The 56,806-nt window shown below is 70.3% G+C and carries 48 protein-coding genes and 1 pseudogene (1 of these 49 cut by a window edge); 15 read left to right on the forward strand and 34 right to left on the reverse strand.

Annotation, left to right across the window (positions count from 1 at the left end):
* Positions 1–1,761: bifunctional lysylphosphatidylglycerol synthetase/lysine--tRNA ligase LysX (gene lysX, locus ACFWP5_RS20835; RefSeq protein ID WP_384158323.1), on the reverse strand; the 1,761-nt coding region annotated here is incomplete at its 3' end.
* A gap of 90 nt (positions 1,762–1,851) precedes the next feature.
* Between lysX and ACFWP5_RS20840 the strand changes: the two genes are divergently transcribed.
* Entirely contained in the window at positions 1,852–2,313 is a 462-nt protein-coding gene (locus tag ACFWP5_RS20840) for a universal stress protein (RefSeq protein ID WP_384158326.1), read from the forward strand.
* 24 nt (positions 2,314–2,337) lie between these two features.
* Here ACFWP5_RS20840 and ACFWP5_RS20845 read toward each other — a convergent pair whose 3' ends face one another.
* The gene (locus tag ACFWP5_RS20845) at positions 2,338–3,153 is read right to left on the reverse strand and encodes an alpha/beta fold hydrolase (protein WP_384158329.1); all 816 of its coding nucleotides are present in this window, start codon (positions 3,151–3,153) and stop codon (positions 2,338–2,340) included.
* Positions 3,154–3,211: 58 nt separating this feature from the next.
* Here ACFWP5_RS20845 and ACFWP5_RS20850 point away from each other — a divergent pair, with 58 nt between their 5' ends.
* On the forward strand, positions 3,212–3,700 hold the full coding sequence (locus ACFWP5_RS20850) for a MarR family winged helix-turn-helix transcriptional regulator (RefSeq protein WP_384158332.1): 489 nt from the start codon (positions 3,212–3,214) through the stop codon (positions 3,698–3,700).
* Between the two features lie 58 nt (positions 3,701–3,758).
* Here the strand turns inward: ACFWP5_RS20850 and ACFWP5_RS20855 are convergent, their stop codons facing one another.
* Positions 3,759–4,898 carry a CapA family protein gene (locus tag ACFWP5_RS20855; RefSeq protein WP_384158335.1) on the reverse strand — a complete coding sequence of 380 codons (1,140 nt, stop codon included), beginning with the start codon at positions 4,896–4,898 and terminating at the stop codon, positions 3,759–3,761.
* Between the two features lie 222 nt (positions 4,899–5,120).
* Here ACFWP5_RS20855 and ACFWP5_RS20860 point away from each other — a divergent pair, with 222 nt between their 5' ends.
* The 3 genes from ACFWP5_RS20860 (at position 5,121) to ACFWP5_RS20870 (ending at position 7,139) form a co-directional block, all read left to right on the forward strand.
* The gene (locus ACFWP5_RS20860) at positions 5,121–5,666 is read left to right on the forward strand and encodes a sigma-70 family RNA polymerase sigma factor (RefSeq protein WP_384158338.1); all 546 of its coding nucleotides are present in this window, start codon (positions 5,121–5,123) and stop codon (positions 5,664–5,666) included.
* 155 nt (positions 5,667–5,821) lie between these two features.
* Positions 5,822–6,349: a hypothetical protein gene (locus ACFWP5_RS20865; RefSeq protein WP_384158340.1), complete on the forward strand. Its 528-nt coding sequence runs from the start codon at positions 5,822–5,824 to the stop codon at positions 6,347–6,349.
* Between the two features lie 139 nt (positions 6,350–6,488).
* Positions 6,489–7,139, forward strand: coding sequence for a zf-HC2 domain-containing protein (locus ACFWP5_RS20870; RefSeq protein WP_384158342.1), 651 nt, complete (start codon positions 6,489–6,491; stop codon positions 7,137–7,139).
* Here the strand turns inward: ACFWP5_RS20870 and ACFWP5_RS20875 are convergent.
* Positions 7,126–7,947, reverse strand: coding sequence for a helix-turn-helix transcriptional regulator (locus tag ACFWP5_RS20875; protein ID WP_384158345.1), 822 nt, complete (start codon positions 7,945–7,947; stop codon positions 7,126–7,128). The two genes, ACFWP5_RS20870 and ACFWP5_RS20875, sit on opposite strands and share 14 nt — an antisense overlap.
* Positions 7,948–8,041: 94 nt before the next feature.
* On the opposite strand from ACFWP5_RS20875, the gene ACFWP5_RS20880 reads away from it, so the two are divergent.
* Complete coding sequence (locus ACFWP5_RS20880; protein WP_384158348.1) at positions 8,042–8,758, forward strand: SDR family oxidoreductase; 717 nt, start codon at positions 8,042–8,044, stop codon at positions 8,756–8,758.
* On the opposite strand, the gene ACFWP5_RS20885 is transcribed toward ACFWP5_RS20880, so the two are convergent.
* The 3 genes from ACFWP5_RS20885 to ACFWP5_RS20895 all read right to left on the reverse strand — a co-directional run bounded on the left by ACFWP5_RS20885 (position 8,759) and on the right by ACFWP5_RS20895 (position 13,169).
* Positions 8,759–9,622, reverse strand: coding sequence for an Fpg/Nei family DNA glycosylase (locus tag ACFWP5_RS20885; RefSeq protein ID WP_384158351.1), 864 nt, complete (start codon positions 9,620–9,622; stop codon positions 8,759–8,761). It lies immediately after the preceding gene.
* Positions 9,623–9,653: 31 nt separating this feature from the next.
* Entirely contained in the window at positions 9,654–11,729 is a 2,076-nt protein-coding gene (locus ACFWP5_RS20890; protein WP_384158354.1) for a SpoIIE family protein phosphatase, read from the reverse strand.
* A 69-nt stretch (positions 11,730–11,798) separates the two neighbouring features.
* Positions 11,799–13,169, reverse strand: a complete 1,371-nt coding sequence (locus ACFWP5_RS20895; protein WP_384158357.1) for a DUF6777 domain-containing protein — start codon at positions 13,167–13,169, stop codon at positions 11,799–11,801.
* 136 nt (positions 13,170–13,305) lie between these two features.
* On the opposite strand from ACFWP5_RS20895, the gene ACFWP5_RS20900 reads away from it, so the two are divergent.
* Entirely contained in the window at positions 13,306–14,727 is a 1,422-nt protein-coding gene (locus ACFWP5_RS20900) for a lipase maturation factor family protein (RefSeq protein WP_384158360.1), read from the forward strand.
* Between the two features lie 18 nt (positions 14,728–14,745).
* Here ACFWP5_RS20900 and ACFWP5_RS20905 read toward each other — a convergent pair whose 3' ends face one another.
* The 8 genes from ACFWP5_RS20905 to ACFWP5_RS20940 are packed head-to-tail and all read right to left on the reverse strand — an operon-like array spanning position 14,746 to position 22,655.
* Positions 14,746–15,585 carry an amidohydrolase family protein gene (locus ACFWP5_RS20905; RefSeq protein WP_384158363.1) on the reverse strand — a complete coding sequence of 280 codons (840 nt, stop codon included), beginning with the start codon at positions 15,583–15,585 and terminating at the stop codon, positions 14,746–14,748.
* On the reverse strand, positions 15,582–15,896 hold the full coding sequence (locus ACFWP5_RS20910) for an L-rhamnose mutarotase (RefSeq protein WP_384158365.1): 315 nt from the start codon (positions 15,894–15,896) through the stop codon (positions 15,582–15,584). The genes ACFWP5_RS20905 and ACFWP5_RS20910 overlap by 4 nt, the downstream gene beginning before the upstream one ends.
* On the reverse strand, positions 15,893–16,900 hold the full coding sequence (locus tag ACFWP5_RS20915) for an aldo/keto reductase (RefSeq protein WP_384158368.1): 1,008 nt from the start codon (positions 16,898–16,900) through the stop codon (positions 15,893–15,895). Before ACFWP5_RS20915 ends, ACFWP5_RS20910 begins: the two co-directional genes overlap by 4 nt.
* On the reverse strand, positions 16,897–17,652 hold the full coding sequence (locus ACFWP5_RS20920) for an SDR family NAD(P)-dependent oxidoreductase (RefSeq protein WP_384158371.1): 756 nt from the start codon (positions 17,650–17,652) through the stop codon (positions 16,897–16,899). Before ACFWP5_RS20920 ends, ACFWP5_RS20915 begins: the two co-directional genes overlap by 4 nt.
* A complete protein-coding gene (locus tag ACFWP5_RS20925) occupies positions 17,649–18,989 on the reverse strand; it encodes an L-fuconate dehydratase (protein ID WP_384158373.1) in 1,341 nt (446 codons plus the stop codon). Before ACFWP5_RS20925 ends, ACFWP5_RS20920 begins: the two co-directional genes overlap by 4 nt.
* A 60-nt stretch (positions 18,990–19,049) precedes the next feature.
* A complete protein-coding gene (locus tag ACFWP5_RS20930) occupies positions 19,050–20,078 on the reverse strand; it encodes an ABC transporter permease (RefSeq protein WP_384158376.1) in 1,029 nt (342 codons plus the stop codon).
* Positions 20,071–21,576, reverse strand: coding sequence for a sugar ABC transporter ATP-binding protein (locus ACFWP5_RS20935; protein ID WP_384158379.1), 1,506 nt, complete (start codon positions 21,574–21,576; stop codon positions 20,071–20,073). The genes ACFWP5_RS20930 and ACFWP5_RS20935 overlap by 8 nt, the downstream gene beginning before the upstream one ends.
* The gene (locus ACFWP5_RS20940) at positions 21,573–22,655 is read right to left on the reverse strand and encodes a sugar ABC transporter substrate-binding protein (protein WP_384158382.1); all 1,083 of its coding nucleotides are present in this window, start codon (positions 22,653–22,655) and stop codon (positions 21,573–21,575) included. Before ACFWP5_RS20940 ends, ACFWP5_RS20935 begins: the two co-directional genes overlap by 4 nt.
* Before the next feature lie 163 nt (positions 22,656–22,818).
* Between ACFWP5_RS20940 and ACFWP5_RS20945 the strand changes: the two genes are divergently transcribed.
* Positions 22,819–23,547 carry a FadR/GntR family transcriptional regulator gene (locus tag ACFWP5_RS20945; protein ID WP_384158385.1) on the forward strand — a complete coding sequence of 243 codons (729 nt, stop codon included), beginning with the start codon at positions 22,819–22,821 and terminating at the stop codon, positions 23,545–23,547.
* Between the two features lie 256 nt (positions 23,548–23,803).
* Here ACFWP5_RS20945 and ACFWP5_RS20950 read toward each other — a convergent pair whose 3' ends face one another.
* The 7 genes and pseudogenes from ACFWP5_RS20950 to ACFWP5_RS20980 form a co-directional block, all read right to left on the reverse strand.
* Positions 23,804–24,271, reverse strand: coding sequence for a DUF4231 domain-containing protein (locus tag ACFWP5_RS20950; RefSeq protein ID WP_384158388.1), 468 nt, complete (start codon positions 24,269–24,271; stop codon positions 23,804–23,806).
* A gap of 47 nt (positions 24,272–24,318) precedes the next feature.
* Positions 24,319–27,336: an alpha-mannosidase gene (locus ACFWP5_RS20955; protein WP_384158391.1), complete on the reverse strand. Its 3,018-nt coding sequence runs from the start codon at positions 27,334–27,336 to the stop codon at positions 24,319–24,321.
* A 42-nt stretch (positions 27,337–27,378) separates the two neighbouring features.
* A pseudogene (locus ACFWP5_RS20960) lies at positions 27,379–29,438 on the reverse strand (endo-beta-N-acetylglucosaminidase).
* Positions 29,435–30,679, reverse strand: coding sequence for a glycosyl hydrolase (locus tag ACFWP5_RS20965; protein ID WP_384158469.1), 1,245 nt, complete (start codon positions 30,677–30,679; stop codon positions 29,435–29,437). The pseudogene ACFWP5_RS20960 and the gene ACFWP5_RS20965 overlap by 4 nt, the downstream one beginning before the upstream one ends.
* A gap of 64 nt (positions 30,680–30,743) precedes the next feature.
* Entirely contained in the window at positions 30,744–31,646 is a 903-nt protein-coding gene (locus ACFWP5_RS20970; protein ID WP_384158394.1) for a carbohydrate ABC transporter permease, read from the reverse strand.
* The gene (locus ACFWP5_RS20975) at positions 31,643–32,530 is read right to left on the reverse strand and encodes a carbohydrate ABC transporter permease (protein WP_384158396.1); all 888 of its coding nucleotides are present in this window, start codon (positions 32,528–32,530) and stop codon (positions 31,643–31,645) included. The genes ACFWP5_RS20970 and ACFWP5_RS20975 overlap by 4 nt, the downstream gene beginning before the upstream one ends.
* Before the next feature lie 7 nt (positions 32,531–32,537).
* On the reverse strand, positions 32,538–33,830 hold the full coding sequence (locus ACFWP5_RS20980) for an ABC transporter substrate-binding protein (RefSeq protein ID WP_384158399.1): 1,293 nt from the start codon (positions 33,828–33,830) through the stop codon (positions 32,538–32,540).
* Between the two features lie 271 nt (positions 33,831–34,101).
* Between ACFWP5_RS20980 and ACFWP5_RS20985 the strand changes: the two genes are divergently transcribed.
* On the forward strand, positions 34,102–35,109 hold the full coding sequence (locus ACFWP5_RS20985; protein WP_363094147.1) for a LacI family DNA-binding transcriptional regulator: 1,008 nt from the start codon (positions 34,102–34,104) through the stop codon (positions 35,107–35,109).
* 70 nt (positions 35,110–35,179) lie between these two features.
* The gene (locus ACFWP5_RS20990; protein ID WP_384158402.1) at positions 35,180–35,983 is read left to right on the forward strand and encodes an SAM-dependent methyltransferase; all 804 of its coding nucleotides are present in this window, start codon (positions 35,180–35,182) and stop codon (positions 35,981–35,983) included.
* 76 nt (positions 35,984–36,059) lie between these two features.
* On the opposite strand, the gene ACFWP5_RS20995 is transcribed toward ACFWP5_RS20990, so the two are convergent.
* Entirely contained in the window at positions 36,060–36,608 is a 549-nt protein-coding gene (locus ACFWP5_RS20995; RefSeq protein WP_384158405.1) for an ATP-binding protein, read from the reverse strand.
* A 214-nt stretch (positions 36,609–36,822) separates the two neighbouring features.
* Here ACFWP5_RS20995 and ACFWP5_RS21000 point away from each other — a divergent pair, with 214 nt between their 5' ends.
* Positions 36,823–37,074 (forward strand): DUF397 domain-containing protein, encoded by a 252-nt coding sequence (locus ACFWP5_RS21000; protein WP_384158408.1) that lies wholly within the window; start codon positions 36,823–36,825, stop codon positions 37,072–37,074.
* Between the two features lie 160 nt (positions 37,075–37,234).
* On the forward strand, positions 37,235–38,140 hold the full coding sequence (locus tag ACFWP5_RS21005; protein ID WP_384158411.1) for a helix-turn-helix domain-containing protein: 906 nt from the start codon (positions 37,235–37,237) through the stop codon (positions 38,138–38,140).
* A gap of 21 nt (positions 38,141–38,161) precedes the next feature.
* On the opposite strand, the gene ACFWP5_RS21010 is transcribed toward ACFWP5_RS21005, so the two are convergent.
* Both ACFWP5_RS21010 and ACFWP5_RS21015 read right to left on the reverse strand, forming a co-directional pair.
* Complete coding sequence (locus ACFWP5_RS21010; RefSeq protein WP_384158415.1) at positions 38,162–39,709, reverse strand: alpha-L-fucosidase; 1,548 nt, start codon at positions 39,707–39,709, stop codon at positions 38,162–38,164.
* Positions 39,710–39,727: 18 nt separating this feature from the next.
* Entirely contained in the window at positions 39,728–41,581 is a 1,854-nt protein-coding gene (locus ACFWP5_RS21015; protein ID WP_384158418.1) for a family 20 glycosylhydrolase, read from the reverse strand.
* Between the two features lie 316 nt (positions 41,582–41,897).
* On the opposite strand from ACFWP5_RS21015, the gene ACFWP5_RS21020 reads away from it, so the two are divergent.
* On the forward strand, positions 41,898–43,241 hold the full coding sequence (locus ACFWP5_RS21020) for an amidase (protein ID WP_384158421.1): 1,344 nt from the start codon (positions 41,898–41,900) through the stop codon (positions 43,239–43,241).
* A 9-nt stretch (positions 43,242–43,250) separates the two neighbouring features.
* On the opposite strand, the gene ACFWP5_RS21025 is transcribed toward ACFWP5_RS21020, so the two are convergent.
* Both ACFWP5_RS21025 and ACFWP5_RS21030 read right to left on the reverse strand, forming a co-directional pair.
* The gene (locus tag ACFWP5_RS21025; RefSeq protein ID WP_384158424.1) at positions 43,251–43,733 is read right to left on the reverse strand and encodes a GNAT family N-acetyltransferase; all 483 of its coding nucleotides are present in this window, start codon (positions 43,731–43,733) and stop codon (positions 43,251–43,253) included.
* Positions 43,734–43,788: 55 nt separating this feature from the next.
* Positions 43,789–43,962, reverse strand: a complete 174-nt coding sequence (locus ACFWP5_RS21030; RefSeq protein WP_266865392.1) for a hypothetical protein — start codon at positions 43,960–43,962, stop codon at positions 43,789–43,791.
* Positions 43,963–44,441: 479 nt separating this feature from the next.
* Here ACFWP5_RS21030 and ACFWP5_RS21035 point away from each other — a divergent pair, with 479 nt between their 5' ends.
* Complete coding sequence (locus tag ACFWP5_RS21035; RefSeq protein ID WP_384158428.1) at positions 44,442–45,017, forward strand: HD domain-containing protein; 576 nt, start codon at positions 44,442–44,444, stop codon at positions 45,015–45,017.
* Positions 45,018–45,042: 25 nt separating this feature from the next.
* Positions 45,043–45,849: an SDR family oxidoreductase gene (locus tag ACFWP5_RS21040; RefSeq protein ID WP_384158430.1), complete on the forward strand. Its 807-nt coding sequence runs from the start codon at positions 45,043–45,045 to the stop codon at positions 45,847–45,849.
* Between the two features lie 13 nt (positions 45,850–45,862).
* Here the strand turns inward: ACFWP5_RS21040 and ACFWP5_RS21045 are convergent, their stop codons facing one another.
* The 7 genes from ACFWP5_RS21045 to glgA all read right to left on the reverse strand — a co-directional run.
* A complete protein-coding gene (locus tag ACFWP5_RS21045; protein ID WP_384158433.1) occupies positions 45,863–46,096 on the reverse strand; it encodes a hypothetical protein in 234 nt (77 codons plus the stop codon).
* Between the two features lie 72 nt (positions 46,097–46,168).
* Entirely contained in the window at positions 46,169–47,662 is a 1,494-nt protein-coding gene (locus ACFWP5_RS21050) for an SDR family NAD(P)-dependent oxidoreductase (RefSeq protein ID WP_384158436.1), read from the reverse strand.
* A gap of 105 nt (positions 47,663–47,767) precedes the next feature.
* Positions 47,768–49,093 (reverse strand): wax ester/triacylglycerol synthase family O-acyltransferase, encoded by a 1,326-nt coding sequence (locus ACFWP5_RS21055; RefSeq protein ID WP_384158439.1) that lies wholly within the window; start codon positions 49,091–49,093, stop codon positions 47,768–47,770.
* A gap of 155 nt (positions 49,094–49,248) precedes the next feature.
* Complete coding sequence (locus ACFWP5_RS21060; protein ID WP_384158442.1) at positions 49,249–51,564, reverse strand: GH92 family glycosyl hydrolase; 2,316 nt, start codon at positions 51,562–51,564, stop codon at positions 49,249–49,251.
* Positions 51,565–51,593: 29 nt separating this feature from the next.
* Positions 51,594–54,209, reverse strand: a complete 2,616-nt coding sequence (locus ACFWP5_RS21065; protein ID WP_384158445.1) for a PA14 domain-containing protein — start codon at positions 54,207–54,209, stop codon at positions 51,594–51,596.
* A gap of 175 nt (positions 54,210–54,384) precedes the next feature.
* Positions 54,385–55,605, reverse strand: a complete 1,221-nt coding sequence (glgC, locus tag ACFWP5_RS21070) for a glucose-1-phosphate adenylyltransferase (RefSeq protein ID WP_384158448.1) — start codon at positions 55,603–55,605, stop codon at positions 54,385–54,387.
* A 51-nt stretch (positions 55,606–55,656) separates the two neighbouring features.
* Positions 55,657–56,806 carry the 3' portion of a glycogen synthase gene (gene glgA / locus ACFWP5_RS21075; RefSeq protein ID WP_384158451.1) on the reverse strand. 2 nt of this gene lie beyond the right edge of the window, so only the last 1,150 of its 1,152 coding nucleotides appear in the window; only part of the start codon is in view: it crosses the right edge, with 1 base visible at position 56,806; the stop codon is at positions 55,657–55,659.

Genomic DNA, 56,806 nt, shown 5'->3' on the forward strand with positions numbered 1-56,806 from the left:
CCGCTGTCCGCTCTTCGGGTGCCCCTTTCCCCAGAGTTGGCGCAGCGACGGTACGGAGACGAAGCCCTCGGCGATGCCGGAGGCGAGGCTGATGCGGGCCAGGGAGGCGGTCTCGCCGTAGCAGATGAAGCGGGGGTACCACTCGGGGTGGTACTTGGCGTTGGAGCGGTAGAGGGCCTCCAGTTGCCACCACTTGGAGAAGAACAGCAGGAGGCGGCGCCACAGGCGCAGGACCGGGCCCGCGCCGATGCGGGCGCCCTCCTCGAAGGCCGAGCGGAACACGGCGAAGTTGAGGGAGATCCGGTGCACGCCCAACTTCGGTGCGGCGGCGCAGAGTTCGGCGGCCATGAACTCCATGACGCCGTTGGGGGCGGTGCGGTCACGGCGCATCAGGTCGAGGGAGACGCCGTCGGTGCCCCAGGGGACGAGGGAGAGCAGGGCGAGGAGTTTGCCGTCGTCGCCGAGTGCTTCCACCAGGAGGCAGTCGCCGTCGGCCGGGTCGCCGAGGCGGTCCAGGGCCATGGAGAAGCCGCGTTCGGTCTCGGTGTCGCGCCAGGCGTCGGCGCGGTCGACGACCTCCTCCATCTCCGTGTCGGTGAGGGTGGCGTGGCGGCGGATGCGGCAGGTGGCGCCGGCGCGGCGGACGCGGCTCACGGCCTGCCGGGTGACGCGCATGTCGCGGCCGGCGAGGTCGAAGTCGGCGACGTGCAGGATGGCTTCGTCGCCGAGTTGGAGGGCGCCGAGTCCGGCGCGGGCGAAGGCCCTGGCGCCGTCCTCGGAGGCGCCCATCGCGGCGGGCGCCCAGGCGTGGCGGCGGGCGAGGTCGAGCCAGGCGGCGATGGCATGCGGCCAGGCCTCGCGGTCGCCGACCGGGTCGCCGCTGGCGAGACAGACGCCGGCCTCGACGCGGTAGGTGACGGCGGCCTTGCCACTGGGCGAGAAGACGACGGCCTTGTCGCGCCGGGTGGCGAAGTAGCCCAGGGAGTCCTGACCGCCGTAGGCCTTCAGGAGGGCGCGGATGCGGTCCTCCTCGTCGCCGTGCAGGGCCGCTTCGAGGCGTTGGGAGCGGAAGAGGACGGTGGCCGCGTTCAGGAGGGCGAGCGCGCCGAACAGGCCGAGCAGGAAGTACAGGGCGCGGGGCGGGTGGCCGTCGAAGGAGCGGCCGGAGACCAGGCCGCCGCAGACCCGGTCGGCGGCCCAGCCCAGGTGCTGGCTCTCGGGCAGGGTGCCGGGGAACAGGGAGACGAGTCCCCAGCCGGCGAGGATCCCGACGGCGAGCCCGGCGAGGAGGACGGCAAGGGCTCGTCTGACGGCCGCGCGGCGGGAGGCGGCGTAGAACTGTCTGCGCGCGACGATCAGCAGGACCAGCAGCAGGGCGCACACGACGAGGGACGGGAGGGACTCGGCGTACAGGCCCAGGGCCACGCCCAGGACGTCCGTCAGGACCAGCAGGCCGAGGTAGACGACGACCAGCCACCAGGCGATCTTCTTGCGGGCGGCGGTCGCGGCGGCGAGCAGGAACAGGAAGACCGCGTAGGCGAGGTTGGCGCTGACGGGGACGATCAGCAGGTCGAGGAAGCGGACCACCGGGCGCAGCACGCGGTGCAGCGGGGCGATGAAGGCGAGCAGGACGCAGAGCAGGCCGAGGGCGCCGAAGAAGGTCGCGAAGCCCTCGGGCACCCGGCTGAGGAACCCGTTGCCGGACGGCCGTATCGGACCCTTGGTGTCCTTGGACCTGGCGGCCTCCGCGGTGGCAGTCATGGTTCCGACTGTAGGAACAGGGCGGGCGGCTCGCCCGTCGAGCGCTACCGGGCGGGTTCGGGATCCGCTGCTTCCGATAACCTCACGGCCGTGACGGAACAGCACTCAACTCAGTTCGAGCGGGGCACGGACGGGCCCAAGGTGATCGTGACCGGAGTGGACGGCTCAGAATCCTCTCTCCGGGCCGCGGCCTATGCCGCGGGCCTGGCCAGGCGGCAGGGCGCGCTGCTCGCCATCGTGTACGTGCAGCCGGTGCTGGCGGCGGGCGCGGCCCTGGGGGCACCGGTCGCCGATACGACCGACGAGATCGCCGAGAACCTCGTCGCCCAGATCCGCCACGAGACCGAGCGCGTCAGGGGGATATTCGACATCCGCTGGGAATTCCACACGTTCCGCGGCGACCCCTACGGCGGCCTGGTCAAGGCGGCCAACGAACTCAAGGCCGACGCGGTCATCGTGGGCGCCTCCGAACAGGCCGGCCACCGGATCATCGGGTCGGTCGCGGTGCGGTTGGTGAAGGCGGGGCGATGGCCGGTGACGGTGGTGCCGTAGCCGGTCGTGGGCTGTTGTGCGGGGTCAGAGCGAGCGGAGGAAGTCCGTGAGGATCTCGTTGAAGACGTCCGGCTTCTCCATGTTGGGATAGTGGCCGACGCCCTCGATCGTCGTCGAGCGGCCGTTCGGGACCGTGTGGATGAGGCGGTCCGCCATGGCGATGCTGTCGGGCCAGTCGGCGGCGCCGTGGATGGCCAGCACCGGCACGTCCAGCTTCGGGACGCGGGGCCACAGGTCGGCCAGCGGGACGTACCAGTCCTTCTCGCCCGGTGTGTGCTTGGAGATCGTGTGGGCGGTCAGTTCGCGCAGGCGGCGGATGACGGACGGGGCGACGTCGGCCACCGTGCGGCGCGGGCCTGCCACCCCTTGCGTGAACTGGTCGAGCCAGCCCGCGATGTCCCCGGTGGCGAGCAACTGCCCGGCGCGGGCCGCGTGTTCCACCAGCTCGGGGTCCTTGTACTCGAACGCGCTGGTGCCGCCGCCGCTGACGACGATCGCGCGGACCAGTTCGGGGTACTCCAGCGCGGTGTCGGTCGCGGCGCCCGCGCCCATGGAGAGGCCGACCAGGACCGCGGGTCCGAGGTCGAGGTGGCGCAGGAGACCCGCCAGGTCGTCCGCCCAGCGGAACGGTTTGCTCGCGTTGGCCGAGAAGCCGTGGCCACGGATGTCGGGTGCGATGACGTGGAAGTCGGCGGCGAGGGTGGGGATCTGGTCGTCGAAGACGCGGTGGTCGGCGAAGCCGGAGTGGAGGAGGACCACGGGGGCGCCGGTGCCCACTTCGCGGTAGGCCAGGTCCCCGTCGGCAGATGCGAAGAAGCTCAGTTCCGAAGCAGCTGTCATGACAACCAAGGTGTCATCTTCCCGCCGGGTTTGGCAACCCAGGTGTCATGATGAGGTGGTGAACGACTCCACTCCCCCGGCTCCCGCCCCCCTCTCCCCCGACGAACTCGGCCATCGCCTCACCGAGGTGTTCGACCTCGTCGGCCCGCTCTACCGGCGCGCGGCGCGCAAGGTGGAGCAGGCCGAACCGGTCGAGGGCGTGTCCGCGGGCGTGCGCGCCGTCCTGAACCTGCTACGCCTGCACGGGCCCATGACGGTTCCTCAGATGGGCCGCGACCAGGCGCTGAGCCGGCAGTTCGTGCAGCGCATGGTCAACGACGCCGCGGCGCACGGCTGGGTCGAGAGCGTGCCGAACCCGGCGCACCAGCGGTCCTCCCTGATCCGGCTGACCGAGACGGGCCGCTCGACCATCGCCGACGTGCTGGGCCGCGAGCACTATCTGATGCGCCAGGTCGGCGGCGGCGAACTGACGGAGGCCGACGTACGCGCGTGTGCACGGGTGCTGACCCGGATGCTGGAGACCTTCGCGCACGTCGACGTCGACTGACCTCCCCGCCCTTTGACCTCCGCCGCCTCCCGCTCTCTCGACTCACCCCTCTCCCGCCCTACTTCGCCATCACCAGACCGGCCTTCGCCGCGCCCCGGCTCAGCACCATCTCGCGGATGCGGTCGCGGTCGCCGGTCAGGTCGGCGCCCTGGCCGATCGCCTGGTTGATGTCGACGACCCGGCCCGCGTCGATGTCGAACAGCTGCGGGACGAACTCCGCCCTGGCCACCTCCCAGCGCCTGCCGGGCCGGGCGGGCGGTACGAAGGTGAAGCGGCCGAGGGTGCTCAGGTTGCCGCCGGGGTCCTGGGTGCCCGCGTTGTCGTACATCTCGCCGGTGATCTGGTCGCCGAGCCCGTAGACCACCCAGGTGCCGTTGACCTTCTCGTACGCCTGCGGGGTGTGGGCGTGGGTGCCGAGGATCAGGTCGATGTCCGGGCGGCCGTCGGTGCGGGCGGCGGTGAGTTCCCCGGCCAGCGCCACCTGTTGCGGGTCGGGCGACTCCTGGCCCGCCGTGCCCCAGCGCAGGGAGACGACGACCACGTCGGCGCCCGCGCGGCGGGCGGCCCGGGCGTCGGCGAGGACGCGGGCGGGGTCGAGGAGGTTGACGGCCCAGGGCTCGGCCGGCGGGAGCGGGACGCCGTTCGTGTCGGCGGTGTAGGCGAGGTGGGCGACCTTCGCCGGACCGGCGCGCAGCAGGGTGACCGTGCGCGCCTCGGCGTCGGTGCGCGCCGTTCCCGTGTGCCGTACGCCGGCGCGGTCGAGGGTGTCGAGGGTGCGCTGGATGCCGACGGCGCCCTCGTCGAGGCTGTGGTCGGACGCGGTGGAGCAGCTGTCGTAGCCGGTCGCGGCGAGGCCCTGGGCCGCCTCGGGCGGGGACGTGAGGGGCGCGGTGCCGGTGGAGTCGCGGTAGACGCTCTCGACGTGACACAGCGCCAGATCGGCGCGGGAGACTAGGGGTTGGACCGCGGCGAGCATCGGCCGGAAGTCGTAGCCGGCGCCGCCTGCGTCGAAGCGGGCGCGGTCGACGACGGAGGTGTGCGGGAGGATGTCACCGGCGGCGACGAGGGTGAAGCCGCGGGCGGCGGGGGGCGCCGGGCGGCCGGACGCCGTCGAGTTGTGGTGCTGGGCCTGACAGGCGGCGGCCGCGGTGAGAATGCCGGCCACGGCGACGGCCACCTGCTGTCTGCGTGCGATCATCAATTCACCCCACTGTGGTCATATTTACCCACCAATAGGTATGAACTTCACCGCCCCCGCAAACGACTTCCGGCCTCTGATGACCCGTCCGGTGTGCGCGTGCGGCGGATCGCCGGGTGACGCGGACCGTTCGTCGCACCGTTCGTCGACGCGATCGACCGTCCGCCGCAGCCCCTCGTGCGCCCCCTGTCCCCGGACGGTCCCCTGCGATGCCATACGGCCATGACGGCCGGACCCACGCTCAGAGACGGAACGACCGCCGAGCACGAGCTCGCCGCACTGCAGCGCGAGCACGGCAGGCCGCTCTTCGCGCTGCTGCTCCGGCTCTGCGACGGCGACCGCCAGCGCGCCGAGGACCTCGTCCAGGAGACCCTCGTACGGGCCTGGCAGCACCCCGAGGCGCTGCGCGCCGACGACTTCGAGTCCGTACGGCCCTGGCTGCTGACGGTGGGCCGGCGGCTCGCCATCGACGCGCGCCGGGCCCGGCAGGCGCGACCGCCGGAGGTCGGGGACGCGGTGCTGGAGAACGCACGCGTATGTGCCGATCACGCGGAACGGTCGGCGGCGACGCTCGATGTGCGGGAGGCTGTGAAGACACTCACTCCGGAGCACCGTGAAGTCCTGGTGCTGGTGTATTTCCGCGGGGCGAGTGTGGCGGAGGCCGCGGCAGCACTGGGGATTCCGCCCGGTACGGTGAAGTCCCGCGCGTACTACGCGCTGCGCGCCCTCCGCCGGGCGCTTCCGGGTTATGCGGCCGACCTGCGGTGAAACCAATCCATTAGTCAAACCTCCGTAAAGCGCCTTGCTCAGAACCCGGTTGAGTAATCGGCTGTCCTCATCCGTGTTCCGGACTGGGGGGCTCGGGGTTCCTGGCGGAGCCCCGGGCCGGGCGACGCGCACGCACCGGAGGAAGGCAGGAAGGGATGCTGCACAGAGGTCAAGAGAGCACGGACGGCACCGGTGGCGGTGAACTCACCGTCCCCATGGCGTGGTTGTACGCCGAGTACATCGCCGACGAGTTGCTGCGGACCGGCGACCTGATGCCGCCGACGTCCTTCGAGTTCCGCGCGGGTCGGGACGCGCTGGCACTGACCATCTTCCTCTCCGACACGGACGGCGAGCTGTCCGGTATCCGGGTGGTGACCCAGTTGGAGACCTGGCTTTCGCTCACGGCGTACGACCAGCCGTGGCAGGACTGGGTCGGCGAACGTATGTCCAGATTGACGGCCGAGGCCGCCGAATCCGGCGCGGACGCACCGGACTTGGAGCTGGCGGAAGCCGCCTGGCGCTGGCTGGAGGAGACCGAGCTGCTCGCGCCGGATCTGGATGCCGTGCCGGGGCCGGGGTCGGGAGGCGGTCCGGTGACCGGTGAGGACGACGGGCCGAAGGTCTGGACGCCCGCCTGGCAGCTGGGTCTGCCGCTCGGTCATCTGGCCATCCATCTTTTTTGAAATGGGACCAATCCGCGGGCCCGGCGGCTCCGAATCACTTGGTTGGGATTCTATGTGCCTTGAGTGATTCGGCTGTCTGGTGCGTACCGATGGGAGCAAGGAGTAACCCCACCCGCACCTAACGGCACGAGGATTCGGCATGAGGTCCCTGGAAAGGCATCGCGACGTCGGCGCGTACGCGCTCGGCGTGCTGGACGAGGCGGACGCCTTCCGCTTCGAGGATCACCTCATGGAGTGCACCAGTTGCGCGGCTCATGTGACCGAATTCGGTCCCGCCTCACGGCAGTTGATGCTGTACCGGCGTGCGACGCCGCGCTCTGTGCACCCCATGGCACAACCCGGCCCCCGGCTGCTGGACCGGCTGCTCGGCGAGGTGGCGTCACGTCAACGAGCCGGACGGCGGCGGTTTCTGTACGCCGTGGCCGCCTCGGTGGTGTTCGCCGTGGGCGGGCCCGCGGTGGCGACCCTCGCCGCGCACGGCGACGGGGTCGTGCAACTCACCGCGACCGACGCCAAGTCGGGCGTGTGGGCGCAGGTCACGGCCGCGAACGAGAACTACGGCAGTGATGTGTCCCTCAAGATCAAGGACGGTGCGGGCCCTCGGTCCTGTCGTCTCGTGGTCGTCGGCCGCGACGGTTCCGAGCAGACCGTGACCAGTTGGAACGTACCCGCGCACGACGCGACGATGATCACGATGCAGGGTGGCGCGGCGATGCACCCCACCGAGATCGACCACTACGACGTGCGGACGGCCGACGGACTGCAGTTGGTACGGCTCACCTCGCACTGAAGTCCCGTCCTGCGGCGGCCAGTTGCCGCAGGGCCCGTGCGGAGGGGGTCCCCGGGTCCGCGGTGACGAAGACGACCTGCTGGTCGTCGTGCGGGACGGTGAGCACGTCGCAGTTCACCCGCAGCGAGCCCGCCTCCGGGTGAGTGAGGGTCTTGGTGCGGTGGCCGGGGGCGTGCACGGGGCCGGTCTCCCAGATCTCCCCGAACTCCTCGCTGCCGGCGCGCAGTTCGGCCAGCAGGCGGGCGAGCCCCGGGTCGTGCGGGTAGCGGTCGGCGGCGCGGCGCAGCCGGGACACCACGATGTGGCCGAACTCCTCGGCGCTGGAAGTCTCCAGGGGCCGGCCCAGGAAGCGGCGGCGCGCCAGGTTCGGCCGCGTGTCGAGATCACCGCCGAATACGGCACCCGCCAACGGGTTCCAGGCGATGACGTCGTAGGTGGCGTCGGTGACGAGGGCCGCCGTGTCCGGGATGCGGCGCAGCAGGGCCGCCACATGCGGGCGGACGGTCCGCACCGGCGCGGCGAGAGGCGTCACTTGTGTCCCCGCCAGCCGGAACAGGTGGGTCCGCTCGGCCTGGGTCAGCCGGAACACTGCGGTGAGGGCGTCCAGGATGCGGGGCGACGGGCGCGGGCCGCGGGCCTGCTCCAGGCGGGCGTAGTAATCGACGGACATGTGGGCCAGTTCGGCGACCTCTTCGCGCCGCAGCCCGAGGGTCCGCCGGGACGGCTCGCCGGCCAACCCCACATCGGCGGGCACCAGCTTCTCCCGCCGCCCACGCAGAAATCGGGCCAGCTCCTGTTTCCCGGTCACGGTGCCTCCGTCCAGCTACCCTCTGCCCGCTCTCCGGCTGCCAGGGATCGGTTGTCCCTGGTTCGGCGGCTCCGGCTGCGGAATCGTCGTCCCCATGAACGATTCCACAGCACTGGTCACCGGAGCGAACAAGGGCATCGGCAAGGAGATCGCCCGCCTGCTCGTAGCCGAGGGGTTCACTGTCTACGTCGGCTCACGCGACGCGGGCCGGGGCGAACGCGCCGTCGAGGAACTGGGCGGCGGCGCAAGGCTGTTGACCCTCGACGTCACGGACCTCGACAGCATCGCGACGGCCGCACAGCAGGTGAACACCCTGGACGTCCTGGTCAACAACGCGGGCATCATGGCCGGCGGAAGCCCGGCACCCGAGGCCGACCTCGACGACTTCCGCCGTACGTACGAGACGAACGTCTTCGGCGTCCTGGCGGTCACCAACGCGTTCCTCCCGGCCCTGCGCCGCTCCCCGCGCCCCCGCATCGTGAACATCTCCAGCGGCACCGGCTCCCTGACCTGGAGCGCCGACCCGGACCGGGAGTTCGCCCGCCACGCCGGGTCGGGCGCCGCGTACCGCTCGTCGAAGTCGGCGCTCAACGCCCTGACCCTCTTCTACGCCCAGTCCCTCGCGGCGGAGGGCTTCAAGGTGAACGCCCTCGCTCCCGGACTACGGGCGACGGACCTCAACGAACGGGCCGCGACGAGCGACGGGGACCCGGCGGAGGCGGCGCGGGGGGCCGTGGATCTGGCGCTGTTGGCGGACGACGGTCCTACGGGACGGTTCCTGTCCTGGGACGGAACCGCCGTGCCCTGGTAGCTACTTGAGCAGTTTCGACATCCGCCGGTCCGCCAGCGGCTTGCCCCCCGTCTGGCACGTCGGGCAGTACTGCAGGGAGGAGTCGCTGAAGGAGACCTCGCGGATGGTGTCGCCGCAGACCGGGCAGGGTTCGCCGGTGCGGCCGTGGACGCGTAGGCCGCTCTTCTTCTCCGCCTTCAGGCGGCCTGCCGCCACGCCTCGGGAGCGTTCGACGGCCTCCGTCAGTGTGGTGCGCAGGGCCGTGTAGAGCGTGTGGGTCTCGGCCGGGGTCAGGGACGACGCCAGTTTGAAGGGGGACATCTTCGCCGCGTGCAGGATCTCGTCGCTGTAGGCGTTGCCTACTCCGGCGATCAGGGTCTGGTCGCGCAGGGCGCCCTTGAGCTGGCGGCGTTCGTCCTTGAGGAGTTCGGCGAAGCTCGGCTCGTCGAAGGCGTCGGCCAGGGGGTCGGGGCCCAGGCGGGCGACGCCCGGGACCTCCTGCGGGTCGGCGACGACGTACACCGCGAGGCGCTTCTGCGTGCCCGCCTCCGTGAGGTCGAAGCCCTCGCCGGTCTCCAGGGCCACGCGGAGTGCCAGCGGGCCCTTGCCGGGGCGGGGCGGGCCGTCCGGGAGGCGGTCCTTCCAGTGCAGCCAGCCCGCGCGGGCGAGGTGGGTCACGAAGTGCGGGCCGCCGTCCGTCTCGACGTCGAGAAACTTGCCGTAGCGCCGCACGGCCACCACCTCGTGTCCCTCCAGCGCGGTGAGCGGAGGGTCGTACGTCTTCAGGACGCTGATGGCGACGGGGAGCACCCGTACGATCTCGTGGCCGACGAGGTGTTCGGTCAGGAAGTCCTTCAGCGCTTCGACCTCGGGAAGTTCCGGCATACGTCCAGGGTGCCATCAGAGGCCCGTGGGGTCAGGTCCGGTCCGGGACCAGGAACTCGCACCACACGCACTTGCCGCTGCCGCGCGCCTCCACGCCCCACACGTCCGTGAGCAGGTCGACCAGGAGCAGTCCGCGTCCGGAGACACCGTTCTCGCCGGCCTCGCGACGGCGCGGGAGGGCGCTGGAGGAGTCCTCGACCTCCACGCGCAGCCGGCGTTCGGTGCCGTTGAGGACCCTGAGGGTGACGATCGCGGAGCCCTCGGTGTGCATCAGCGCGTTGGTGACCAGTTCGTCGGCGACCAGCTCGACCTCGTCGGAGCGCTCACCGGCGCCCCACGCGCGGACCGCGGCCCGGATCATGTGCCGTGCCTCGGTGAGGGCCTCGGAGTCGCCGAGGGCCACATGCTGCTGGAGCCGCCCGCCGGACTGCCGGGCGTCGAGGCCGCGTCTGCGCAGCAGGAGCAGCGCCACGTCGTCCTCGCCGCCGCGCTCCTCGGCCACGTCGATGAGCAGGTCGGCGAGGTCGCGTACGTCGTCCGGGCCGGAGGCGATGAGCGCGGCCAGGGTCCGCATGCCGTCGTCGAGGTCGGCCCCGGGCTGTTCGACGAGGCCGTCGGTGCACAGCAGCAGGGTCTCGCCGGGGTCGAGTTCGATGGTGGAGACGGGGTATTCGAGCCGCCCGAACTCGGCGGACAGCCCGAGCGGCAGCCCGCCCACGACGGTCATCCGACGGCACGTCCCGTCCAACTGCCGGACCAGCGGGTCGATATGACCGGCCCGGACCACCTGCACCACTCCGGTCGACAGGTCGACCTCGGCGTAGAGGCAGGTGGCGAAGCGCTCGGTGTCGAGTTCGTGGAGGAAGACGGAGGCGCGGGCCATCACCGTGGCCGGGGTGTGCCCCTCGGCGGCGTACGCCTTGAGGACGATGCGCAGTTGCCCCATGACGGCGGCGGCGTGCGTGTCGTGGCCCTGGACGTCGCCGATGACCGCGCCGACCCGCCCGCCCGGCAGCGGGATCAGGTCGTACCAGTCACCGCCGATGTCCCGCCCGACCTTCGCGGACCGGTAGCGCACCGCGACATCGGCGCCCGGGACGCTGGGGATGGCGCGCGGCAGCATGGCCTGCTGGAGGCCCTGGGCGAGGTCCTTCTCCTGCTCGTAGAACATGGCGCGCTGCAGGCTCTGCGCGATGCTGCTGCCCAGCGCGACGAGCACGTTGCGCTCGTCCGCCGTGAATCCGCGCCGGTCGTTGTAGAGCAGACCCATCGCACCGATCGGCCTCGCCTGGGCGATCAGCGGCAGATAGGCCGCCGCGGTGATGTTCAGCTCGGTGATGTGCGGCCACAGCAGCGGATACCGCTCGGCGAACTCCTCCGGCGACTCGATGAACGCCGGGGCGAGGGTCCGTACGACCTCCCCCATCGGGTACTGCTCGTCGATCCGGGTGACCTCCGTGCCGGGCACGAAGCTGCCCTCGGGTCCCTCCGCCACCAGCCGGATACGGCCGGCCTCGACCAGCCCCATGACCAGGCTGGTCGCGCCGAGGTGGACGAGACCGTGGGTGTCCTTGAGGACGTCGATGACGTCCTGGACGGTACGGGCGTGCGCGAGGGCGGCGGTGGTGAGCTGGACGACGTTGGTCTGCCGGCGCCGCGCCGCGTCCTGGGCCGCCTGCTCCCGGCGGGCCGCGCTCTCGGCGAGTTCCTGGGTGGCGTCCCGGACGATGCCGATGATCCGGCGCGGGCGGCCCGTCTCGTCACGCCGGATGTAGCCCTGGGTGTGGGTCCAGCGCAGGGTGCCGTCGCGCAGCCGCATCCGGAAGTAGGCGCCGTAGTTCTCGCTGCCGTCCTTCATGGCCTGGGAGACGATGCCGTCGAGCCGGTAGCCCTCCGGAGGCGGTACCCGGATCGCGAGGCTCTCGGGATGTCCGTCGTATTCGTCGGGGCGCAGGTCGAAGACCTCGTGGGCCTGGGCGTCCATGTGGAACAGGCCGTTGTCCAGGTCCCAGTCGAAGCTGCCCATGCGGTTGAGCGCCAGGATCGGGTCCGGGTGGGCGGGCCAGTCGTCCGGGAGTGACAGGGCGCTCGCTCCCCGATCAACCATGCGGCCCACCTTGCCAGGATTCGCCCGATTCTTCGACTTCTCCGAGCGCTACGGCGGCACGCTGCGCGGTCAGCTGTCGAAGACGTTCGTGGGGCTGTCGAAGATGCTGCCGGTGGTGGTGTCGTCGGGGATCAGCCCGCCGCCGTCGGGCAGGTCGGGGGTCTCCGGGACGGTCGGCGGGCCGATCTCGTCCGGCGAGTCCTGACCCTGGGACGGCTCCGGTACGACCGTCCCGGCGCTCGGGGTCGCCCCGCGCTGCGACGGGGTGAGCGTGGTGCCGGGCGGACTGGTCGTCGGGGTGGCCGTGACGGTGGCGGCGGGGCAGTCCGTGGCACCTGGGGACGGTGCCTCGCCGGGTGCGGCGCCCGTCGCACCCGGGGTGACGGTGACGGTCGGGGTGGTGCAGTCGGTGGCGGACTTCTCCGGGGCGGCGCTCTGGCTGTCGCTCGGGGACGCGCTCTCGTCACTCGGAGAGGAGCTCTGGCCCTGCCTGCGACTCGGGCTCTCGTCGGCGCTCGGGCTGCTGCTGGGCGAGGGACTCGTGACGCCGGGCGAGGCGCTGGACCCGCTGTCGTGCGGTCGCGGCGACGGACCCGTACGGGACGGTGTCGGCGTCGGCCTCACGTGCGGTGGCCGGGGTACGACGTGGTCGTGGTGGGGCCCGCGATGACCGAGGGGCCGTTCGATCCAGGTGTCGTCGACGATGTTGATGATCGTGATGTTGGTGATCACCTGGGGTGCCGGGGTCACCACGATCACCTCGGCGGGCCGGAAGCCGGACCAGGGGCGGCCGTTGTCGCCGAGCGCGCCGCCCTGCCCCGCCGCGCCCGCCTTGAGCGGGTTGCCGCAGGCACAGCGGACCCGGGGCACGCCCCGGTTGTCTACGAGGACGGCGGTACCGGCCTGGAGGACCGACTGGAACCCGGTCACCTGCGCGTCCCGGAACCCGTGGTTGGTGACCTGGGTGTCGGCGCGCAGCACGACCGAGGTCAGCCCGCGCAGATAGCCGGGGATCGCGCCCGGGGAGATCCCCTCGGCCTGCGCGAAGGCGCGGGCCTTGGCCTGGTCGCGGGTGAGATAGGAGATCTGCCGCTCGGCATCGCAACTTCCGGTCCGCGCGGTCCCGCCGTACAGGCCGGGCGTGGCGCCGGAGACGGTACGTATACGGCCGGAGGGCGTGGATACGGTCCCCGTAGGTGTCGCCTGCGGGGGCGTCGACTGCCGAGGTGTCGACTGCGGCGTTCGGGTGACCCGTGGTGGGGCGCTCGGCGCGGTGGCCGTGGAGTCCGTGAAAGGGTCGGGGCCCTGTGCCGCGACGGGCTGCAGGAAGACCTCGCCGCTCGACTTCGTGTCCTTGCCGCCGTTGCCGCCGCAGCCGGCGACGAGGAGCGTCGCCGAGAGCGCGCAGGCCGTGGCGATGGTTCCGGTGGATGTGCGCACCAGGTTCTCCCGCCTCAAGCCGGGTGATTCGCCACTATTGTCTGCTTCACTCACTTGGGTTACGCAACCGGAGGCATGGAACACGGAGAGTGAAGGGTCCGCTCAGGCGCGACGATGGAGGGAGGAGCACACGACCGTGGGATGGTTCACCGCACCCGACTACTGGCTGAGCCGACTGGTCTTCCAGCGGGCCCTGGCCGGTGTCTACCTGGTCGCGTTCCTCACGGCGGCCCGCCAGTTCCGCGCGCTGATCGGCGAACGCGGCATGCTGCCGGTCCCCCGCTTCCTCGCCCGTACGCCCTTTGGGCGGGCCCCGAGCATCTTCCAACTCCACTACACGGACCGCTTCTTCGCGACCTGCGCGTGGACGGGCTGCGCGGTGTCGGCGGCACTCGCGGCAGGGCTCGACTCCCGACTACCGCTCTGGGGCGGGATGTTGATGTGGCTTGTGCCGTGGGTGCTGTACCTGTCGATCGTCAACGTCGGCCAGACCTGGTACGCGTTCGGCTGGGAGTCACTGTTGCTGGAGGTCGGCTTCCTGGCCGTCTTCCTCGGCAACGACGAAGTGGCCCCGCCGGTCGTGGTGTTGTTCCTGCTCCGCTGGATCCTGTTCCGGGTGGAGTTCGGCGCGGGTCTGATCAAGCTGCGCGGCGACGCGTGCTGGCGGAAGCTGACCTGTCTGGACTTCCACCACGAGACGCAGCCGATGCCGGGCCCGCTGAGCTGGTTCTTCCACCACCTCCCCCGACCCCTGCACCGGATCGAGGTGGCCGCCAACCACGTCACCCAACTCGTCGTACCCGTCCTGCTGTTCACGCCCCAGCCGATCGCCATGGCCGCCGCGTCCCTGATGATCGCCACCCAGCTGTGGCTGGTCCTGTCCGGCAACTTCTCCTGGCTGAACTGGATCACCATCGTGCTGGCCCTGTCCGCGATCCGGTTCCCCCACACACCGCCGTCCGTACCCGGCCCGCCCGTCTGGTACGAGGTCGTGGTCCTCACCGTCGCCGCCCTGCTGCTGTGGCTCAGCCACCGCCCGGTCCGCAACATGATCTCCCGCCGCCAGATCATGAACCGCTCCTTCGACCCCCTCCATCTGGTCAATTCCTACGGCGCGTTCGGCACGGTCAGCCGCATCCGCTACGAGGTGGTGGTCGAGGGCACGACGGACGCCGTACCCCGCGAGGACTCCGACTGGCGGGAGTACGAGTTCAGGGGCAAGCCGGGCGATCCACGGCGCTGGCCACGCCAGTTCGCGCCGTACCATCTGCGGCTGGACTGGATGATGTGGTTCGCGGCCCTCTCCCCCGGCTACGCCGACCCGTGGTTCGGCGCCCTGGTGGAACGCCTCCTGGAGAACGACCGGGACACGCTACGACTCCTGCGCCGCTCCCCGTTCCCGCCCGGCACGCCCCCGCACTACGTCCGGGCCCGCCTCTTCCGCTACCGCTACACGAGTTGGCCGGAGTTGCGGGAGACGGGCGCGTGCTGGAAGCGGACGTTCGTGCGCGAGTATCTGCCGCCGACGCGGTTGGCGACGGTGGCCCAGAAGTCATAGGTGGCCGACGGCAGCGCGTCAGAGGCCGTAGACGCGGGTGGCTGTGCCCTCGAAGACCTCGGCCCGTTCGGCCGCACTGAGATCGTCCGTCAACTCGCCGGCCGTGTCGGTGACTTGGCCGTAGGTCGCCGCCAGGGTGCACACCGGCCAGTCGGAGCCGAACATCAGCCGGCTCGGGCCGAAGGCGTCGAGCGCGGTGTCCGCATAGGGATGCAGATCCTCCGTGCGCCAGGTCTTCCAGTCGGCCTCCGTGACCAGGCCGGACAGTTTGCAGTACGTGTTGGGGAGCGCGGCGAGGGAACGGAGGGAGGTCGCCCAGGGCTCCAGTTGCCCCGAGGCGATGGGCGGCTTGCCCAAGTGGTCTAGGACGAAGGCGAGTTGGGGCAGGGATGCGGCTGCCTCGACGCAGGCCGGGAACTGATGGGGCAGGACGAGCAGGTCGTAGACGAGTCCCGCCTCGGCGACGGCGGTGAGGCCTCGGTGTACGTCCGGGCGCAGCAGCCAGTTCGGGTCGGGCTCGCCCTGTACCTGGTGGCGGATGCCCTTGAGGTAACGGCCGCCGGGGAGTTCACGCAGACGGGCCAGTTCGTCGGTGATGTCCGGGCGGGTGAGGTCGGTCCAGCCGACGACTCCGGCGATCAGGTCGTACGCGTCGGCGAGGGCCAGGAACTCCGGGGTCTCCTCGGCGACAGTGATCGTCTGGACGAGGACGGTCCGGTCGACACCGGCCGCCCGGGCCTCGGGTTCGAGGTCGGATACGGCGAAGTCCCGGCGCAGCGGCTGGAGTTCGGGGCCGGTGATCCAGTCCTGGTCGCGGACCGAGAGGTCCCAGACGTGGTGGTGCGCGTCGACCGTCATGGCAGCTCCCATACGACGGGCAGGCCCGCGTCGGCGCCCTGGCCGGAGTAGTCGTGCACCACGCTGAGGAGCTGGGCCATGCGGGCCTGCCAGGCCACGTTCACCGGGAGCTGGTCCAACTCGGCGAGCAGGCGGGCGTAGTCGTCGCACTCCAGGACGTGGAAGAGGTCGGTGCCGCTGCGCCAGATCGTCCAGGAGGTGGCACCGGCGGCGCGGATCGCGGCGGTGAGTTCCTTGGGGACCTCGTGGTGGGCGCTCTCGTACTCGGCGACGCGGTCGGCGCGGACCTTGGTGTGCAGGGCGACTCTCATGACGGCTCCTCGGGCGGTTCCTCGGCGAGGTCGGGAACGGGGGCGTCGGCGGACAGGAGGCCGGTGTCCCGCAGTTCCTGCCAGAACGCGGCGGGCACGACGGCGGCGAACTGCTCGGCGCAGTCCCGCACTTCGGCCTCCGACCGGGCACCGACCAGAACGCTCGCCACCGCCGGGTGAGCCGCGCAGAAGGCGAGGGCGGCGGCGCGCAGAGTGATGCCGTGACGCTCGGCCACGGCCTTCATGCGCAGGGCGCGGTCCAGCAACTCGGCAGGCGCCTGCGCGTAGTTGTACGTCGCGTCCGGCTTCGGGTCCGCCAGCAGACCGGAGTTGAAGGCCCCGCCGATGACCACCGACTTGCCGCGTGCGACGGCGGCCGGGAGCAGTTCGGCGAGCGCGCTCTGGTCGAGCAGGGTGTAGCGGCCCGCGCACAGCACCACGTCGACGTCCGTGTCCTGGACGAACCGGGTGAGCATCTCGGCCTGGTTCATGCCCGCGCCGATCGCCCCGACGACGCCTTCCGCGCGGAGCTTCTCCAGGGCCGGATAGCCCTCGCGGAAGGCCTGTTCGGCGTGGTCGTCGGGGTCGTGGAGGTAGACGATGTCGACGCGGTCGAGACCGAGCCGTTCCAGGCTGGCGTCCAGGGTGCGGCGTACCCCGTCGGCGCTGAAGTCCCACACACGGCGCTGCGTGGCGGGCACGGCGAAACCGTTGGCGAGGTCGTCGCCGGTCGCCGAGTCAAGAAGCTCCAGCCGCCGTCCGGCCTTGGTGGAGATCTCGTACGACGAGCGCGGATGCTCACGCAGGGCCGCACCGAGGCGCCGCTCGGACAGACCGAGACCATAGTGCGGTGCGGTGTCGAAGTAGCGAATGCCGTGCTGCCAGGCCGTGTTGACGGCCCGGTGCGCCTGGTCGTCGTCGACCTCGGTGTACAGGTTGGCGATCGCGGCGCCACCGAAGCCCAGGCCGCTGACCTCGACCCCGCTCTCCCCGAGGGCGCTCACTGGCCCACCGGCCTCAGGCGCAGGCCCTGCATGCCGCCGTCCACGGCGAGCGACGTGCCGGTGGTGGCGCCGGACAGCGGGCTCGCCAAGTAGGCGATGGCGCCCGCGACTTCGGCGGCCGAGACGAGTCGGCCGGAGGGTTGGCGGGCTGCCAGAGCGGCGCGTTCGGCGGCCGGGTCGGGAGCGGAGTCGAGGAGGCGGCCGACCCAAGGGGTGTCCGCCGTACCGGGGTTGACGCAGTTGACGCGGACTCCCTCGCGGAGGTGGTCGGCGGCCATGGCGAGGGTGAGGGAGTACACGGCGCCCTTGGTGGCGCTGTAGAGCGCGCGTTGTGGGAGACCGGCCGTGGCCGCGATGGAGCAGGTGTTGACGATCGCCGCGTGGGACGACTCGCGCAGGTGCGGGAGGGCGGCGCGGGCGACGCGGACCATGCCGATGACGTTGACGTTCAGGACGCGGTGCCACTCGTCGTCGTCGTTGTCCTCGACGGTGCCCTGGGCGCCGATGCCCGCGTTGTTGACCACCACGTCGAGTCCGCCGAGGTCGGCGACCGCGGCGGCGACGGCCTGTCGTACGGAGGCGTCGTCGGTGACGTCGGCGCGGTAGCCGAGCAGCGGCTTCTCGACGCCGGACGGGTCGAGGTCGAGCACCGCCACCAACGCGCCGCGTTCGGCGAGGAGTTCGGCGGTGGCCCGGCCGATGCCGGAGGCGCCGCCGGTGACCAGGGCCTTGAGCCCCTCGAAGTCGCTCATGCCGCGTGTCCCTTCTGCCGGTCCAGGTCGGCGGCCCAGAAGGTGCCGCCGGGGAAGGTGTACCGCGCGATCGACTCGGGCCGCATGGTGGCCGAGAAACCGGGCGCGGTGGGTGCCATGTAGTGACCCTCGCGGATCACCACCGGATCGAGGAAGTGGTCGTGCAGATGATCGACGTACTCGATGACGCGGTCGTCGGTGGTGCCGGAGACGGCGAGGTAGTCGAACATCGAGAGGTGCTGGACGAGTTCGCACAGGCCGACGCCGCCCGCGTGCGGGCAGACGGGGATGCCGAACTTGGCGGCGAGCAGCAGGATCGCCAGGTTCTCGTTGACGCCGCCGACGCGGGCCGCGTCTATCTGGAGGATGTCGAGGGCGCCGGCCTGGAGCAACTGCTTGAACACGATGCGGTTCTGGACGTGTTCGCCGGTGGCGACCTTGACCGGGGCGACGGCCGCGCGGATCGTGGCGTGGCCCAACACGTCGTCGGGGCTGGTGGGTTCCTCGATCCAGTACGGGTCGAACTCGGCGAGGGCCTTGGTCCAGCGGATCGCCTCGGCCACGTCCCAGCGCTGGTTGGCGTCGATCGCCATGCGGATGTCGGGGCCGACCACCGAACGGGCCACGCGGCAGCGGCGGATGTCGTCGTCGAGGTCGGCGCCGACCTTCAGCTTGATCTGCCGGAAGCCGTCGGCGACGGCCTGGGCGGCAAGCCGGGTGAGCTTCTCGTCGTCGTAGCCGAGCCAGCCGGCGGAGGTGGTGTAGGCGGGGAAGCCGCGCTCCAGCAGGATGTTCCTACGGCCTTCGGCGCCCGCCCTGCCGCGGCGCAGGATGTCGAGGGCCTCGTCCGGGGTGAGCGCGTCCGTGATGTACCTGAAGTCGATCTGGCTGACGAGCCATTCGGGGTCGGCGTCGGCGAGGAGCCGCCACAGGGGTTTGCCGGCGCGCTTGGCGGTGAGGTCCCAGGCCGCGTTGATCACGGCGCCGATCGCCATGTGCATCACGCCCTTCTCGGGCCCCAGCCACCGGAGTTGACTGTCGCCGATCAGCTCGCGGTTCAACGACCCCGGATCCGCGCAGAGTTGGTCCACGGACCGGCCGATCACATGGTGCCGCAGCGCGTCGATCGCGGCGACCTGGACATCGTTGCCCCGCCCGATGGTGAAGGAGAACCCGTGCCCCTCGTGCCCGTCGGCCGCGTCGGTGCGCAGCACGACGTACGCGGCCGAGTAGTCGGGGTCCGGGTTCATCGCGTCGGAGCCGTCGAGCTCGCGCGAGGTGGGGAAACGGATGTCGTAGGTGTCGACCGCGGTGACGCGGGCGGGGGTCGGGGACACGGAAGGCCTTTCGGTCGGGGACAGGGATCCGGTGCCGTGCGGGTGCCGGAGGCCGGTGGGTCAGTCCTGGGCGCGGCCGGTCGTCACGCGGGCGATCATGAGGGCGACCAGGATGATCCCGCCGTAGATGGCCTGGATCCAGAAGGACGGGACCTGGGCGAGGGTGAGGAGGTTCTGGACAACTCCGAGGAGGAGTACGCCAGTCAGGGCGCCGAACATGGTGCCCTTGCCGCCGTCGAGGCTGATGCCGCCGATGACCGCGGCCGCCATCACGGTGAAGATCATGTTGTTGCCCTGGTTGGCGCTGATCGCGCCGACGTAGCCGGTCTGCATGATGCCGCCCACCGAGGCGAGGACTCCGGCGACGACCGACACGCCGAGCAGCATCCGGTCGACGCGGATGCCGGCCGCGCGGGCCGCCTCCTGGTTGCCGCCGATCGCGTACAGGGCGCGGCCGACGCGGTGGTACTTGAGCACGAACCCGGCGATCGCGAAGCAGACCGCGGCCAGCCACACCGACATCGGGACGTTCAGGAAGGTGCTGGTGGCGAGGGTGAAGAAGGAGTCGGGCATGCCGAACAGCGTCTTGCCCTTGGTGGCGCCGACCAGCAGACCGCGCAGGACGATCAGCATGGCGAGGGTGACGATGAAGGCGTTGAGCTTGAACTTCACCACGAGGATGCCGTTGAAGGCGCCGATGATCCCGCCCACGACGAGGACCGCGACGAGGGCGAGCGGGGCCGCCCACTCCGTGCCCCAGCCGGACTCGGCGGTCGGCAGGACCAGCAGGGCGCCGATGGCGGGCGCGATGCCGACCACCGACTCCAGCGACAGGTCGATCTTGCCGGTGATGAGGATCAGCGACTCGGCGAGGACCACCATCGCGAGGGCGGCGGAGGCACCCAGGATGGAGATCAGGTTCCGTTCGGTGAGGAACGAGTCGTTGACGATCGCGCCGAGCACCAGGAGCACCAACAGGGCTGGTACGAGGGCGAGTTCGCGGGCCCGGCGGAGCAGGACCGTCCGGGCCGAGCCCGCCCCGGTGGCGCGTGGGGCGGCGAGCGGCGGGGCCGCCTTGGTGTCAGCCATGGTCCACTCCTTCGATGGAGGCGATCAGCTCGTGGTCGCGCCAGCCCGCCGGGTGCTCGGCGACGACACGGCCGTGGAAGAGGACGAGGACGCGGTCGCAGCGCCGCAGGTCGTCGAGTTCGTCGGAGACGACGAGCACGGCGGTGCCGTCGTCGCGGGCGCTGTCCATGCGGGCCAGGAGGGACTCCTTGGACTTCACGTCGACGCCCGCGGTGGGGTTGATCAGGACCAGCAGCCTGGGGTCGGAGGCCAGCGCGCGGGCCATGACGACCTTCTGCGCGTTGCCCCCGGACAGGTCGGAGACAGGCTGTTCGGGGCCCTCGGTGTGGATGTCGAGGCGCTCGATCAGCTCGGTCGCGAACGCGCGCTTACGGTCGGTGCCGACGAAGCCGAAGCGGCCCAGCCGGTCCAGGACCGTCATCGTGGCGTTGTCCCCGATGGACATGCCGAAGACCAGCCCCTGTCCGTGCCGGTCGCGCGGCACGCACCCGACGCCGGCTTTCAAAGAAGCCTGCACATCCCCGAACGGCAGCTGCTCGCCGTCGAGTTGGGCGGTGCCGCCGGTCGGCTTGTACAGCCCGGTGAAGGACTCGGCCAGCTCGATCTTGCCGCTGCCGCTGGACCCGGCGAGTCCGACCACCTCACCCCGGCGGACGGTGAGATCGACGTTCTCGTACGACTCGGAGGTGAGCCCGCGCGCATCCAGGAGGACGGGCGCCTCGGTGTCCAACTCCCTGAGCTGGACTTCGAGTTCGGCGATGGACTCCCCCGCCATGGCCTCCACCAGGGCCCGGCGCGGGAGGTCGGCGACCGGTGCGGTCGTGATCCAGCGGGCGTCGCGCAGCACGGTGACGGTCTGGCACACCTCGTACACCTCCTGGAGGTGGTGCGAGATGAACAGGAAGGTGACGCCCGACTCCTGGAGCGCCCGCATGCGGGTGAAGAGCCGCTCGATCTCCCGGTTGTCGAGCTGTGCGGTCGGTTCGTCGAGGACGATGAACCGGGCGCCGAAGCTCAACGCCCGGGCGATTTCCACCATTTGGCGGTCCTCGACCTTGAGGTCGGCGGTGCGCGCCTCGGGGTCGACGCGTACGTCCCAGGTGTCGAGAAGTGCGGCGGCCTCGGTGCGGAGGCGGCGCCAGCTGATGATGCCGCCCCGGGACTGCGGCTGACGGTTGATGAAGAGGTTCTCTGCGACCGTCAACTCGGGTACCACAGTGGGCTTCTGGTAGACGCAGGCGACCTTGCCGCGCCAGGCGTCGCGGTCGGTGAGCGGGGGCGCGGGCTCGCCGTCGAAGCGGACCGTGCCCTCGTCCGGGGCCTGGAGTCCGGTGAGGACGGTGACGAGGGTGGACTTGCCGGCGCCGTTGCGGCCGACGAGGGCATGGGACTCGCCCGGAAGTACGGTCAGTTGACCGTCGGCGAGGGCGACGGTGGGGCCGTACCGCTTGACGATTCCCGTCGCCTCCACCAGCGGAGTGGTTACTGAAGTGCTCATTTGACCGTGTTGCCCCAGAGCTTGGCGTCGTCGACGTTGTCCTTGGTGACCAGGGGCGCGGGGAGTTGGTCCTCAAGGATGCCGCTGGGCAGCTTGACGATCGTGGAGTCGTGGTCGGTGGGGCCGGGCTTGAAGGTCTTCCCCGCCATCGCGGCCTTGATGTAGTACATGCCGTACTTGGCGTAGGCGTCGGCCGGTTGGGACACGGTGGCGTCGATCTCGCCCTTGCGGATCGCGTCGAACTCCTGCGGGATGCCGTCGTTCGAGACGATCGTGATGTGTCCGGCCTGGCCCGCCTTCTTCAACAGGCCCTTGGACTTGAGGGTCTGGAGGGTGGGCGCGAGATAGACGCCGCCCGCCTGCATGTAGATGCCCTTGATGTCGGGGTTGGCGTTGAGGAGCGTGTCGAGCTTGGAGGCCGCCGTGTCGGACTCCCACTTGGCGGGGATCTCCAGGACCTTCAGCTTCGGGTACTTCTTCTTGACGCAGGCCCTGAACGCCTCTGACCGGTCACGGCCGTTGACCGAGGCGAGGTCGCCCATGATCTGTACGACCTTGCCGCTGGTGATGTGCGCCCCGAGGTAGTCGCAGGCCTTCTCGCCGTACGCGACGTTGTCGGCGCGCACGACCATCGCGACCTTGCCCTTGTCGGGCGCCACGTCGACGGCGACGACCGGCACGCCCTTGCGCTCGGCCTGGTTGAGGCCGGCTTCGATGGCGGCGCTGTCCAGCGGAGCGACGACCAGGCCCTTGACGCCCTGGTTCAGCTCGTTGTTGATGTCGGTGATCTGCTGCGAGGGGTCGCTGTTGGAGTTGACCGTCTTCAGCGCCTGGACACCTTCGGACTTCGCCATCTTCGGCACGTAGTCGTTGTACGACTGCCAGAACGGCGAGGTCAGCAGCGGCAGGATCACCCCCACCTTGCCGGTACCGCCGCCGGTGCTGCTTGCCCCGGTGTCCTTGGTGCTGCCGCATGCCGTGAGCGCGAGGGTGCCGCACGCGGCCGCCGCCGTCGCACGCACCGCCCATGCGGTCAATCGCCTGCCTTGCCGTCCGTTCCGCACTGTGCTGCCGGCCATCTGTCGGGCTCCTCATCGAGCGTGATCGAGCAGTTGCCGGAATATTTATCAGACCACTTCGGGGCTGCAACACCCTCTGGAGCCAAATTTTCGGGCTTTCGAGCCGTAGTGGTCCGACCACATCCGTGATTAGACTGCGCGGACCGGCGACAGGAGGACTGGCGTGGACGAGACCCTGCCCCAGCAGACGGCGAGCGGTGCCGCTCCGCAGAAGGGCACGGTGACGCAGCGCGCCATCGACCGGATCAAGGCGATGATCGGCGAGGGCCGCCTGGAGCCCGGCCAGCGACTGCCCACCGAGCGCGATCTCGCGGCCCAACTGGGCATGTCCCGCAGCTCGATGCGCGAGGCGATCCGCGCGCTGACGGTGCTCGGCGTGCTGGAGGCCCGGCACGGTTCGGGCATCTACGTCACGCAGTTGGAGGCCGGCGACCTGCTGGAGACCTTCGGTGTCGTCGCCGATCTCTCGCGCGGCCCGCGTCTGGTGGAGCTGCTGGAGGTCCGCCGCATCCTGGAGTCGACGGCGACGGCACTGGCCGCGGCCCGCATCACGCCGGACCAGCTGGCCGAGGTCGAGAAGCACCTCACGGCGATGAACGCCACCGACGACCCCGAGGAGATCCTCGCCCACGACCTCGCCTTCCACCGCGAGATCGCGGGCGCCGCAGGCAACGAGACCATGGCCGCGATCCTGGAGGGCCTGTCGTCCAGGACGTTCCGGGCCCGGGTGTGGCGCGGCTACCAGGAGGAGGGCGCCTTCGCCCGCACCCGCCGCGAACACGCCGCGATCCACCGGGCGTTGGTGGCCCGCGACCCGGAGGCGGCCCGCGCGGCGGCGGCCTCGCACGTGGGCGAGGTCGAGGAGTGGCTGCGGGCCCAACTCGCCCCCTAGAAGCAGGGGTTCAGGCGCCCTGGCATCCGGGCCGTGCTGGTCGTCACCGGCCCACGGCGAACAGGGGCAGCCACTCTGAACTGTGCGCTCTGTCTCCGCCCGCGCAGGGAGACCCGCCGGAGGAGGGCTGAGCCCCGAAGGGGCCAAGTCTTCCAGGGGCGCGGGGCTGCATCGATATGCGGCTCCGCCGCGCGGGCGCGACCAGCCCCCACGCACCCGCCGCAAACAACCGAGAGCATCCGCCCTGGCCCGAGCCTCAAACGCCGGAGGCAGGCAGCGGCGGTTCGCCCCGCTGGCCCTGGACCTCCGCCCATCCGCGCAGTTCGCTGGTGCCCACCTCGTCGACCGCCCGGTGCAGGGCGGCCCGGGCGGCCGCGTCGCGCTCGCCCTGCGGGAGCAGCAGGTAGTGGTCGATCGCCCGCCGCAGGCCCTCCCGCGCCTGCGCGGCCAGGACCCAGCGCGAGCCCGGGCTGAACAGTTGGCGCATGCCGGTGAAGAAGACGGCGCTGCCCGCGATCAGGGCGGTGAACCAGGCAGGCGCGTGCAGTCCCGCCGCCACGACCGTCGCGGACGTGGCGGCGAGAGCGCCGAGTTCCGTCGTGTAGTGCAACCACCTGGCCCGGTCGCACGCCCCCGCGTAGAACTCCAACTCCTGTCGGGCAAGCGCCAGTAGCGGATCGGGTTGGGAGGCCCAGGCCTGACCGACGACCGTTCTTCGTCTCATTGCCACATCATCGGGCGATCGCGGCCGCCGGCGAAAGCCGTTCCGGGTCAGGACCGCCGAAGCCTCAGCGTCACCAGCTCGAACGGGCGCAGCCTCAAAGCCAGTTGATCACCCTCACGGGTCACCTCCTCGGCCTCGGCCGACGGCCGCTCCAGCAGGTCCACGACCTCCACGGCGTCGAACGCGAAGCCCACCGTCAGTGTCGCCCTGGCCCGTCCCCCGTGCGCCTCGTGGAAGCGGACCACGACGTCACCGCTCCCGTCGTCGGCGAGCTTCACCGCCGTGACGACGACCGCGTCCCGGTCGACGCTGACCAACGGCGCGACCTCCTGCCCACCCGTGACCCGCCGCTCCGGCAGGTTGATCCGCCAGCCCTCGCGGACCGCGTCGCCGATGCCCGCGCCGGGCACCAGCGCGTGCCGGAAACGGTGGACGCCCTGGTCGGTCTCGGGGTCCGGGAAGCGCGGGGCTCGGAGGAGGGAGACGCGGACCGTGGTGGTCGTACCGTTGTCGCCCTCGCTGCGGACCGTACGGGTCACATCGTGGCCGTACGTCGAGTCGTTGACGACGGCGACGCCCCAGCCGGGTTCCTCCATGTGGACGAAGCGGTGGTTGCAGGCCTCGAACTTGGCCGCCTCCCATGAGGTGTTGGTGTGCGTGGGCCGGTGGAAGTGCCCGAACTGGGTCTCGGACGCGTACCGTTCCGCGTGCACGTCCAGCGGGAAGGCGAGCTTGAGGAACTTCTCGGTCTCGTGCCAGTCGACCTCGGTGTCGATGAGCAGCCGCCGCTCCCCAGGGGCGAGGGACAGCACTTGGGTGACCCGGGACGCGCCGAAGGACCGTACGATCCGCACGGCGTTGTTCCCCTCGGCCACGACCTCCTCCGCGTCCGTGAGGTCGGTGACCGTGTTGCGGTAGAACTCGTCGACGTCCCAGGCGTCCCACATGTTCGGGAAATCCGGGTGGAGTTGGAGCAGGTTCGCGACCCGGCCGGGGGCGACGGTCTCGCGGTCGGCCGCGATGTCGTAGGCGGAGACGACGAGTCCCCGGCCGTCGATCTCGACGCGGAGCAGGCCGTTCTCCAGGACGTGTCCGCCGCCGACACGTGACGCGAGTGCCGTCTCACCCTGGACCGCCGGGGTCCCTGCGCCGCCCGCGGGGACGCCTTCGCGGCTGTGCGGCGCGGAGTTGAACACCAGTTCCCGCGTCCCCTCCCCCGCCAGCGCGCGCTGGGCCGCGTCGATGTTGCCGTTCAGTTCCGCGGCGACCCGCTCGTACGTCCGGCGGGCCTCGCGGTGCACCCAGGCGATGGACGAGCCGGGCAGGATGTCGTGGAACTGGTGGAGCAGGACGGTCTTCCAGATCCGGTCCAAGTCCTCGTACGGGTACGGGAATCCGGCCCGCACCGCAGCCGTCGCCGCCCACAGCTCGGCCTCGCGCAGGAGGTGTTCGCTGCGCCGGTTGCCCTGCTTGGTCTTGGCCTGGCTGGTGAGGGTGGCGCGGTGGAGTTCGAGGTACAACTCGCCGACCCAGACCGGGGGTTCGGGGTATTCGGCCTCGGCCTTCTCGAAGAACTCCTTCGGGGTCTCCCAGGCCACGGTCGCCGAGCCTTCGAGGTCGCGCAGGCGGGCCGCCTTGGCGACCATCTCGCGGGTGGTGCCGCCGCCCCCGTCGCCCCAGCCGGTGGGCGCGAGAGAGTGCCGGGCCACTCCCTTGTCCTTGAAGTTGCGTGCCGCGTGGGCGATCTCGCGGCCCTGCATGGAGCAGTTGTAGGTGTCGACGGGCGGGAAGTGGGTGAAGATCCGGGTGCCGTCGATGCCCTCCCAACGGAAGGTGTGGTGCGGGAACTTGTTCGTCTGCGACCACGAGATCTTCTGCGTCAGCAGCCACTTGGACCCGGCGGCCTTGATGATCTGCGGCAGACCGGCGGCGAAGCCGAAGGTGTCGGGCAGCCAGGCCTCCTCGTTCTCGATGCCGAACTCGTCGAGGAAGAACCGCTTCCCGTGCACGAACTGACGGGCCATCGCCTCCGAGCCCGGCATGTTGGTGTCCGACTCCACCCACATGCCACCGGCCGGCACGAACCGCCCGTCCGCGACCGCCTTCTTGACCCGTGCCCACACCTCGGGGCGGTGCTCCTTCACCCAGGCCCACTGCTGGGCCTGCGACATGGCGAAGATGAAGTCGGGTTCGTCCTCAAGGAGGGCCGTCATGTTGGACGTTGTCCGTGCCACCTTGCGGACCGTCTCCCGCAGCGGCCACAGCCATGCCGAGTCGATGTGCGCGTGTCCGATGGCGCTGATGCGGTGCGCGGACGGGACAGCGGGCGTGGAGAGGACGGCCGCAAGCTGTGAACGGGCGCGCTCCGCCGTGCCGTTGACGTCCTGGAGGTCGACGGCGTCGAGCGCCTTCTCTATCGCCCGCAGGAGGTCCCAGCGGCGTGCCGACTCGACCGGCAGCTCGGCCATCAGCTCGCCGAGGACCTCCAGGTCGAGTACGAGGTTCCACACGTTCTCGTCGAGGACGGCGAGGTCCATGCGGGTGAGCGTGTACTGGGGCTCGCTGCCGGCGGTCTCCTTGTCGCCCAACTGGGTGGGTACGAAGGGGTGGTAGTCCATGACCACCGGGTTGGACGCGGCCTCGATGTGCAGCCGTACCTCCTCGCCGCCGGCGACGGGCGCCCCGATCCGGACCCACTGGTTGCGCGGGTTGAGGCCCTTCACGGGAGTGCCGTCGGGCCGGTAGACGAGGCCCTCGCACTGGAAGCCGGGCATGTTCTCGTCGAAGCCGAGGTCGAGCAGCGCCTCGACGGTCTTCCCGGCCCACTCCTGGGGGACGGTCCCGGTGACGCGGAACCAGCTGGTCCCCCAGGGAGCACCCCACCGGGCACCCACCTCGATCGGCTCGGGTGTGCCCGCGAGCCCCTCGGCGACGGGAACCGGCTCGTCGGGCGCGTTCCAGACGGCCACTTCCAGCGGCACGGACTCGGGGTACACGGCGGGACGGATGCGCTCTTCGAGGACACGCTTGAGGCGGGCTTCGACCAGGCTGCGGTCGTCATGCATGTGGGGTGCTCCGTAGCTCGGTTGCGGGTTGGGTTACGGGTGTTACCAGGTGTGCGCGACGGCCACGGGGCCGACGCTGTGTAGAGCTCCCCTGTCGCGCGCAGTTCGAACCACGCCTGCTGCTCGCCCTGTTCGGCCTGCAGCCCGCCGACGAAGAAGGCGCGCTGGCAGGTACCGCCGAGGAAGCGCCGAGTGCCGTCCGGCAGGAGACGGTGGAGGGTGTAGTGGCGTACGGCGCCGGGCGCGGCGTCCCAGGCGAAGCGCAGGTCGCCTCCGGTCGCGGCGGTGATCCGCAGGTTGGAGGGGGCGGCGGCCGGCTCGGTGTCGTTGACGTCGCGAACAGCCACACCGCCGAGCCGCCAGTTCACAGTGCTCCCGCTCTCGTCGGCCGCGGTGAGCCGCACACCGATCGCGTGCAGCGTGCCGGAGAGCCCTGTGAGCGGCACGGTCACCGTCTGCCAGCCGTTGACATCCTTCACAGCGCGCATGCCGTTGACCGAGTTCACAGGCAGATACGTGTACGGCGGTGTCGACCCCGCCGTGCTCGGCTCGGCCGTGGCGACCGCCAGCTCGACGTTCACACTGCCGGTGTCGGTGCGGAACGTCAGGTCGACCACCGTGTCACCACCGATCGGCAGCTGTGAACCGTACACATCCACAGTCGCCGGTTGATCCAGTACACCCGAGACCAGCACACTGCTGCCGCCCCGCCACGCGTTCGCGAAGTCGAAGGTCACAGCGGGCCGCTGCCCGGCCGTCCGCACCACCCATCGCCGGGACGGCAGCCGGTCCTGCAGTCCGAGGTGATTCCATGCCGCGTCCGAGGTGACCGCCCCGTCCTCGTACCAGCGCAGCCCGTGCCCGGTGTTGAAGACGCTCGCGAACGGCAGCGCGCCGCCCACCGTCGACCGGTCCGCGACCGACACGGCCGGTGCCCGCCAGGTGTCCGTGCCGTCCGGCTTCGACGGGTCGAGCGAGCGGCCGGTCCAGAACCGGTCGTCGGCGGCGTGGAAGTCGCCCGGGGTACGGCTCGCGGGCAGGTGGTTGCGGGTCCACTCGGGCCGGTAGAAGCCGATGGACGTGATGTGCGCCTTGGTCGTCGGCACCATCGCGTCCCAACTCACGGACGTGCTCGACCCGTTGGACTCGACATCGACGCCCGCCCACAATTCGTAGCGGCTGCGCCCCAGTCCGTCCGCCTTCGTCCCGGACGCGGCCAGCGTGCTCGCGCTCCACCGGAAGTCGACGAACATGTCGTCGGCGGCCTGGAAGAACGCCTGGTTCGAGGTGTTCAGCGCACCCTGCCAGCTGACCGTCCCGTTCACGGTCATCGCGTCGTACCAGGTGACCCGCTGCCCCTGCGCGGCAGCAAGGGACTTCAACTCGCTGACGAAGCCCTGCATGTCGGTGCCGAGGGCGGTGTTCCCGCCGCTGGTCTCGGCGTTGACGAACCAGCCGTCGAAGCCGTACGCGGCGGCGACCGCGACGAGTTGGGCGGCCAGTGGACAGTGCCCGGCGGAGTCCTTCTGGACCAGGTCGCGGGTCCACTGGAGTTGTCCGCCGTAGGCGACGGGCGGCAGGAAGATGTTGCCGAGGACGGGTACGCCGTGCCGGTGGGCGGCGTCGACGATGGGTGCGTTCGGGGCGAGGATGATGCCCTCGCCGGACGAGCCGCCCCAGAAGACGAGTTCGTCGAGGTAGGACCAGTGGGTGAGCGCGTAGTAGTCGGCGGTGGCCGCGCCCTGGGAGGGGTTGCTCGACGTCGGTCCGAAGGAGACCAGGGACTGGATGCGGGCCTGGTCGGAGCGGGCGGTGCTGTTCGCTGGGGTCGGGGTGAAGCGGGCGGCCAGGGGGACGGCGGCGGCGTTGAAGGCGAGGTCCGCGTCCGAGGCGGCGTTCCAGGTCTTCAGGCTGTTCCAGGTGATGCCGGTGCCCGGGGTGCCCGAGGGCAGGGAGTCCGGGTACCAGTAACTGGCGTACGGCTGCCCGGTGTTGGTCGCGGCCTGCTGGGCGGCGAAGGCGGGCGTGGGCAGTTGGGGCAGCAGGGTGGCCGCCGCGCCGGCGAGCAGGACGGTGCGTCTGGTGGGGCGTCCGGGGTTCACGAGCTGGTGCCTCCTTGTGGGGTGGGGAGTACCTGGTCGGAAGTGACGACTTCGGTGATGCCGCGCGCGGCGAGGTGTTCCTTGTCGTCCGCGCGCACGTCGAGGACGGTCGCCGGGCGGGCCCCGTCGGCGACGAGTCGGAAGTAGGCGTCGAACACCGGCCCGCCGGGCCCGCAGACCGAGCGGACCGACGGATCGGCGGGCACGACGAGTGCCGTGGTGCGGGTGGCGGGCGCGTACGCGGGCTCGCGGGCCGCCTCCGCCAGCACCAGCGCGATGTCCTTGACCTGCCGGTCGTTGGTCAACAGGCCCAGCCCGTATTCGAGTTCGGGGAAGTCGGCGAGGTCGCGGGACACGTCGTGGGAGCACCACCAGGTGATGCCCCAGAGGTCGGGGCAGTCAAGGGCGTTGGCGATGGTCGCGGAGGCGAAGTCGGCCGCGTGCTCGGCCGGTACGAGCGGCTGGGGCGCGCCGACCTCCTGGAGCCAGACGGGCCGGTGCGGCTCCTCGGCCCAGGCCTTGCTCAGCTCGATGAGGTACGCGGCGTGATGCTCGGCCGGTACGGAAGTACGCCCGTGGCGTTGGGCGGTGCCGTTGAAGACCCAGGAGTGCACGGCCGTCATCGCGCCGTGGCGGGCGGCCTGGGCCGGTGTGAACGGCATGTCGTCCTGGTACCAGGTCGCGTCGTACTCGGCGTGCAGATGCGGCTTGCCGGGCGCGCCCTCAGCGCAGGCGGCGAGCATCCGCTCCAGCCAGCCGTCGATCTGGTCCTCCGTCGCCCGGTCGGGGTCCGGATGCGGGCCCGCCGAGAACTGGTTGACCTCGTTGCCGAGGGTCATGCCGATGAAGTGGGGCCGGTCGGCGAGGGCGGCGGCGAGCGTGCGCAGGTAGGCGGCCTGGCCGTCGAGGACGTCCGGGTCGGTGAAGAGGTTGCGCCGGTGCCAGGTGCGGGTCCAGGCCGGCAGGTAGTCGAAGCTGCTCAAGTGTCCTTGCAGACCGTCCACGTTGACGTCGAGCCCGCGCTCTCCGGCCGCGTCCACGAGCTGAACCAGCTGCTCCACGGCCTTCGTTCGGATCAGGGTCCGGTTGGGCTGGAAGTACGGCCACAGCGGGAAGACGCGGATGTGGTCGAGGCCCAGCCCGGCGATCGAGTCGAGGTCGGCGCGTACGGAGTCGAGGTCGAAGTCGAGCCAGTGGTGGAACCACCCTTGGCTGGGCGTGTAGTTGACGCCGAAGCGCACGGCAGAAGACATCGGGATCCTGGTTCTGTAGTGCGTACGTGGGGAGAGTCGGCGCGCGGAGGTCTCAGCCCTTGACGGCCCCTTCGCCCACGCCGCGGAAGAAGTACCGCTGGAGGCAGGCGAAGAGGGCGATCAGCGGTGCCACGGCGATGACCGTGCCGGCGGCGACGAGCCGTTCGTCGTTGGCGAAGGTGCCGTGCAGATAGTTGAGGCCGATGGTGAGCGTGAACTTGGACGGATCGCTGAGCACGATGAGCGGCCACAGGAAGTCGTCCCAGGCGCCCATGAAGGCGAAGATCGCGACGACGGCGAGGGTCCCCTTCACGGACGGCAGCGCGATCCGCAGGAACCGCTGCCACACGTTGGCGCCGTCGACGTAGGCCGCCTCCTCGATCTCGTACGGCAGGTTGAGGAAGGCGTTGCGCATCAGCAGGACGTTCATGGCGCCGACGCAGCCCGGGAGGACCACGCCGATCAGGGTGTTGTTCAGGCCCAGCTCCCGCATGGTGGTGAACTGGGCGATGATGATGCCCTCCACCGGCACGAGCATCGCGAGGATGAAGACGAGGGTGGCCACGCGGCGACCCCGGTACCGCAGCCGGGCCAGTGCGTAGCCCGCGAGCGCCGAACCGACGCAGTTCGTCACGACGTTGGCGGAGGCGACCTTCAGCGAGTTGAAGGCGTAGTCCCAGACGGGGATGGTGTCGGCGACCCGCTTGTAGTTGTGCAGGGTGGGATGTTCGGGCAGGAAGGTGGGCGGTGAGCTGTAGATGTCCTCGGTCGGGCCCTTCAGCGAGGTGGAGAGCTGCCACACGAAGGGTCCTACGGTGATGGCGAGGACGATGAGCAACAGCGAGTAGCGCAGGGCGAGTTCCCAGACGCGGATACGGCGGCCGTGCTCGTCGGTGATGCGGGGCTCACGAACTGCCCTCTCCTGGACGGGCCTTGTGCGCTCGATGACGCTCAAGCGTCCTCCTTCCGGTCGGCCCGCAGCACGAGCAGCATCAGCGCGACGGTGACCACGAAGACGACGACCGAGAGCGCGGAGGCATAGCCGACCCGGCCGGTCAGGCCGGTACCGGTGCGCTGGACGAGCATCACGAGGGTGGTGTCCTCACCGGCCGGTCCGCCGCTCGGGCCCGCCATCAGGTACACCTCGGAGAACACCTTGAAGGCGGCGACCGACGACAGCGCCCCGACGAGAACCATCGTGGAGCGGACGGCGGGCACGGTCACCGTGAAGAAGCGGCGCACCGCGCCCGCGCCGTCGACCGACGCGGCCTCGTGCAGTTCGCGCGGCACACTGGCGAGCGCGGCCAGATAAATGATCATGTAGTAGCCGAGGCCTTTCCAGACCGTGACGGCCATGGCACTCAGCAGAAGCAGCCACTGGTCACTGAGAAAGCCGACCTGTCCGACGCCGATCGTCTCCAACAGCGAGTTGACCAGGCCGCGTTCGTCCAGCAGCCACACCCAGATCAGCCCGACCACGACGATCGACGCGACGACCGGCGTGTAGAACGCGGACCGGAAGAAGGTGATGCCGGGGATGTTCTTCTGCACCAACAGGGCGAGCAGCAGCGGGAGTACGACGAGTGCGGGGACCACTCCGACGATGTACAGCGTGCTGTTGCGCAGTCCGGTCCAGAACATGTCGTCGTGCCACAGCTCGCGGAAGTTGGCGAACCCCACGAAGTGGCCCGGGATCAGGGTGCGCCGGTCCGTGAAGGAGTTGGCGACGGTGGAAGCGAAGGGATACAGCACGAAGGCGCCGACGACGAGCAGCCCGGGGGCGGCGAACAGCCAGGGACTGGTGGGCAGTTGGCGCCGCACGCGGGACACGTCGGCCATGGGACCCTCAGCCTTCCTGCTGGAGCAGCGTGTTGCACGCCTTGACAGCGTTGTCGAGAGCCGTCTTGGGGCTCTCCTTGCCCTGCAGCGCCTTGGCGACCTCGTTGCGCAGCGCGGTCTTCATCTGCTCGCTGAACAGCACCGGCGTGTAATTGACCGCGTTCTTCAGGGACTTGGCGGCGGCGATCCGCACCCGCGTCTCGTCGGTGCCGTCCTCCTTGGTGAAGTACGGGTCGTCGAGGGAACCGGCGGTGCTCGGGAAGATGGCGACCTTCTTCGCGAACGACATCTGCTGCTGGGCGTCGGTGACGTAGTGCGCGAAGGCCACGGACGCGGGGGTGTGCTTGGTCTTGGAGTTGACCATCACGCCCATCACGTACATGTTGACGTGCCCGGTGCTGGTGATCTGGTCGGTGATGCCGATGTTCTTGTACAGGGTGGGCGCCTGCTTCTTGAAGTTGTCGAGGTCCAGGGCGCTGCCGGGGTTCATGGCGACAGCGCCGGTGAGGAACTTCTTGCCGGACGACTCGGGGGTGGCGGTGAGCGCCTGCGAGTCGAGGGCCTTCGCGTCGTACAACTCCTTGTACTTGGTGAGGAGTTCGATGCCCTTGGCGTCGTTGAAGGCGAAGGCGGTGCCCGCCTTGTTCATGAGCTCGACGCCGTAGCGGCCGAAGTCCTCGACGGTGGGCACGTTGGCGAGGGTGGCGACCTTGCCGTCTGTCTTCTTCGCCAACTGGAGGGCCTGGGCGAAGAGTTCGTCGTACGTCTTCGGCGGCTGGTCGGGGTCGAGTCCGGCCTGCTTGAAGAGGGACTTGTTGTAGAAGAGCGGGCCGGTGTTCAGGTACCAGGGGAAGGCGTAGGTCCCGGTCATGCCCGGTATCTGGTGGCTGGCCCAAGCCCCGGGCAGGTACTCGCTCTTGTACTTCGCGGCCGACTTGTCGAGGTCGAGCGCGAGGCCCGCCTTGGCGAGCGGGGCGACCAGGTCCGGGGAGACGTTGACGACGTCGGGCAGGGTGCCGCCGGCGGCGTCCGCGCTGATCTTGTCGGCGTAGCCCTCGGCGGGCTGGTCGATCCACTTCACATGGGTGCCGGGGTACTTCTTCTCGAAGCCGGAGATCACGCCCTCGAAGTACGACTTGAAGTTGGCGCGGAGGTTCCAGGTCTGGAAGGTGATGTCGCCCTCGACCTTGCCCGAGGCGTCGGTCGATCCGCCGCCGTCTCCCCCGGAGCCGCAGGCGCTCAGCGGCATGAGGACTACGGCGGCGGCAGCTGCGGCGAAGGCTCTGCGGGAGATGCGCACGGTGAGTGGCTCCTTTGCAGTGGGGGTTGGCCAATCGTGCCGGGGCAGACCTTGCACGCTGTCCGGCGGGCGAGTCAATGGATTCCGCTCAGCTAAATTCATTAGTTGGCCGGATCCGGCCAACTGCACTGGTCAGCAAGGTGCGTTCGCATTCTTGCGGTGGATCACTAATGCGCTTTAGGGTATGCGGACTCAAGCGCATTAGTGCGCGGCACCGGTGGAATGGAGAGCAGGCTTGTCAGGCAAGCGGTCGCCCGCGCGTCGGCCGACGATGAAGGACATCGCGCAGCGCGCCGGCGTGTCCGAGAGCGCGGTCTCCTTCGCGCTCAACGGCCGGCCCGGCGTCTCCGAGATCACCCGCGACCGGGTGCGCCGGGTCGCGGAACAGCTGGGCTGGCGGCCCAGTACGGCGGCGCGGGCGCTGTCCGGGGAGGGCGCGGCGACGGTCGGTTTCGTCCTCGCCCGGCCCGCGGACACCCTCGGCGTCGACTCCTTCTTCCTCCAACTCGTCTCCGGCATCCAGGAGGTGCTGGCCGAGCGTCACCTCGGTCTGCTCTTCCAGATGGCCGAGGACGTCGACGACGAGTGCGCGGTGTACCGGCGCTGGTGGGCCGAACACCGGGTGGACGGCGTCCTGGTGGCCGACCCGCGCACCGCCGACCCGCGGCCCGACCTCCTCGACGAACTGGGCCTGCCCGCCGTGGTGATCGGCGGCGCACCCGACGAACGGCATCCCGGTCTGTCGACGGTGTGGGCCGACGACGCGGGCGCGATGGCGTCCGTGGTCGACGAGTTGTACGCGCGCGGCCACCGGCGCATCGCGCACATCGCCGGTCTGCCGGGCCTCGCGCACACCGAGCGCCGTATCCGCGCCCTGCGCGCCGAGGCCGCGCGCCGCGGGCTCACGGAGGTGCACTCGGTGACCACCGACTACTCGGACGCGGCGGGCGCCGCCGTCACCCGTCGGGTGCTCGAAGTCGCCGCTCCCCCAACGGCGTTGATCTACGACAACGACGTTATGGCCGTCGCCGGGGTGGCCGCCGCGACCGAACTCGGCTTCTCCGTACCGGCGGACGTGTCGGTGGTCGCCTGGGAGGACTCCGCGCTCTGCCGTATGGTCCGGCCGTGGCTGTCGGCGCTGTCCCGGGACAGCGTGGAGTTCGGCCGTACGGCGGCCCAGGAGTTGACGGCTCTGCTGGACGGCGGTCCGGCGCGCACGGTGCGGGTGCCGGTGCCGCGATTGATCGAACGGGACAGCACGGGAACGGCGCGGGCATGAGTGTGCCGTAACTCCCGATTCGAGTCCGAATCGCCGGACACCGCCGGGTACTTCGTGTGAGGCTTTGCCCATGACCTCCGAAGACCCGCTGGCCGACCGGCTCCAGCTCGACCGGCCGCACTCCGCCCGTGTGTGGAACTTCCTCCTGGGCGGCAAGGACAACTACGCCGCCGACCGCGAGGCCGGCGAAATGATCGTCCAGATGTTCCCGGACATCGCCCTGCTCGCCCGCCTCCAACGCCGCTTCCTGGTACGGGCGGTGCGCTATCTCACCGAAGAGGCGGGCATACGCCAGTTCCTCGACATCGGGACCGGCCTGCCCACCGTCGACAACACGCACGAGGTCGCGCAGCGCATCGCACCCGAGAGCCGCATCGTGTACGTCGACAACGACCCACTGGTGCTGGTGCACGCGCAGGCGCTGCTCACCAGCACCCCGGAGGGCGCCTGCGCCTACCTCGAAGCGGATGTGCGCGCGCCCGAGCGGATTCTCGAAGTCGCCGCGCAGACACTGGACTTCAGCAAGCCGATCGCGCTGACGATGCTGGGCATCCTGGGCCAGATCCCGGACTCGGACGAGCCCGAGTCCGTCGTGGGCCGCTTCCTGGACGCCCTGCCCCCGGGCAGCTACCTCGCGTTGAGCGACGGCACGGACACCAACGCGGCGCTGAACCAAGCGATTTCGGTGTACAACGCCAACTCCGCCAGCTCGTACCACCTGCGCAGCCCCGAGCGGATCGAGGCGTTCTTCGCGGGCCTGGAGGTCATCGAACCCGGCATCGTGCCCACCTCGCAGTGGCACCCGGAGCCGGTCGACGTGGGCCGCGACCCGTCCGACGTGGACGCGATCTGCGGCATCGGCCGCAAGGTCTGAGCACCAACACCGAAGAGGGGCACCGGCGTTGCCGGTGCCCCTCTTGTTCTGTATCCCTTGTTCCGCATCCCTCGCGTCAGATCCGGAACAGCGCCCAGACCGTCTTCCCGCCGCCCGCCCGCAGGTTCCAGCCCCACGACTCGCTCAGCGCGGAGACCACCTGCAGACCGCGCCCGGACTCCGCGAACTCGTCGGGGTGACCCTCGACGGGTATGCGATCACTGTCGTCGGTGACCGCGCACACCGCGTACGGCAGCCGGTCCCACACCGCGAGCCACAGTGAAGGCTGCGGCTCCGCAAGGGAGTTGGGTGCCCGGCCGTAACGCAGCGCGTTGCTCACCAGCTCCGACACGGTGACCGCCATGTCGTCGACGACTTCGTCCCCGGTCCGGTCAGCCAGTGCGGCCCGGGTGAAGTCCCGTGCCACATGGGCGGATTGAGGCATCGGCGGCACGACCAGGACGGAACACAGAGCGGGGTCGCACCCGTCTCCGACAGCTGGAACCAGGGTGACGGTCTGCCCCGGCTCGGGCGGGCCCACCTGATCGACGGCCCGGCACAGCCACTCCCAAGTCCCCTCGATCCGCAGGGTGTCGACCGGTCGTACGACTTGCTCTGCGGACATCGCGACCCCTGAGACCCCTGGGAAGAGAACAACTGCGCGCGCTACACCTGTCCGGAGCATCGTCCTCCGCCTGCCCCTGCGAACGCAAGTGCATCGGCAATTACCGCTGCAATTGCAGACGATCTTGCGGGCGGCCCACCCGAGGGCTATCGTCCTCGGCATCACCAATGGATGCAATTGAAGCTGCAATTGCATTCGATCTTCCGGGGGAGCGATGAGGCCTCAGATCGAGCACGCGAACGGCATGTCGGCGACCCTGCTGAACGGCGCGCAGTGGCGCAAGAGCCACCACAGCAACCCCGAGGGCAACTGCGTCGAGTTGGCCGCGCTCTCCGACGGTCAGGTCGCCGTGCGCAACTCCCGCCATCCCGAAGGTCCGGCGCTCGTCTACACCAGCGCCGAGATCTCCGCGTTCGTCCGCGGTGTGAAGGACGGCGACTTCGACGGCCTACTCCCCGGCCGCTGAGGTCAGGCAAACCCGCGGATTGGCCGGAAGGTGCCGGACACAGGCCGACACCTTCCGGCTCCTTCACTCCCCGCAGTTATCCGGAACCTCGGTGCTACGATCCTCTTTTGAGTCCCGAAAACTTGCGGACGGTATCGGCGCGACCGCCGAGGGGATGAACATGACTGCAGCTCAACCGGAATACGCTCCCTCGGGTTCGGACGTGCTGAGCCTTAAGCGCGGCGGTCCGACGGTCCAGCGCATCATGCTGGGCACGCGCCTGCGCCGCCTGCGCGAGTCCCTCAACATCACACGGGACACGGCCGCTTCGGCGATACGCGCCTCGGACGCCAAGCTCTGCCGCATGGAGCTGGGCCGCGTCGGCTTCAAGGAGCGCGACGTGGCCGACCTGTTGACGCTGTACGGCCTCCAAGAACCGGACGCACGCCAGGAGTTCCTGGACTCGGCCCGCCGTGCCAACGAACCCGGCTGGTGGCGCGCGTACGGCGACGCCTTCCCGACCTGGTTCGAGCAGCACCTGGGTCTGGAGGAGGCCACCTCCCTCATCCGTACATACGAAGTCCAGTTCATCCCGGGCCTGTTGCAGACCGCCGCGTACGCCGAGGCCGTCATCCGGCTCGGCCGTCCCGTCGACACCCCGGACGCGATCCAGCGCCGCGTCGAACTCCGCCTGACCCGGCAGGAGTTGCTCACCCGGCCCGGCGCGCCGAAGCTGTGGGTCGTGGTGGACGAGGCGGCGCTGCGCCGTCCGCTCGGCGGGGCGGACGTGATGCGCGAGCAGCTGCGGCACCTCATCGAGACGGCCGCCCTGCCGAACGTCACACTCCAGGTGCTGCCGTTCCACGTGGGCGGCCACGCCGCCGCCGGCGGTCCGATCACCGTGCTGCGCTTCCCGGTGCCGGACCTGCCGGACATCGTCTACCTCGAACAGCTCACCAGCGCCCTCTACTTGGACAAGCCCGAAGAGGTCGACCGCTATCTCGCGGTCATGGACCGGCTGAGCATGGTGGCTTCACCGGCCCCCGAGTCGGTGGCCTTCCTGGAGAAGCTCCTCAAGGACATGTGAGGGCGGCCGGTTTCGGGCCGCTCAGACCCGCGACCGGTACAGCCCGAACTCCGCGATCCGTACGGTGTCCCGGGCTGCCGTCACGCGAATCCGCCACCGCCGGGCGCGTACGGGCGTGGCCAGCAGCAGGATGCGGCTCGCGCCGATCGTTCCGGCGCGGGTGACCTCCGTCCAGGCCCCGTCGACGTACGCCTCGACCACGAAGCCCTCGACCTGCTGGCCGTAGCGCCCTGTGTCCTCCGCCAACCGGACGCGGTCGACGGCCCGTTCCGCGCCGAGGTCGACGGTGACCCGGCCGGGCGAGGTGGCCGTCCGGGCCCGGCGCGCCAGGTCCTCGGGCAGCTCCCGGTCCACACGTTCACGGAACTCGCGCAGGCGTGCCACGTCCGGGGCCGCCAGCAGGCCGTCCGTGTCCGGTGGCACGTTGAGCAGCAGGACCGAGTTGCGACCGACCGAGCCGAAGTAGATGTCGGTCAACTCGTCGACGCTCTTGGGGACTTGGTCCGGGTGGTAGAACCAGCCGTCGTGGATCGACACATCGCACTCGGCGGGCCACCACTGCAGGTAGTCGGTGTTCGGCTGCGCCGATACGAGCGCGCTGCGGCTGCCCTCGTCGGGGGTGTCGTACGACAACGCCCAGTCCGTGCGGCCGTACTGCTCCTCCCGCACCGGCAGGACGCTCCACTCGTCCTCGCGCGCGGTGCCGCCCTCGTTGCCGACCCACCGCACGTCCGGCCCGGTCACGGCGATCGCCGCGTCCGGGGCCAGCGACCTGATCAGCGTGTACCAGCTGTCCCAGTCGTAGTCCTCGACGTGGCCCGGTGGGATGCGGCCCTGGGCGCCGTCGAACCAGACCTCGTCGATGGGGCCGTACTCGGTGAGCACTTCGTAGAGGGTGTTGAGCATGTGGGCGCCGTAGTCGGTGGCGTCCAGTGTGTAGAAGGCGTCCGGGGAGCGGTCGTCGCCATCGACGAGTGTCGGGACGGTGCGCGTGACTCGGGTGCTGCCGTTGGCGTAGACGCCGTGGAGGTACTGGTTCTCGTCGGCGGGCGAGAGGTAGACGCCGGCCTTGAGGCCGTACCGCCGCATGGAGTCGGCGAAGGAGCGCAGTACGTCACCCTGGCCGGCACGCCAACTGCTGTAGGCGACCGTGTGGTTGGTGTAGCGGGAGGGGTAGAGGACGAAGCCGTCGTGGTGCTTGACGGTGAGGATGGCGAGTTTGAAGCCGCCGTCGCGCAGGGCGCGGGCCCACTGGTCGGTGTCGAGGCCGGTCGGCTGGAACACGTTCGGGTCCTCGTCGCCGGTCCCCCACTCCAGCCCGGTGAAGGTGTTCACGCCGAAGTGCAGGAACGCCGTCCGCTCCAGCTTCTGCCAGGCCACCTGCCGTGCGGTGGGGCGGACTTGGGAGGCCTTGCGGACCAGTTCGGCCTCGGTGTCGTCGGGGCTGACGGGGATACGGGAGCGGGAGTCGGACGGGGGCGGGGTCGCCGCGAGGGCGGATGCCGTGGCGGTGCCGGTCGCGGCGAGCGCCGTGGCCGAGAGGACGAAGAGACGTCTGGAGAGGGCCATGGGGTGGGACTCCTCTGGTCAGTGGGCGGTCAAGTGCCAGGTGGCGGGCCGGTGTTGGTCCGGCGGGTACTGCACGAGCCGGCCGTCGTCCGCGACACTCAGCGCCATCTGCGTGATCGCGTTCACGAGCCGGTAGCCGCCCGCCGCGGGCGCCAACTCCCAGCGCTGCATGGTGTTCGCGGCGTCGCAGGGCTGCGGGCTCGCCGAAACTCCCGGCTGGAGCGGCACGTTGAGGGTGAGCTTGCCGCCCCGCACCTCAAGGCAGCCGTCGGCGGTCCGCACCGTCGCGTAGCCGTCCGGCGTGCGCTGCACCGTGGCATCGAAGGAAACGCCGCCCGCCGTCCGGAAGGTGTACGTCCCGTCCGTCACCGGCACCCGGGTCAGGTCCCGCCATCCGGGCGCGTGCCCAACCGCCGTACCCCGCGCGGTGAATGCGGCGTACGTGGCGTCGGGATGCGGATCGCCCCAGGTCGCCTGAGCGAGGTGCCGTAGCGCGGGTTCGGTGTCGGCGGTGACCTCGTTCTCGGTCTCCCCGCGCCCGTTGTCGGGCCAGAGGCTGATCTTCGCGCCGGTGATGCCGTCGCTGGAGGTGAGTTTCTCGCCCTCGAAGCTGCGCGGGTCCCAGCTCTGGTCGTACAGCGACTCGGTGTCGCTGTGGAAGCCGCCGCGGACGAGATAGAGGGAGTAGGCCGCGTTCATCAACGGGTAGCCCTGGGCGATGAGTTGGCTGGGTTTCTCCGTGACGTTCAGCCAGTGCTCGACCGTCGTGCCCACAGCCACCGGCACGGTGTTGGCGCCGGTGAGTCCGTCGTTCCAGATGCGCAGCTTCTTGCCCTTGCTCGCGGCGTAGGCCTGGACGCGGTTGATGAAGTCGATGTACGCGTCCTGCGGGGTCGCGTTCGCGCCGTACTTCTCCTGGGCGTAGCGCAGCATCTGCGGGTACTTGGAGTAGTCGGAGCCGAGCATGTACACGTCGGCGCCCATGTGCCAGGACGTCGCGGTGAAGACCTGCGCGTACTCGTCCATCAGGCTGGTGTAGTAGTCGAAGGCCGCCGGCTGGGTGACGTCGAGCCGGGCGGGCTGCTTGTTGCCGTCGCTGTCGGTGAGTTGCAGGTCGGGGCGGTTCTCTATCCACGGGTCCATGTGGCCCGGGGAGTTGATCTCGGGGATGATCTCGACGTGGTACTTGTCACCGAGGGCGACGAGGCGGCGCATCTCGTCCTGGGTGTAGTAGCCCCAGGTGTCGGCCTCGGGGTGCGCGGCGCTCTTCACCTTGAGTTCGAGGAGGAGTTGGTTGAGCTTGTGGTACGCCATCTCGCGCACCAGGTTCTCCAGCCAGGGCAGCGAGATGTGGATGTAGCAGGCGCAGACGCCGACCCCGCGTTCCTTGTAGCGCGGTACGTCGACCGTGCGTCCGCCCGGGATGTGGTCACCCTGCGCGAGCAGTTGGAGGAGGGTCCGGGTGCCGTAGAAGGCGCCGGTCTCGGTCGCACCGGTCACCGACAGCCGTTTGCCCGACCGGAGTTCATAGCCATCCGCACCCAACGAGCCCTTCGTCGGCCGGACTTCGATCACGATGTCACCGGGCCGGGCACCGCCCCGTACGACGGGCACTGTTCCATGACCGGCCGCCTTGAGGTCGTCGGCGAGCGTATCGGCGACTTCGCGTGCGCTCTTGCTGTCGGCCACGAGCCGGGTCCCGGCCCCGAAGTCGTAACTCCCGGGTTCAGGCGTCCAGTTGGACAGCGCGGGCACCGTCACCGGCACCGCCCGCTCCTGCTGGACCGCGACCGCCGGCGCGGGTGCCGCGAGCAGTGCGAACACCGCCGCGACGCCGATCAACCGGAACCGTCTCTTCCTGCGCTCAGCCATGCCACTCCACCGGTCGCGATTGATCGGACGTCTGATGATTGAGCTGCCCCCAGGGGCTGTCAACGGGGAGTGACCACAGCCGAGTTGAGCCATTGATCGGATGACCAGCAGGTCAGAGGGCACCGGCTCGGTGGCGACTCGGCAGCGGCTCGCGAAAAGTCCAACAAGACGGCCCCGAATGTCCAAGACCGGCAGCCCTTGGCTTTCCACGACCGACCGTCCTCGATTTTCCACGGACGACCGCCTCTCGACGCGGTGCCGCCACCGAGGCACAGTTCTCCCTACATACTCGCGAGTAGATCCAAGGAGCACCCCCGTGACCAGCTGGATCGGCCGTACCGCCGTCGAGATCGCCGCCGCCGTACGCGAGAAGCGGGTCACGCCCCGTGAGGTGGTGGCCGAGCATCTCGCCCGGATCGAGCGGCTCGACGGGCGGATCGGCGCGTTCCGGGTGGTGCGGTCGGAGGCGGCGCTCGCGGAGGCCGACGAGGTGGGCGCGCGGGCCGATCTGGCCGAACTGCCCCTGGCAGGCGTGCCGGTGGCCGTGAAGGACAACCTCCCGGTGACCGGCGAGTCCAACCGCGTGGGCTCCGCCGCGACCCCGGACACGCCCGCCGAGCACGACCATGTCACCGTGGCCCGGCTGCGGGCGGCGGGTGCGGTGGTCGTAGGGCTGACGAACGTGCCCGAGCTGTGCGTCTTCGGCACCACCGAGGGCGTCCACGGCACCGCCCGCAACCCGTGGGACACCACCCGCACGGCGGGCGGTTCATCGGGCGGGAGCGCGGCCGCCGTAGCCGCCGGCATGGTGCCGATAGCCCTCGGCAACGACGGCATGGGCTCGCTGCGCATACCGGCGGCCAACTGCGGTCTGGTCACCATCAAGCCGGGGTTCGGGGTCGTCCCGGCCGGCATCGGCGACGGCGACTGGTTCGGAATGTCCGAGAACGGACCCCTCGCGACGACCGTCGAGGACGCCCGGCTGATGTTTTCGGTCATCGCGGACATCGAGGTCGTACGTCCCGACGAGCACGTACCCCGGAAGATCGCCGTCTCCGTACGCAGCCCGCTCGTCGGAGTCGCCGTCAGCAAGCCGTATACGACCGCCGTCCGGGAGGCTGCCGGGCTGCTGGCCGAGGCCGGTCACGCGATGCACCGCGCCGATCCGCCGTATCCGCTGTCGCTGAGTACCACGTCGCTCGCGCACTGGACGGCGGGCACGTCGGTGGACGCGGCGGGGCTCGACCCGCGGAAGCTGGCACGGCGGACCCGCGTGCACGCGGCGATCGGGCGCCGGTTCGTGAAGAGCGTCCGCACCGGCAAGGGCCGGGAGCGGCTCCGGGAGCGTCTGGCGCCGTTCTTCGCCGAGCACGACATCCTGCTGACGGCGGCGCTGGCCCGCCGCTCCCCCAAGGCCGGGCCGTGGCACGAGCGGGGCTGGCTGCGCAATGTGCTGGCGAACACCACCTACTCGCCGCTGACGCCCCCTTGGAACCTCACCGGCTGGCCCGCGATGTCGGTCCCGTTCGGCACCCTGCCCTCCGGCGCGCCCTGCGCCGTACAACTGGTGGGGCGGCCGGGATCGGAGGCGGCGCTGCTGGAGCTGGCGGAGGAGCTGGAGAAGCTGCACCCGTGGCAGCGGACGGCGCCGCTCGACTGAAAGGTGCTTCTAGAGGGCCCGGTACATGACGTGCAGGCCGACGCGGCCGTCCCGGGGATGGTCGTAGGCGTCCGGCACTGTTCCCAGGATCGTGAAGCCGAGGGAGAGCCAGAGCTTGACGGCGGGGTTGGTCTCGACGACGGCGTTGAAGACCATGCCTCGAAAGCCCTGGTCGCGGGCGGCGGTGAGGATGTGTTCGGCGAGGGCGCGGCCGATGCCGCGGCCACCGTGGTCGGGGTCGACCATGAAGCCGGCGTTGGCGATGCGGTCGGCGGGGCCGCCGTAGTTCGGAGTGACGAAGGCGGAGCCGACGACGGTTCCGGTCTCGTCCTCGGCGACGTACACACGTTTCGGCGGGCTCGTCCACAGGGCCCGGGCCGCCTCTTCGGAGGTGTCCCGGGCCCAGGTGTAAGTGTCGCCGGCGGCGACGATCCGGTGCCAGAAAGGCCAGATCCGCGGCCAGTCGTCGGCCGCGGCTTCTCTGATCAGCATGGGCGCGATTTTCGCACGCCCATGCTGTCGGCGATCGCGAAGGGTCCTGTGGGGGTCAGTCCACGCTGGGCAGGATGTGGGGCTCGGCGAGGTCGTCCTCGTAGCCCGCGAGACGGATGGGGGCGGACCGTGCCCACACGGCCAGGCTGCCGAGCTCGTCGGACCGGTGGCCCGCACGCTCCGTGTGTTCCTCGGGGCGTTGCTCGCGATTCGTCTTCTCCGGTGTCACCGCGCACTCCTTATGTGTCGGGTCACCCTCGGGGCACACCGGCCGGTCTCCGGTCCGGTACCTGAGCCCGCTCGGGCGTGGGTTGAAGGCAGTTCGGACGCGGTGGCGCCGGTTACTCGTGTGAGAGCAGGCCGTTGTGACCGGCTTGTCCCGGGACGGACCATGGGTGTCGGTGGGACCCCTTGTCGCTGTCCGTCTGCCTCAGGTTAACCAAATGAGCGGCCCGCCGCTCGATGGGGCTGAAAACATGGGGTAACCATTGCGAGTCTCCCCGTGTTCTTCAGCCACGACCTGAACCGGTTTGTTACATCATGCGCGGTTTGACAGCCCCCCGCACGGCCTACGTAGGCGCACGCACGATCGAGAACATGACCTACGTCACTCAAGGCGTCACGCAGTTCAGGTCCCGTTGGCTGTGTCGAAAGCTCGCCATGATCTCCTGGCGTTCCGCACAGGCTGTCTCGCGGGAGGACTGACGCATGGAGTTGCGCAGCGTCGAGGAGCTGATGGATCTGCTGTACGCGTGTCGGGGCGCCTGGGACACCCCCGACCGGAGGGGCGACCCGGTCGATCTGCACGACCACGCGCTGCAGACGGCCGCGCTGCTGCGCCGAAGTCGCCCCGCCGACAAGGAACTTCAGGTCGCCGGCCTGGTCCACGACATCGGGCATCTGCTGCAACCGGGCGACGACGCAGGGCACGCGGACCACGCCGCGGACGCCGTCCGCGCCCTGCTCGGCGAACGGGTCGCCCACCTCGTCCGCCTGCACGTGCCCGCGAAGCGCTATCTGGCCACCTCCTCGCCGGGCCGCGACCTGTCCGCACAGAGCACGCTGACCCTCCGGACACAGGGCGGCCCCATGTCCCCCGTCGAGGCCGCCGCCTTCGAGCGCGACCCGCTCGCCGACGACGCGATCACCCTGCGCCAGGCCGACGACGCGGCCAAGGTCGTCGGCCTCGACGCCGGGGTCCTGGAGGACTGGCGCACGGTTCTGGGCATCGTGGCCGCCCGGAACTCACGACTGCCCAACTCCCGCCTGGGGGCTGTCGACTGACGGCCCGTCATGAGATCGTACGGCGATGACGTCGTCGTACGGTCTGCGGGGCCGGGCCGCCCTGGTCACCGGGGGCACGCGCGGGATCGGGCGCGCGGTCGCCGAGGCGTTCGCCGGGGCCGGGGCCCTGGTGTGCGTGAGCGCGCGGGACGCCGGTGAAGTGGCGCGCACCGCCGATGAGTTGGGCGGTGTCGGCCTGGCCGGGGATGTCGCCGACCCGGACCATCTGCGGGAGTTGACCGAGTGCGCGCTGCGCGCCTTCGGGCGGATCGACGTGGTCGTCAACAACGCGGCGACGAACCAGCCGTACGGCCCGCTCATGGAAGCCGATCCGGACGCGTGGCGGACGGCGTTCACCGTGAACGTCGAGGCGCCGCTCCGGTTGGTGCAGTGCGTGTGGCGGGCGTGGATGCGGGAGCACGGCGGCGTGGTGGTCAACGTGTGCACGGAGGGCGCGGGGCATGTCGGGCCGAACGTCGGGGCGTACGGCACCAGCAAGGCGGCGCTTCTTCACCTCACGCAGCAGCTCGCGGGCGAACTCGCGCCGAAGGTGCGGGTCAACTCCGTCTCCCCCGGGCTCGTCCGCACCGAGATGGCCCGGTTCGTGTGGGAGCCCGGCGAGGCGGAGGTGGCCGCCGGGCTGCCGCTCGGCCGGATCGGGGAACCGGCCGACATCGCATGGGCCGTGCTGTGGCTGGCCTCCGACCAGGCCGAGTGGATCACCGGGGCGGATCTGCTGGTGGACGGCGGGACCCGGGTCAGGGCGGCGCACACCTCCGGCGGATACGCCGTCCATGACCGGCTGAGGTCGGCCGCGCCACCTCACAGATGACGGCTCGGCTCCCTCACGGGAACAGTGCGATCCCCACGAGGATCAGCAGCACGATTCCGGCGACGAGCGCGACCGTGGCCCAGGTGCCGCGGTGCTTCACCGCGGTCCTGGCTCCGCCGCCGCGCGGGCGGTCCTCCGGCAGCAGTGGGTGGGCCGGGCGGTCGCTCGCGTAGAACTCGTCGTCGGTCGGGTAGTGGTTGCGGGGGTCCTTGAAGGCCCTCGGATCGATGCCGTGTGGACTGGCCATGGGAACTCCTCGCGCGGTGCTCACCAGGGCCGGAACCCGGCGGACGCCCGGGCTCTCGTCCAGGGTGGCGGGTTACCACTTACCGGGCGCGTAGTCCTTCAGGAAGACGCCGTACAGGTCCTCGCCCTGCTCGCCGCGCACAATCGGATCGTAAACCCGGGCGGCTCCGTCGACCAGGTCGAGCGGTGCGTGGAAGCCCTCCTCGGCGAGGCGGAGCTTGTCGTAGTGGGGGCGTTCGTCGGTGATCCAGCCGGTGTCGACCGAGGTCATGAGGATGCCGTCGTTCTGGAACATCTCCTGACCGCTGGTGCGGGTCACCATGTTCATCGCGGCCTTGGCGGCGTTGGTGTTGGGGTGCCCGGCGCCCTTGTAGCCGCGGCCGAAGACGCCTTCCATCGCGGAGACGTTGACGATGTACGCGCGTCCGCTCTCCGCGGCCCTCGCGGCGGCGGCCATGGCCGGGCGGAGCTTGCTGATCAGGATGAACGGGGCCGTGTAGTTGCACAGCTGGGTCTCGAGCAGCTCCACCGGGGAGATCTGCTCGATGGTCTGCACCCAGGTGTTGGTGTCGACGACGTCGGGGACCAGGCCGCCGGCGTCGATGGCGGTGCCGTCGAGGTGCCGGGCGACGCTGGCGTTGCCCGCGACCAGGGCGAGGTCGGCGACCTGCTGGGCGTCGAGGCCGCTGATACCTACGGGCAGTGCGGCCAGGCCGTCGACCGCGCCGGAACCGAAGGCGCCGATGACGTGGTGGGCGGGGAGTTCACCGGCGGGCAGCGGGGCGCTCTCGCCGTCGATGAGGGCGGCGTAGGCGGAGGGCAGGCGGCGTACGGTCTGCGTCGCGTTGTTGATGAGGATGTCGAGGGGGCCCGCCTCGGCGAGCTGGTCGGCGAGGGCCACGACCTGCGCCGGGTCGCGCAGGTCGGTGCCGACGACCTCCAGGCGGTGCAGCCAGTCCCCCGAGTCGTCCATGGCCTTGAAGCGGCGGATGGCGTCCTTCGGGAAGCGCGTGGTGATCGTCGTGTGGGCGCCGTCGCGCAGCAGCCTCAGCGCGATGTACATGCCGATCTTGGCGCGACCGCCGGTGAGCAGGGCGCGCTTGCCGGTGAGGTCGGCGTGGTCGTCGCGCTTCTCGCGGTTCAGGCGGGCGCAGTCGGGACAGAGCTGGTGGTAGAAGTAGTCGACTTCCACGTAGCGGGTCTTGCAGGTGTAGCAGGAGCGGGGTCGCTGGAGTATCCCGGCGATCCGGCCCTCCTCCGTCACCGACGACGGGAGGAGCCCCTCGGTCTCGTCGTCGATGCGCTGGGCGGAGCCGGTCGCGGTGGACTCGGTGACGGCCTTGTCGTGCGCGGTCTTCGCGGCCCGGCGCTCCTGGCGGCGGCGCTGCTTGACGCTGCGGTAGATGCCCGCGGTGGCACGGCGGACGGTGATCGCGTCGGGGTGGTCGACGTCGATCTTCTCCAGTTCGTCGAGCACGCCGAGGCAGACGGCCAGCCGCTCGGGGTCGATGCCGGGCCCGTACACGACCTCGTCCGGGGTCATGGAGCCGTCCTCTGTCACCGTCATCGCGCTGCCGTTTCCTTGGGTCATCCGCGGCGGCGCTCGATCGCGCACACCGTCGAACCGGGAATTTTACGGAGCGCCGGGCCGCAGCACCAAACCCGCGTCAGGTCACGACCCGCAGGCGGTGATGAGTGTCTCCACCTCCTCGGTGAGGGCGCGGGCGAACACATCGAGATCGGGTACGGCCTCGGCGTCCGCGACAAGGCCGTAGTGGACGTGTCCGCGGAACGTCGAGACGGCGACCGCGAGGGACTGGCCGCGGGCCAGCGGAGCGAACGGGAAGACCGCGGTGACGGGGTTGCCGCCGAGCTTGAGGCCGATGCCGGGCAGCGGGACGCTGGTGACGAGGATGTCGAACCAGAGCCGAGCGGCCTGGGCCGCAAGGGGTCCGCCGAGCCGGTGGCCGAGCGCCGGGACGTGGTCGGCGAGCAGGGCGACGGCGCCGGCGCCGCGGTTGGGGCCCGCGTCCTTGTTTCGGTCCATGGCGGCGCGCACGGAGTCGAGCCGGGCGAGGGGGTCCGGGTCGTCGACGGGCAGCCGTATCAGGTAGCCGGAGAGCCGGTTGCCCTGTGGGTGCGCGGTGCGCGGGCGGCGCTTGGAGACGGGGATCAGGGCGCGGGGCGCGACACCTTCACTGCCGTCGCCGCGTTCGTCGAGCCAGCTGCGCAGGGCGCCCGCGACGACCGCGATGAGCACGTCGTTGACGGTGCCGCCGACGGTCTTGCGGATGCGGTGCACGTCGTCGAGGTCGACGACGACTCCGGCGGTACGACGGGTGCCCGAGGGCTCCGAGGTCAGCGCCGACGACGAGCGGACGTCCAGGGTCGAGCGGGCGACGGACGCCCCGATGTCGAGGGCCCGGCCGACGTCGGACAGGGCGCCGCGGACCAGTTCGGGCAGCTTGCGCACGTCGGGCAGGAGGCCGCGCGCGGGTTCCGCGGGGCGCGGGCGCCGCTCGGGCATGTCCATCGGGTCGAGGATGGCGGCGGCGAGGGTCAGTGCCCGCAGTCCGTCGGCGAGGGCGTGGTGGAACTTGAACAGCACCGCGAACGAGACACCGTCCTCGCCGGGCAGCACATGCGCTTCCCACGGGGGCCGGCCGCGCTCCAGCGGGCGTTCCATGAGCCGGCCGGCGTCCGCCTGGAAGTCGGCGGTCGGGGCGTGCAGCCGCACGTGGTGGAGCGGGTCGAAGTCGGGGTCGGCCTCGCGGGTGGCGCTCCCGAAGGACAGGGACAGCGGCTGCCACACGTCCCGGATGCGCATCCGCAGCCCGGGGACGGCGGCTGCACGGGCGGCGAGGAGGTCGGCGGCGTGGGCTCCCGCGGTCGGTGAGTGTGCCGAGAAGACGCCGAGCGCGCCCAGGTGCATCGGGTTCCGGTCGGACTCGATGTTCCAGAACGCAAGGTCGAGAGGAGCGAGCAGGTCAGAAGTCAATTGCTTGCCTCGCGTCGACTAGGGGTGAGCAAGCAGTCAAGCGCCGACAAGCGATTACGGTCAAGTACGATCAAGCTACGCACAGTTAACAGCAGATTACATCCGGCCCCGATCCCGCCCCTCTGGGAGGGGCGGGACTCTAGAGACGCAAGGGATCACTTCAGCGCAGGTGGCCCCGCCTGGGGTGATGTACCCCACTCCGACGGGTGCGGGCCGACCGTGAAGTCCAGCGACCGTACGGAGCGGAGTTCGCCGGTGGTCAGGTACGTCCGGTCGTACGACGCCCCGTCCGTCCGGGCCGCCTGGATGTAGCGGTCGGCGGCCGAGGTGCCGGGCGCCTTGATGGTGAGGGCACCGTGCGGGTAGTAGCGGCGGTCCAGGGTCAGGTCGACCCGGTCGAAGACGGGCGTGGACAGGCCCCAGGTGTCATAGCCGGGCTGGACCGGGAAGATCCCGATCGACGACAGCACGTTCCACGCGGACATCGTGCCGAGGTCGTCGTTGCCGGTCATGCCGGTCGGGCCGTCCGTGAACAGGGTCAGCGCGGCATGGACGACGTCGGTCGTCTTCCAGGGCTGACCGGTCGAGAGGTAGGTGTACGGGGCGATCAGGTCGGGTTCGTTCTGCGGGTTGTACTTGTCCGCGTTGTAGTAGTCGTACGGCCCGTTGACCCACACCTCGCGCGCGGTCTTCGCCGGGTCGGCCAGCAGCTGGTCGTAGGCGAAGAAGGAGTCGAGCCGGGCGTTGGCCGCCTGCCGGCCGCCGATGAGGTCGACCATGCCCGGCAGGTCCTGCGGCACCAGCCACTGGTACTGCCACGACGTGCCTTCGTGGAAGCCCTCGCTCTGCGCCGGGTCGGCCGGTCCGACGAAGGCGCCGGAGGCGTCGCGGGCGCGGAAGAAGCCGGTCGAGGGGTCGAAGATGTTCCGGTAGTTCTGGGCCCGGGCGGCGTAGCGCGCGGCGTCGGCGCCGTGTCCGAGGTCGCGGGCCATCTGCGCGAGCATCGCGTCCGAGAGGGCGTACTCCAGGGTGGCCGAGGCCCCGTGGTCGTAGTCGGAGTCACCGGGCTTCGCGTGCGGGCGGTCCTTGATATACGGCGCGAACCCGTTCGCGAGGTACTCCTTGTTCGCCTCCCGGCCGACCGCCGCCGAGTCGGGGGGCGGTACGCCGTCGGCGTTCTGCTTCAACGCCCGGTAGGCGCGCTCCTCGTATCCCTTCAGGAGCCCTTGTTGATAGGCGTTGGTGAGGAACGGGGTGACCGGGTCGCCGGTCATGATGTTCGTCTCGACCGTGCCGTAGCCCCACTTGGGCAGCCAGCCGCTCTCCTCGTCGATCTTGATCACCGAGATCGCCATGTCGCGGGCCTCGCGGGGTGCGAGCAGGGAGAGGAGCTGGGACTGGGTGCGGTAGGTGTCCCACAGGGACCAGTTCTGGTAGTACGTGAAGCCCTTCGCGCGGTGGATCTTCTGGTCCCAGCCGGTGTAGCGGCCGTCGGCGTCGCTGCCGATGTTGGGCGCGAGGAAGGACCGGTACAGGGACGAGTAGAAGGTCCGCCGCAGACTGTCGGAACCGCCCTGTGCGCGGACGTCGTCGAGCCGGTCCTCCCAGGCCCGTTGGGCTCGGTGGCGTACCGCGTCGAACGAACTCCCGCCCTCCGCACGGAGGTTGACGGCCGCGCCGTGCGCGTCGACGTACGACAGGGCCGTGGTCGCCTCGACCGTACGGTCCTTGCTCGTGTCGAAGCGGACGTACGCGCCGCCGCTCCCGGCCTTCGAACCGGCGGTCACCGTCGAGCCGTTCCAGGTGCCGTACGCGGTGAAGGGCCGGTCGAAGTGCGTGACCGTGTAGACGGTGTACGGCTTGGTGTCCTGGCAGAAGCCGCGGCCGGTGATCGAGGTGCGCACGGTCCGGTTGTCGAGGACCTCCACCTGCGAGGTGACCCCGCTGTGCAGCGACTGGGTCGCGTTCAACAGGACGTTGGCCTTGTCGGTGGCCGGGAAGGTGTAGCGCTGGACGCCCGTGCGCGCGGTCGCCGTCAGTTCGGCCTCGATGCCTGATTTCAGGCCGACTTGGTAGTAGCCGGGGCTCGCGTGTTCGTCGTCGTGACTGAACTCGGCCGCGTACTGGGCGTAGTCGGTCTGCGTCACGTCCCCGGTCGTGGGCAGTACGGGCAGGTCGCCGCCGAGGCCGCAGCCGACGCCGGAGAGGTGCACGAGGGAGAAGCCGCGGATGTGGTTCTGGGAGTAGTCGTAGCCGGTGTTGTGGCCGGTGTCCGGCGAGAACTGCACCATGCCGAAGGGCACCGCGGCGCCGGGATAGGTGTTGCCGTCGTTCTCGGTCCCGATGAACGGGTTGACCAGATCGGTGAGTCGGCTGTCGGTCGAGGCCTGGGCGGTGCCGGGGACGGCGAACAGCGCGGACGCTGCCACCGCCCCCGCCACGCACAGGCGCAGGCGCCGGGTCCATCTCATGCGGGTGGGCCTCCAGTTGGCGAAAGAGGTCAGGTAGTGGGGCAGTTCGCGGGAGTCGCCTGCGAGGCGTCGCGGATCAGGGCCTGTTGAGCGGCCTTCACCCGTTGCGCGTCGGGCTTGAGCACACGGCGGTCGTACGTCATGAGCCCGTTCAACTCGCCCTCGACGTCGGATATTTGGGTGTAGACAGCCCCGTTGCTCCCCTGACAGGTCAGGGCGTGCACCTCGGCGAGCTTGGCGAGGTAGTCGTCGGTGTAGGCGGCCGGGTCGACGTCGACGTACGACTGCTGGACCGACCAGGCATGCCCCGGCACCGCGAGCCCGAGACCGCCGTACTCGCCGCTGACCAGGGCGCGTTGACCGTCCGGATGGGGTGGCAGGGCGGGGCTGGGATAGCCGTGTTCGTCGATGATGTCGCCGGTGCCGCCGTCTACGCCGAGGTTGATGCCGGACATGCTGTTGACGAGCCGGGTCGGGTCCCAGGCCTTGGCCTGGTCGGCGATGCGGGCCTCGTCGTACTGGCCCCAACCCTCGTTGAACGTCACCCACATGACGACCGACGGGCTGCTGATGTGCTCGTCGATCATCTGCTTCATCTCGCGCTCGTACTCGGAGCGGGCGGCGGTGGACGGGTTCACCCCGGCGGTCATCGCGGGCATGTCCTGCCACACCATGAGGCCGAGCTTGTCGGCCCAGTAGAACCAGCGGTCGGGCTCGACCTTGATGTGCTTGCGCACGGCGTTGAAGCCCAACTCCTTGTGGACCTTGAGGTCATGGGCGAGCGCCTCGTCGGTCGGGGCCGTGTAGAGGCCGTCGGGCCAGAAGCCCTGGTCGAGCGTGGCCATCATGAAGATGGGCTTGCCGTTGAGGACCGTGCGCGGGACGCCGTTGACCTTCTCGACGGCGATCGAGCGCATCCCGAAGTAGCTGCCGACGTGGTCCTTGCCGACGGTGACCTTCAGGTTGTAGAGGAACGGGTCGTCGGGTGACCAGAGACGGGGGTTCTTGAGGGTGAGGGTCAGCGGGCCGCCGGTGCGGCCACGGACGGTGGCGACCTCGCGCTTTCCGTCGTACGCCGTCGCCGTGATCGGTACGCCGGCTCGGACGCCCTGTGCTTCGACGGTGAGTTGGCTCTTGGCGACGTCGGGGGTGAGTTTGAGCGAGTCGACATGGTCGGGGGCTACCGGTTCCATCCAGACCGTCTGCCAGATGCCCGAGGTCGGGGTGTACCAGATGCCGCTCGGGTCGAGGCGCTGCTTGCCGATCGGGGGGTTCTCGCCGTTCGCCGCGTCGGTGGGGTCGTAGACGCCGACGATCAGTTCCTGGGTGCGGCCGGGCTTCAGCGCGTCGGTGACGTCGGCGCTGAACTTGTCGTAGCCGCCCTGGTGTTCGGTGACCTTCGTGCCGTTGACGTAGACCTCGGCCCGCCAGTCGACGGCGCCGAAGTTGAGCATCAGCCGCTTGCCCGAGCCGATCCTCCAGTCGGCGGGGACGGTGAAGGTGCGGCGGTACCACATGCGGTCCTCGTGCCGTTCCAGACCCGAGAGCTGGGACTCGACGGGGTACGGGACGAGGATGCGCTCGGCGAGGTTCTTGCCGACCGGCGGCCGTTCGCCCGCCGTCGCCGCGGCGAACTGCCAACTCCCGTTGAGGTTGCGCCAGTCGGTGCGGGTGAGCTGCGGGCGCGGGTACTCGGGCAGGGCGTTGTGCGGGCCCACCTGGTCGGCCCACTGGGTGCGCAGTTCGTAGGTGGAGCGGTTCGGGCCGGTGCTCCAGAAGCCGTTGATAACGTTGCCATCGGCCGAGGCGAGGCCGGCTTCGCCGTCGTAGCGGATGTCCGCGGTGCCGGATGCGGTGCCGGTCTTGTTGCCTACGACGGGTTGCGTGAGCGGGATGAGCAGGGTCCGTGGGTCCGCCGGGTCCAACTTGGCAGCTCCCAGGGGCCACTTGGCGCCGCCGATCACCGCTTCGAGGTGGTCGGTCAGGTCGGCCGGGGGTGCGGCGAGGGGCTGGGCGAAGTCGAGCTTCAGGGTGCGGCCGGTGCCGGTGACGGTGGCGGCGAGGGCGCCGTCGTAGTCGTAGCCGTCGGGGAGGCGGAAGGCCGACTGCGGGACGGCCACCTTCGTGCCGCCGGGCTCGGTCCAGCGCACGTGGAGGTTGGAGCCGCCGTAGTGCTCGAAGTACTCGACCTTGATGTCGTAGGCCGTGCCGGCGGTCAACTCGACGGGGGCGGAGGTCTGTTCGGTGTCCCAGTCGTCGACCCAGTGGTCGATGACGAGCTGTCCGCCGATCCAGAGGCGGAAGCCGTTGTCGCCGATGATCGAGAAGGTGTGGGGGCCGGACTTCGTCGGCACGATCTTGCCGGTCCAGCGGACGCTCACGTCGTCGGACCGGCCGGTGGTGAAGGCGAGTCGGGGCTCCAGGCTGTCGAAGTCGAGGTTCGGGTCGACGCCGGTGGCCTTGAGGTCGGCGAAGTCGAAGGCGCCGGGGGCGGACTGGGTGTAGTACTCGCCCTTCAGGCCGTGGATCTCGACGGGGTCGTCCGCGGCGGTGGCGCTCGCGGTGGGGACGGCGGCCAGCCCGGCGATGCCGAGGGCCAGGGCGAGGAGTAGCGCGAGTCGGTCTCTGAGTCGTCTGATGCGCACGGAACCTCCATAACAACGTTGTCATAGGCGGCAGTTGGCATGACAACACGGATTCCGCCTTCCGTCCAGGGACATGACAAGCACAGGCGGGACGAGGGCGCGGCAGGCAGCCGGGCAGCGCGAAGCCCCGGTGCGGCCGGAAAGCACCGGGGCCCTGGATCGCCAAGACGAGGTGTTACGTGACCAGTTGGCCCTTCCCGAGTGCGATGACGCCGCCCTTGGACACCGTGTACAGGTCGGCGTCGCGCTCCGGGTTGACGCCGATCGTCGCGCCCGGCGGTACCTCGACGTTCTTGTCCAGGACGGCGCCCCGGACCACCGCGCCCCGGCCGATGTGGACGTTGTCGTGCAGGATCGAGCCCTGGACGACCGCTCCGGGGTCGACCACCACGCCCGGGGAGAGCACCGAGCGCGTGACCTGGCCGCGGATGAGGCACCCGGAGCTGATGATCGACTCGCTGGCCATGCCGCCGGCGTTGAAGCGGGCCGGGGAGAGCTGGCCGGAGTGGGTGTAGATGGGCCAGTTGCGGTTGTAGAGGTTGAAGGCGGGGCGCTCGGCGATGAGGTCCATGTGGGCGTCGTAGTACGCGTCCAGGGTGCCGACGTCCCGCCAGTAGCCCTGGTCGCGGGTGGTCTCGCCGGGGACGTGGTTGGCGCTGAAGTCGTACAGCGCGGCCTCGCCCCGGTCGGTGAGCGCCGGGAGGATCGAACCGCCCATGTCGTGCACCGAGCCGATGTCCTCCGCGTCCCGCTGGAGCGCCTCTATCAGCGCCTTCGTGGTGAAGATGTAGTTGCCCATCGAGGCGTAGACGCACTCCGGGTCGTCCACCAGACCGGGCGGATCGGCGGGCTTCTCCAGGAAGTTCTCCACCATCTGACCGTCCGAGCCCGGTGTGATCACGCCGAACTGCGAGGACTCGGCGCGCGGGACGCGGATACCGGCCACGGTGACGCCCGCGCCGCTCTCGATGTGCTGGGCGAGCATCTGGCGCGGGTCCATGCGGTACACGTGGTCGGCGCCGAACACCGCGACGTACTCGGGGCGTTCGTCGTAGATCAGGTTCAGGGACTGCAGGATCGCGTCCGCGCTGCCGAGGTACCAGCGCGGGCCGAGGCGCTGCTGGGCCGGGACGGGGGTGACGTAGTTGCCGAGCAGGCTCGACATGCGCCAGGTGGTGGTGATGTGGCGGTCCAGCGAGTGCGACTTGTACTGCGTGAGGACGCAGATGCGCAGAATGTCGGCGTTGACGAGATTGGACAGCACGAAGTCCACGAGGCGGTATGTGCCGCCGAAGGTGACCGCGGGTTTGGCCCGGTCGGCGGTCAGGGGCATCAGCCGCTTGCCCTCACCGCCCGCCAGCACGATCCCGAGCACCGAAGGTCCGCCACGACGCATGGCCGCTCCCCTCACCCTGGTTGACCCCAGCCTGCCCCTGAGCAGCGCACACTAAGCCTGTTTGAGGATCTCCCCGTAGAGCCGCGCGGTGCGCAGCGCCACGGCGTCCCAGCCGAACTCGCCCACCGCGCGCTCCCGCCCGGCCTCGCCCATACGCTTCGCAGTCTCCGGGTCGGCGAGCACGGAGTCGAGAGCCAGCGCGAGGTTCGCATCGAAGTCGTCGTCGGCGGACACCAGGAGCCCCGTCTCCCCGTGTGCCACCACCTCCGGGATGCCCCCGACGCGGGAGGCGACCACGGCCGTACCGCAGGCCATCGCCTCCAGGTTGACGATCCCGAGGGGTTCGTACACCGAGGGGCAGGCGAACACGGTGGCGTGGGTGAGGAGCTGGATCACTTCCGGGCGTGGCAGCATCTGCGGTATCCAGTGCACACCCGCGCGGACGCTGCTCAGCTCCTGGAAGAGGTCGCGGAATTCCCGGTCGATCTCGGGGGTGTCCGGCGCGCCCGCGCACAGCACGACCTGCGCGGCCGGGTCGATGTTCCGCACGGCACGCAGCAGATGGGGCACGCCCTTCTGGCGGGTGATGCGGCCGACGAACAGGACGTAGGGGCGGTCGGGGTCGATACCGAGCCGGGTGAGGACGTCGGTGCCGTGGTCGGGCTGGTAGAGCGTGGTGTCGATGCCGTTGTGGACGACCTGCACCTTGGTCGGGTCGAGCGTCGGGTAGCAGGTGAGGATGTCCTCGCGCATGGCTCCCGATACGGCGATCACCGCGTCGGCGGCCTCGATCGCGGTGCGCTCGGCCCAGCTGGAGAGGGCGTATCCGCCGCCGAGCTGCTCGGCCTTCCAGGGGCGCAGCGGCTCCAGGGAGTGGGCGGTCATGACGTGCGGGATGCCGTGGAGGAGTTTGGCGAAGTGGCCGGCGAGGTTGGCGTACCAGGTGTGGGAGTGGACGAGTTCGCGGCCTTCGAGGGCGGCGGCCATGGCGAGGTCCACGGAGAAGGTGCGCAGGGCGTCGTTGGCGCCGTCGAGGGTGGGCCAGGAGCGGTGGCGTACGACGCCTTCCGTGCGGCCCTCGCCCCAGCAGTGCACGTCGAGATCGACCAGGGGCCTCAACTCCCGGGCGAGGAACTCCACATGGACGCCCGCGCCGCCGTACACGTCCGGCGGGTACTCCCGGGTCAGCAGTCCCACTCGC

The sequence above is a fragment of the Streptomyces sp. NPDC058469 genome (genome assembly GCF_042721125.1).
GTDB lineage: Bacteria > Actinomycetota > Actinomycetes > Streptomycetales > Streptomycetaceae > Streptomyces.

Coding starts and splice junctions, on each gene's coding strand:
- ACFWP5_RS20940 (WP_384158382.1), bottom strand. CDS start 22,655: ATGGCCGGCAGCACAGTGCGGAACGGACGGCAAGGCAGGCGATTGACC.
- ACFWP5_RS21045 (WP_384158433.1), bottom strand. CDS start 46,096: ATGGCCAGTCCACACGGCATCGATCCGAGGGCCTTCAAGGACCCCCGC.
- ACFWP5_RS21000 (WP_384158408.1), top strand. CDS start 36,823: ATGAGGCCTCAGATCGAGCACGCGAACGGCATGTCGGCGACCCTGCTG.
- ACFWP5_RS20880 (WP_384158348.1), top strand. CDS start 8,042: ATGAACGATTCCACAGCACTGGTCACCGGAGCGAACAAGGGCATCGGC.
- ACFWP5_RS20985 (WP_363094147.1), top strand. CDS start 34,102: ATGAAGGACATCGCGCAGCGCGCCGGCGTGTCCGAGAGCGCGGTCTCC.
- ACFWP5_RS21015 (WP_384158418.1), bottom strand. CDS start 41,581: ATGGCTGAGCGCAGGAAGAGACGGTTCCGGTTGATCGGCGTCGCGGCG.
- ACFWP5_RS21035 (WP_384158428.1), top strand. CDS start 44,442: ATGGAGTTGCGCAGCGTCGAGGAGCTGATGGATCTGCTGTACGCGTGT.
- ACFWP5_RS20935 (WP_384158379.1), bottom strand. CDS start 21,576: ATGAGCACTTCAGTAACCACTCCGCTGGTGGAGGCGACGGGAATCGTC.
- ACFWP5_RS20990 (WP_384158402.1), top strand. CDS start 35,180: ATGACCTCCGAAGACCCGCTGGCCGACCGGCTCCAGCTCGACCGGCCG.
- ACFWP5_RS20905 (WP_384158363.1), bottom strand. CDS start 15,585: ATGACGGTCGACGCGCACCACCACGTCTGGGACCTCTCGGTCCGCGAC.
- ACFWP5_RS21010 (WP_384158415.1), bottom strand. CDS start 39,709: ATGGCCCTCTCCAGACGTCTCTTCGTCCTCTCGGCCACGGCGCTCGCC.
- ACFWP5_RS21040 (WP_384158430.1), top strand. CDS start 45,043: ATGACGTCGTCGTACGGTCTGCGGGGCCGGGCCGCCCTGGTCACCGGG.
- ACFWP5_RS20910 (WP_384158365.1), bottom strand. CDS start 15,896: ATGAGAGTCGCCCTGCACACCAAGGTCCGCGCCGACCGCGTCGCCGAG.
- ACFWP5_RS20975 (WP_384158396.1), bottom strand. CDS start 32,530: ATGGCCGACGTGTCCCGCGTGCGGCGCCAACTGCCCACCAGTCCCTGG.
- ACFWP5_RS20860 (WP_384158338.1), top strand. CDS start 5,121: ATGACGGCCGGACCCACGCTCAGAGACGGAACGACCGCCGAGCACGAG.
- ACFWP5_RS21025 (WP_384158424.1), bottom strand. CDS start 43,733: ATGCTGATCAGAGAAGCCGCGGCCGACGACTGGCCGCGGATCTGGCCT.
- glgC (WP_384158448.1), bottom strand. CDS start 55,605: ATGCGTCGTGGCGGACCTTCGGTGCTCGGGATCGTGCTGGCGGGCGGT.
- ACFWP5_RS20890 (WP_384158354.1), bottom strand. CDS start 11,729: ATGGTTGATCGGGGAGCGAGCGCCCTGTCACTCCCGGACGACTGGCCC.
- ACFWP5_RS20995 (WP_384158405.1), bottom strand. CDS start 36,608: ATGTCCGCAGAGCAAGTCGTACGACCGGTCGACACCCTGCGGATCGAG.
- ACFWP5_RS20930 (WP_384158376.1), bottom strand. CDS start 20,078: ATGGCTGACACCAAGGCGGCCCCGCCGCTCGCCGCCCCACGCGCCACC.
- ACFWP5_RS20950 (WP_384158388.1), bottom strand. CDS start 24,271: ATGAGACGAAGAACGGTCGTCGGTCAGGCCTGGGCCTCCCAACCCGAT.
- ACFWP5_RS20955 (WP_384158391.1), bottom strand. CDS start 27,336: ATGCATGACGACCGCAGCCTGGTCGAAGCCCGCCTCAAGCGTGTCCTC.
- ACFWP5_RS21005 (WP_384158411.1), top strand. CDS start 37,235: ATGACTGCAGCTCAACCGGAATACGCTCCCTCGGGTTCGGACGTGCTG.
- ACFWP5_RS20885 (WP_384158351.1), bottom strand. CDS start 9,622: ATGCCGGAACTTCCCGAGGTCGAAGCGCTGAAGGACTTCCTGACCGAA.
- ACFWP5_RS20855 (WP_384158335.1), bottom strand. CDS start 4,898: ATGATCGCACGCAGACAGCAGGTGGCCGTCGCCGTGGCCGGCATTCTC.
- ACFWP5_RS20865 (WP_384158340.1), top strand. CDS start 5,822: ATGCTGCACAGAGGTCAAGAGAGCACGGACGGCACCGGTGGCGGTGAA.
- ACFWP5_RS20845 (WP_384158329.1), bottom strand. CDS start 3,153: ATGACAGCTGCTTCGGAACTGAGCTTCTTCGCATCTGCCGACGGGGAC.
- ACFWP5_RS20870 (WP_384158342.1), top strand. CDS start 6,489: ATGAGGTCCCTGGAAAGGCATCGCGACGTCGGCGCGTACGCGCTCGGC.
- ACFWP5_RS21050 (WP_384158436.1), bottom strand. CDS start 47,662: ATGACGGTGACAGAGGACGGCTCCATGACCCCGGACGAGGTCGTGTAC.
- ACFWP5_RS21060 (WP_384158442.1), bottom strand. CDS start 51,564: ATGAGATGGACCCGGCGCCTGCGCCTGTGCGTGGCGGGGGCGGTGGCA.
- ACFWP5_RS20920 (WP_384158371.1), bottom strand. CDS start 17,652: ATGAGCGACTTCGAGGGGCTCAAGGCCCTGGTCACCGGCGGCGCCTCC.